Annotated in this window: 52 protein-coding genes (1 of these 52 only partly in view); 33 read left to right on the top strand and 19 right to left on the bottom strand. The window is 47.8% G+C overall.

Translation table 11 applies throughout. The features are described 5' to 3' along the window. Positions 1 to 569: the final stretch of a hypothetical protein gene (locus HH301_RS13390; RefSeq protein WP_169569393.1), read on the top strand. Its footprint begins 1138 nt before the window's first position; the window shows 569 of its 1707 coding nt (coding positions 1139-1707); the start codon falls outside the window, past its left edge; the stop codon is at positions 567 to 569. A 37-nt stretch (positions 570 to 606) separates the two neighbouring features. On the opposite strand, the gene HH301_RS13385 is transcribed toward HH301_RS13390, so the two are convergent. Then, positions 607 to 2664 carry a PAS domain-containing hybrid sensor histidine kinase/response regulator gene (locus tag HH301_RS13385; RefSeq protein WP_169569392.1) on the bottom strand — a complete coding sequence of 686 codons (2058 nt, stop codon included), beginning with the start codon at positions 2662 to 2664 and terminating at the stop codon, positions 607 to 609. 377 nt (positions 2665 to 3041) lie between these two features. Between HH301_RS13385 and HH301_RS13380 the strand changes: the two genes are divergently transcribed. Next, entirely contained in the window at positions 3042 to 4001 is a 960-nt protein-coding gene (locus HH301_RS13380) for a mechanosensitive ion channel family protein (RefSeq protein ID WP_169569391.1), read from the top strand. Next, the gene (locus HH301_RS13375) at positions 4001 to 4969 is read left to right on the top strand and encodes a zinc transporter ZntB (protein WP_169569390.1); all 969 of its coding nucleotides are present in this window, start codon (positions 4001 to 4003) and stop codon (positions 4967 to 4969) included. Before HH301_RS13380 ends, HH301_RS13375 begins: the two co-directional genes overlap by 1 nt. Before the next feature lie 5 nt (positions 4970 to 4974). Here the strand turns inward: HH301_RS13375 and HH301_RS13370 are convergent, their stop codons facing one another. The 3 genes from HH301_RS13370 to HH301_RS13360 form a co-directional block, all read right to left on the bottom strand. After that, positions 4975 to 7041: a xanthine dehydrogenase family protein molybdopterin-binding subunit gene (locus HH301_RS13370; protein ID WP_169569389.1), complete on the bottom strand. Its 2067-nt coding sequence runs from the start codon at positions 7039 to 7041 to the stop codon at positions 4975 to 4977. Continuing rightward, positions 7038 to 7499: a (2Fe-2S)-binding protein gene (locus tag HH301_RS13365; RefSeq protein ID WP_169569388.1), complete on the bottom strand. Its 462-nt coding sequence runs from the start codon at positions 7497 to 7499 to the stop codon at positions 7038 to 7040. The genes HH301_RS13370 and HH301_RS13365 overlap by 4 nt, the downstream gene beginning before the upstream one ends. 107 nt (positions 7500 to 7606) lie before the next feature. Then, positions 7607 to 7894, bottom strand: coding sequence for an encapsulin-associated ferritin-like protein (locus HH301_RS13360; RefSeq protein ID WP_169569387.1), 288 nt, complete (start codon positions 7892 to 7894; stop codon positions 7607 to 7609). A 281-nt stretch (positions 7895 to 8175) separates the two neighbouring features. Here HH301_RS13360 and HH301_RS13355 point away from each other — a divergent pair, with 281 nt between their 5' ends. Continuing rightward, positions 8176 to 9147 (top strand): Gfo/Idh/MocA family protein, encoded by a 972-nt coding sequence (locus HH301_RS13355; RefSeq protein WP_169569386.1) that lies wholly within the window; start codon positions 8176 to 8178, stop codon positions 9145 to 9147. A gap of 68 nt (positions 9148 to 9215) precedes the next feature. Next, complete coding sequence (locus HH301_RS13350; RefSeq protein ID WP_169569385.1) at positions 9216 to 11447, top strand: PAS-domain containing protein; 2232 nt, start codon at positions 9216 to 9218, stop codon at positions 11445 to 11447. Here the strand turns inward: HH301_RS13350 and HH301_RS13345 are convergent. Next, positions 11403 to 11909, bottom strand: a complete 507-nt coding sequence (locus HH301_RS13345; RefSeq protein WP_169569384.1) for a MarR family winged helix-turn-helix transcriptional regulator — start codon at positions 11907 to 11909, stop codon at positions 11403 to 11405. The two genes, HH301_RS13350 and HH301_RS13345, sit on opposite strands and share 45 nt — an antisense overlap. 283 nt (positions 11910 to 12192) lie before the next feature. Here HH301_RS13345 and HH301_RS13340 point away from each other — a divergent pair, with 283 nt between their 5' ends. The 4 genes from HH301_RS13340 (at position 12193) to HH301_RS13325 (ending at position 16396) form a co-directional block, all read left to right on the top strand. After that, a complete protein-coding gene (locus tag HH301_RS13340; RefSeq protein ID WP_206378305.1) occupies positions 12193 to 13797 on the top strand; it encodes an FAD-dependent oxidoreductase in 1605 nt (534 codons plus the stop codon). 9 nt (positions 13798 to 13806) lie between these two features. Continuing rightward, a complete protein-coding gene (locus HH301_RS13335; RefSeq protein WP_169569383.1) occupies positions 13807 to 14001 on the top strand; it encodes a DUF2783 domain-containing protein in 195 nt (64 codons plus the stop codon). Positions 14002 to 14223: 222 nt separating this feature from the next. After that, positions 14224 to 15300 (top strand): 4-hydroxyphenylpyruvate dioxygenase, encoded by a 1077-nt coding sequence (gene hppD, locus HH301_RS13330; RefSeq protein ID WP_169569382.1) that lies wholly within the window; start codon positions 14224 to 14226, stop codon positions 15298 to 15300. A 286-nt stretch (positions 15301 to 15586) separates the two neighbouring features. Next, positions 15587 to 16396 (top strand): hypothetical protein, encoded by an 810-nt coding sequence (locus HH301_RS13325; RefSeq protein WP_169569381.1) that lies wholly within the window; start codon positions 15587 to 15589, stop codon positions 16394 to 16396. 56 nt (positions 16397 to 16452) lie between these two features. On the opposite strand, the gene HH301_RS13320 is transcribed toward HH301_RS13325, so the two are convergent. Further along, entirely contained in the window at positions 16453 to 17403 is a 951-nt protein-coding gene (locus HH301_RS13320; RefSeq protein WP_169569380.1) for a glutathione S-transferase C-terminal domain-containing protein, read from the bottom strand. 86 nt (positions 17404 to 17489) lie between these two features. Here HH301_RS13320 and HH301_RS13315 point away from each other — a divergent pair, with 86 nt between their 5' ends. After that, positions 17490 to 18398, top strand: coding sequence for a LysR substrate-binding domain-containing protein (locus tag HH301_RS13315; protein ID WP_169569379.1), 909 nt, complete (start codon positions 17490 to 17492; stop codon positions 18396 to 18398). 3 nt (positions 18399 to 18401) lie between these two features. On the opposite strand, the gene HH301_RS13310 is transcribed toward HH301_RS13315, so the two are convergent. The 4 genes from HH301_RS13310 to HH301_RS13295 form a co-directional block, all read right to left on the bottom strand. Next, positions 18402 to 19856 carry a CDP-alcohol phosphatidyltransferase family protein gene (locus tag HH301_RS13310; protein ID WP_169569378.1) on the bottom strand — a complete coding sequence of 485 codons (1455 nt, stop codon included), beginning with the start codon at positions 19854 to 19856 and terminating at the stop codon, positions 18402 to 18404. Further along, positions 19853 to 21055: a cyclic nucleotide-binding domain-containing protein gene (locus tag HH301_RS13305; protein WP_169569377.1), complete on the bottom strand. Its 1203-nt coding sequence runs from the start codon at positions 21053 to 21055 to the stop codon at positions 19853 to 19855. The genes HH301_RS13310 and HH301_RS13305 overlap by 4 nt, the downstream gene beginning before the upstream one ends. Before the next feature lie 2 nt (positions 21056 to 21057). Next, a complete protein-coding gene (locus HH301_RS13300; protein ID WP_169569376.1) occupies positions 21058 to 22164 on the bottom strand; it encodes a fatty acid desaturase in 1107 nt (368 codons plus the stop codon). Between the two features lie 140 nt (positions 22165 to 22304). Continuing rightward, positions 22305 to 23504 carry a glycerophosphodiester phosphodiesterase family protein gene (locus HH301_RS13295; protein ID WP_169569375.1) on the bottom strand — a complete coding sequence of 400 codons (1200 nt, stop codon included), beginning with the start codon at positions 23502 to 23504 and terminating at the stop codon, positions 22305 to 22307. A 234-nt stretch (positions 23505 to 23738) separates the two neighbouring features. On the opposite strand from HH301_RS13295, the gene HH301_RS13290 reads away from it, so the two are divergent. Beyond that, a complete protein-coding gene (locus HH301_RS13290) occupies positions 23739 to 24914 on the top strand; it encodes a CaiB/BaiF CoA transferase family protein (RefSeq protein ID WP_169569374.1) in 1176 nt (391 codons plus the stop codon). Positions 24915 to 24965: 51 nt separating this feature from the next. Here the strand turns inward: HH301_RS13290 and HH301_RS13285 are convergent, their stop codons facing one another. Continuing rightward, positions 24966 to 25187 carry a YgaP family membrane protein gene (locus HH301_RS13285; protein WP_277348852.1) on the bottom strand — a complete coding sequence of 74 codons (222 nt, stop codon included), beginning with the start codon at positions 25185 to 25187 and terminating at the stop codon, positions 24966 to 24968. 144 nt (positions 25188 to 25331) lie between these two features. Next, complete coding sequence (locus HH301_RS13280) at positions 25332 to 28940, bottom strand: hydantoinase B/oxoprolinase family protein (RefSeq protein ID WP_169569373.1); 3609 nt, start codon at positions 28938 to 28940, stop codon at positions 25332 to 25334. A 113-nt stretch (positions 28941 to 29053) separates the two neighbouring features. Here HH301_RS13280 and HH301_RS13275 point away from each other — a divergent pair, with 113 nt between their 5' ends. From HH301_RS13275 to HH301_RS13240, 8 genes are all read left to right on the top strand, one after another. Beyond that, on the top strand, positions 29054 to 30028 hold the full coding sequence (locus HH301_RS13275; RefSeq protein ID WP_169569372.1) for a TRAP transporter substrate-binding protein: 975 nt from the start codon (positions 29054 to 29056) through the stop codon (positions 30026 to 30028). A 74-nt stretch (positions 30029 to 30102) separates the two neighbouring features. Continuing rightward, a complete protein-coding gene (locus HH301_RS13270; protein ID WP_169569371.1) occupies positions 30103 to 30669 on the top strand; it encodes a TRAP transporter small permease in 567 nt (188 codons plus the stop codon). Beyond that, positions 30669 to 31964: a TRAP transporter large permease gene (locus HH301_RS13265; RefSeq protein WP_169569370.1), complete on the top strand. Its 1296-nt coding sequence runs from the start codon at positions 30669 to 30671 to the stop codon at positions 31962 to 31964. The genes HH301_RS13270 and HH301_RS13265 overlap by 1 nt, the downstream gene beginning before the upstream one ends. A 29-nt stretch (positions 31965 to 31993) precedes the next feature. Further along, the gene (locus HH301_RS13260) at positions 31994 to 32509 is read left to right on the top strand and encodes a winged helix DNA-binding protein (protein ID WP_169569369.1); all 516 of its coding nucleotides are present in this window, start codon (positions 31994 to 31996) and stop codon (positions 32507 to 32509) included. 82 nt (positions 32510 to 32591) lie between these two features. After that, entirely contained in the window at positions 32592 to 35423 is a 2832-nt protein-coding gene (locus HH301_RS13255; protein WP_169569368.1) for an intermembrane phospholipid transport protein YdbH family protein, read from the top strand. Beyond that, complete coding sequence (locus HH301_RS13250; RefSeq protein ID WP_169569367.1) at positions 35423 to 35644, top strand: YnbE family lipoprotein; 222 nt, start codon at positions 35423 to 35425, stop codon at positions 35642 to 35644. Before HH301_RS13255 ends, HH301_RS13250 begins: the two co-directional genes overlap by 1 nt. Before the next feature lie 28 nt (positions 35645 to 35672). Further along, positions 35673 to 36008, top strand: coding sequence for a YdbL family probable chaperone protein (locus tag HH301_RS13245; RefSeq protein WP_169569366.1), 336 nt, complete (start codon positions 35673 to 35675; stop codon positions 36006 to 36008). Between the two features lie 106 nt (positions 36009 to 36114). Then, complete coding sequence (locus HH301_RS13240) at positions 36115 to 36501, top strand: DUF427 domain-containing protein (RefSeq protein ID WP_169569365.1); 387 nt, start codon at positions 36115 to 36117, stop codon at positions 36499 to 36501. Positions 36502 to 36526: 25 nt separating this feature from the next. Here HH301_RS13240 and HH301_RS13235 read toward each other — a convergent pair whose 3' ends face one another. The 6 genes from HH301_RS13235 to HH301_RS13210 all read right to left on the bottom strand — a co-directional run bounded on the left by HH301_RS13235 (position 36527) and on the right by HH301_RS13210 (position 42981). Further along, the gene (locus HH301_RS13235; RefSeq protein WP_206378304.1) at positions 36527 to 37384 is read right to left on the bottom strand and encodes an N-formylglutamate amidohydrolase; all 858 of its coding nucleotides are present in this window, start codon (positions 37382 to 37384) and stop codon (positions 36527 to 36529) included. A gap of 4 nt (positions 37385 to 37388) precedes the next feature. Beyond that, a complete protein-coding gene (locus tag HH301_RS13230; RefSeq protein ID WP_169569364.1) occupies positions 37389 to 38399 on the bottom strand; it encodes an ABC transporter ATP-binding protein in 1011 nt (336 codons plus the stop codon). Further along, the gene (locus HH301_RS13225; protein ID WP_169569363.1) at positions 38392 to 39378 is read right to left on the bottom strand and encodes an ABC transporter ATP-binding protein; all 987 of its coding nucleotides are present in this window, start codon (positions 39376 to 39378) and stop codon (positions 38392 to 38394) included. Before HH301_RS13225 ends, HH301_RS13230 begins: the two co-directional genes overlap by 8 nt. Continuing rightward, the gene (locus HH301_RS13220; RefSeq protein WP_169569362.1) at positions 39375 to 40277 is read right to left on the bottom strand and encodes an ABC transporter permease; all 903 of its coding nucleotides are present in this window, start codon (positions 40275 to 40277) and stop codon (positions 39375 to 39377) included. Before HH301_RS13220 ends, HH301_RS13225 begins: the two co-directional genes overlap by 4 nt. Beyond that, complete coding sequence (locus HH301_RS13215) at positions 40277 to 41251, bottom strand: ABC transporter permease subunit (RefSeq protein ID WP_169569361.1); 975 nt, start codon at positions 41249 to 41251, stop codon at positions 40277 to 40279. The genes HH301_RS13220 and HH301_RS13215 overlap by 1 nt, the downstream gene beginning before the upstream one ends. A gap of 65 nt (positions 41252 to 41316) precedes the next feature. Next, complete coding sequence (locus HH301_RS13210; protein WP_169569360.1) at positions 41317 to 42981, bottom strand: ABC transporter substrate-binding protein; 1665 nt, start codon at positions 42979 to 42981, stop codon at positions 41317 to 41319. A gap of 182 nt (positions 42982 to 43163) precedes the next feature. On the opposite strand from HH301_RS13210, the gene HH301_RS13205 reads away from it, so the two are divergent. From HH301_RS13205 to HH301_RS13180, 6 genes are all read left to right on the top strand, one after another. Then, a complete protein-coding gene (locus HH301_RS13205) occupies positions 43164 to 44096 on the top strand; it encodes a LysR substrate-binding domain-containing protein (protein ID WP_169569359.1) in 933 nt (310 codons plus the stop codon). Between the two features lie 19 nt (positions 44097 to 44115). Continuing rightward, positions 44116 to 45084: a M14 family metallopeptidase gene (locus tag HH301_RS13200; protein WP_206378303.1), complete on the top strand. Its 969-nt coding sequence runs from the start codon at positions 44116 to 44118 to the stop codon at positions 45082 to 45084. 111 nt (positions 45085 to 45195) lie between these two features. Then, a complete protein-coding gene (gene mtnA, locus HH301_RS13195; protein WP_169569583.1) occupies positions 45196 to 46257 on the top strand; it encodes an S-methyl-5-thioribose-1-phosphate isomerase in 1062 nt (353 codons plus the stop codon). A 4-nt stretch (positions 46258 to 46261) separates the two neighbouring features. After that, complete coding sequence (locus tag HH301_RS13190) at positions 46262 to 46918, top strand: class II aldolase/adducin family protein (protein ID WP_169569358.1); 657 nt, start codon at positions 46262 to 46264, stop codon at positions 46916 to 46918. A gap of 104 nt (positions 46919 to 47022) precedes the next feature. Then, positions 47023 to 47934, top strand: coding sequence for a DMT family transporter (locus HH301_RS13185; RefSeq protein ID WP_169569357.1), 912 nt, complete (start codon positions 47023 to 47025; stop codon positions 47932 to 47934). A 69-nt stretch (positions 47935 to 48003) separates the two neighbouring features. Next, positions 48004 to 48243, top strand: coding sequence for a hypothetical protein (locus HH301_RS13180; protein WP_169569356.1), 240 nt, complete (start codon positions 48004 to 48006; stop codon positions 48241 to 48243). A 17-nt stretch (positions 48244 to 48260) separates the two neighbouring features. On the opposite strand, the gene HH301_RS13175 is transcribed toward HH301_RS13180, so the two are convergent. Then, positions 48261 to 50174: a flavin-containing monooxygenase gene (locus HH301_RS13175; RefSeq protein WP_169569355.1), complete on the bottom strand. Its 1914-nt coding sequence runs from the start codon at positions 50172 to 50174 to the stop codon at positions 48261 to 48263. A gap of 174 nt (positions 50175 to 50348) precedes the next feature. On the opposite strand from HH301_RS13175, the gene HH301_RS13170 reads away from it, so the two are divergent. The 8 genes from HH301_RS13170 to HH301_RS13135 all read left to right on the top strand — a co-directional run bounded on the left by HH301_RS13170 (position 50349) and on the right by HH301_RS13135 (position 57497). Then, positions 50349 to 51116 (top strand): SDR family oxidoreductase, encoded by a 768-nt coding sequence (locus tag HH301_RS13170; protein ID WP_206378301.1) that lies wholly within the window; start codon positions 50349 to 50351, stop codon positions 51114 to 51116. 38 nt (positions 51117 to 51154) lie between these two features. Continuing rightward, a complete protein-coding gene (locus HH301_RS13165; RefSeq protein ID WP_169569353.1) occupies positions 51155 to 52345 on the top strand; it encodes an MFS transporter in 1191 nt (396 codons plus the stop codon). A 99-nt stretch (positions 52346 to 52444) separates the two neighbouring features. After that, the gene (locus tag HH301_RS13160) at positions 52445 to 53692 is read left to right on the top strand and encodes an MFS transporter (protein ID WP_169569352.1); all 1248 of its coding nucleotides are present in this window, start codon (positions 52445 to 52447) and stop codon (positions 53690 to 53692) included. 125 nt (positions 53693 to 53817) lie between these two features. Further along, the gene (locus HH301_RS13155) at positions 53818 to 54603 is read left to right on the top strand and encodes a 3-hydroxybutyrate dehydrogenase (protein WP_169569582.1); all 786 of its coding nucleotides are present in this window, start codon (positions 53818 to 53820) and stop codon (positions 54601 to 54603) included. Positions 54604 to 54722: 119 nt separating this feature from the next. Next, positions 54723 to 55346: a glutathione S-transferase family protein gene (locus HH301_RS13150; protein WP_169569351.1), complete on the top strand. Its 624-nt coding sequence runs from the start codon at positions 54723 to 54725 to the stop codon at positions 55344 to 55346. 18 nt (positions 55347 to 55364) lie between these two features. Beyond that, positions 55365 to 56084 carry a transglutaminase-like domain-containing protein gene (locus tag HH301_RS13145; protein WP_169569350.1) on the top strand — a complete coding sequence of 240 codons (720 nt, stop codon included), beginning with the start codon at positions 55365 to 55367 and terminating at the stop codon, positions 56082 to 56084. 16 nt (positions 56085 to 56100) lie between these two features. Further along, positions 56101 to 56697 (top strand): uracil-DNA glycosylase family protein, encoded by a 597-nt coding sequence (locus HH301_RS13140; RefSeq protein ID WP_169569349.1) that lies wholly within the window; start codon positions 56101 to 56103, stop codon positions 56695 to 56697. 20 nt (positions 56698 to 56717) lie between these two features. Beyond that, on the top strand, positions 56718 to 57497 hold the full coding sequence (locus HH301_RS13135) for a crotonase/enoyl-CoA hydratase family protein (RefSeq protein ID WP_169569348.1): 780 nt from the start codon (positions 56718 to 56720) through the stop codon (positions 57495 to 57497). Positions 57498 to 57671 lie beyond the last annotated feature (174 nt).

The following is a 57671-nucleotide window of genomic DNA, read 5'->3' as shown; positions in this document are numbered from 1 at the left end:
GTTTCGGAGACCGGTTTTATCGAGCGATTTATCCAGAATATCGGAAACTGGTACAAAACCGAACTGGCGTTACGATATCAAGGAATTTGTTGAATGGGAAATTGAATGAAAATGAGTTTGATGTAGATAATAAGGATCAATTCATTAGAGAGCTGCAAAAAAGAAATGCCTTTAGCAATAGGAGTGTGGAAGAGGCCCCCGTAATTGATAATGATAAACGTTTTCATCCTGCTTGGGAGATGAATAACCGTCATTCATGGGGCCATTTGAATATTGATTGGGGCGCTTTAGGCATCAAAAAAGATCAAAAGAAATTGGAAATTGGTATGATCCTAAATCGCCAGGCGAAAACCGGGAATTCTGCCAACAGCAACCATTATAAAATTTTAGAATATGCTCCTCAGGTTGTTTATGACGTACCTAGATTAACGGACTTTGCTTACATCCTGGTTGGGAATGTTAAACATTGGGACGATCAGACCGCAGGAAAGCCATCACAGATGGTTAAGGCCATCGAGTTTTTGCAGTCTCGAAATGTTCGGGAGTGGCTTCCACGGTCAGCTTACTAATAGATAAAGCAAGAGAGCGCTGATTAGGCGCTCTTTTTTAATTGTGCCGCTGTTGTTGAAGGGTGTTTTTAAGGGCGAGCAGAAGGGAATTTCGGGTTGTAGGTTTCAAGATCGTCCCCGCCCACTGGATATCTGATTTTTGCAAGAGGGATTTGCTAGTAATATCCGCGGTCCATGCATAGATCGGCGTGTCTTTCGTTGGAGAGGCGAGCTGTTTGATTTCTCGTGCAGCTGAAATTCCGTCCATGACAGGCATATGCAAATCCATCAGGATGACATCCACAGTATGCTCTTTTGCCCATTCGACGGCCTCTTTTCCATTTCGGACTTTGTAAACCTCACAATCGAAATCGGTTAGCATTGTTTCAAGCACATCCAGATTGGTTTCCACATCGTCAACGGCCAAAACCGAGAGCCCTAAATGCATCGCTGCATTTTGAGATGGCGTAGCGTTTAAAAGACTGAGACTATGGTGTAGTTTCGTCAGGTCTTTAAGAACAAAAGTTGCGGTAAAGGTACTGCCAAGACCCGCTGTGCTGACCGCAGTCACATCACCACCCATAAGACGGGCCAGATGTCTTGAAATTGGTAGACCTAGTCCAGTTCCCCCAAAATCCCTTGCGATTGAGCTGTCGGATTGGGCAAACGGATTAAAGATCGCTTCCATCCGTTCTGCTTCAATCCCAATGCCATCATCTTTGACTTCAACTTCCAAAGCCAAGGTGCTTTCATCAATAGAGCGTGCCGTGCTTCGGATGGTAACTGTTCCCCCTTGCGAGAACTTAAGCGCATTATCCAGCAAATTAAATATGACCTGCCGCATCCGCATGGCGTCACCAAATACGGTATATTGCAAGTTATCTTCTACGGTTTGGAGCCGAACATTATTTTCTTCAGCCTTGCCTGCAAAAGTAGAGGCTATATTACCGATCTCTTCAGTCAGGAGGAAAGGGGCCTCTGACAATTCGAACTGGTTAGCCTCAATCTTGGCAAAATCCAGCAGATCGTTGATTAGCCTGAGCAGGTCGCGTCCCGCACCACCAATACTTCGCGCATAATTGCAGATTTTTTCAGCATTCATATTCTGGGCTGTCACACCAAGTTCAACAAACTCGGCAAAACCAATGACGGCATTTAGGGGTGTTCTGAGTTCATGGCTCATATTGGCAAGGAAATCAGACTTTGCCTGGTTTGCGGCTTCTGCTTCTGCCTTGGCAATTTTTGCCCGTTCTTCCGCAACGATCTGGTCTGTCAGGTCAGTTCGGATGGAGACATATCTGGTAGGTTTTCCCTGCTCGTCAAGCACTGGAATGATCGTCGCCCAAACCCAGTAAATATTGCCATCTTTCTTAAGGTTTTTGATTTTACCATTCCAGGTTCCGCCATTGGCAATTGTCCGCCAAAGGGTCCGGTAAAACTCTTCGTCATGCTCGCCAGATTTGAGAATTCGGTGGTTCTTACCAATCAGTTCATCTCGTGTATATCCACTGATCTCGCAAAACTTGTCATTTACATAAGTGATGTTGCCCTTCACATCGGCAATACTGACAATCGCATGTTCGTCCAATGCATATTTTTGAAACTCAAGCTCTCGGAGTTGCTCTGTGAGCTGCGTTTCTAAAACCTGCTTGCTTTCCCTTAAGGCTTCCTCAGTTTTTTTAAGCTCTGTAATATCAGTCAGAGCGATCAGCATCCTAAGCGCGTTGCCGGAATCCGTTGGTATTTGCATGCCACGACATCTAAACCAGATTGTCGATCCATCTTTGTGATAAAACCGAAGGATCTGATCATAAAGTTGAGATGGTTCGGGATTTTGGTTTTTTAGATTCTCTTCAGCCAGCTTTGCGTCTTCAGGGAAAATAAGGTCTTTCCATTCGAGTGTGTCAACTGCATCGGACTTTGGGTCGTAGCCTAAAAGGGACCAGAACTGATCATTCATCCACTCGTAGCCCGGGTTTTCCAGGTCAAAATACCAAATCCCGTCTAGGACTGTGTTTTGAATGAAATCAAATATTTCTGGCTTGGATTGAACATGCTGCTGCAGTTCTGCTTCAAGAGAATGTTCTGTTTGCGCTGATTTCAGTTTTTTGGACAATCTTTAATCCGTTCAATGACTATTTAAACCACATACTTGTAAGGGGGTTCCTTTTAATCTCTTTCCGGTGGCCTGTGATTTAAAACTAATATAGTTCGAGTAATTCTAGAATAAAGAATAATATGTCAAACATTAGTAAAACATTAATTTAATGGGGTGTGTCAATAAATTGAAGCCATTTTATTTACAAGTAACGGTCCAAATTTCTAATGACGAGAACATTCGGATTTGCAGTTAACATGATGGTTGAGGCGTTTTTGTATTATTGGTTTTTGTCCTTGGTATAATCAGATAGACACTCCAAAACTTTGTGTATGTAAATCTCTCTGTAATGCCAGTATGATGCAGGACATCAAACAACAAGGTACTCAAACTCAATGTCGTCAACTTGGACAAAAATACTAAAGCCGAGCGGCTGGCGGGCAAAAATCCTTCTCGTAGTAATTTTAGCTATTTTTCTCTCACTGGACTATTGGGAAGTCGTTCAGCCCATCAAAACTTTTCTAGAATCTGATGTCATGGCTTTCTCTATCGGGGAATTTCGTGTCACTGCTTATCTGGTTATCAAGGGATCTCTTCTCGTATTCCTGCTATTTTGGGTGACTGGAATTATCTCTGAGTTTGGTGAAAACCGAATTAAGAAGATCAATAGCCTGCGAGCGAGTAATAAGGCGTTAATCGTTAAGGCCTTTCAGATCGCTGTATATTTCTTTGCCGCTATTTTCTTTTTAGACGTCCTCGGAATTGATCTAACCAACATGGCGATTTTCAGCGGTGCTGTTGGTATTGGTATTGGCTTCGGACTGCAAAAAATTACGTCTAACTTTATCAGTGGATTGATCCTGCTCTTCGAGAAATCAGTGGAGGAGGAAGATCTGGTGGAAATGCCGGATGGAACCTTTGGTTTCGTTCGCCACACGGGCGCGAGATATACGCTGATTGAAGAATTTGATGGCAAGGAGGTCATGGTTCCCAACGAGGATTTTATCACCAGCAAAGTGACGAACTGGACATTTACCAATACCCGGGGAAGGGTGGAAATACATGTGGGTGTTTCTTATGACTGTGATATTGAAAACGCGAGAGAATTGATATTGCAAGCTGCCTCTGAGCATCCAAGGTGTAGCCATGATCCAGCACCTCAGTGCTTTTTGAGGGAATTCGGGGATAGCTCTGTGAATTTTCTACTCTATTTTTGGGTAGATGATGTGAACATGGGGCGCTTTGAACCTCACAGTGACGTCATGAGAACTATATGGCGTAAATTCAAGGAACATGACATCGTTATTCCTTATCCACAGCGGGATATTCATATCAAGAGCCAGGAGACACCCTAATGGATCATATTCGGCTTTCTTATGCGTTTGACGGTAATGGTGGCGGGACCAAGCTAACTGGAGATGCAATCTCAGAAGGCTTGAAATCTGATAAATTGGCTTGGGTTCATTTAGATGCCAATCATCCTGATAGCCGTGCATGGCTGGAAGCAGAAATATCCTATCTGGACCCTTTCATTATTGAGGCATTATTGGCTGAAGAAACACGACCCAGAATGACAGAAATAGGGGAGGGTGTTCTACTGATCCTGCGCGGGGTAAATCTGAATGAGAATGCTGATCCAGAGGATATGGTCTCAATTCGGCTTTATGCAGATGCCCATCGTATCATAAGCGTGCGTAAACGCCGCCTCAAAGCAATACATGACATTGCGGATCGATTAGATGAAGGCAAAGGACCTAAAGATGCCGGGGGATTCATCAGCCAGCTTGCGATGCGCCTTTTTGAGAGGATGCAACCTGTTCTAACCGATCTTGATGAACAAACAGATGATATTGAAGAAAGTATCACCGAGGATGCAGATGAAGCACTTCGGCGCGATATTGTAACCGTTCGCAAAAAGGCCATTATATTTCGCCGTTATATGGCACCTCAACGTGATGCCATTAGCCAACTCAGAATGGCTGATCTACCTTGGATGAGTGAGCGAGACCAAAGAGAGATATATGAGGCCTTGAACCACATCACTCGGTATGTTGAAGATCTGGATGCAATTCGGGAGCGGGCACAGATTGTTAAAGACGAACTGGCAAACATTCTGGCCAACAGACTTAATCGAAATATGTATGTGCTTTCCGTAATTGCGGCTATTTTCCTTCCACTTGGCTTCCTAACAGGGCTGCTCGGCGTGAACGTAGGGGGTATTCCCGGATCAGAAAACCCTGCTTCTTTCTGGATTTTCTCTGGTCTGTTGGTCTTGCTTGTGGTTGGCCAAATTTGGGTTTTCAAAAAACTCAAGTGGTTCTAGGGCGATTATCTGGTTGGCTTGAGCTTCAGCTCATCCTTATTGATCGGAAACCGGGTAGGGCGGCACCCTGTTGCAGCGCGGATCGCATTGCATATCGCAGGTCCCGCCGCTACGATTGCAGTTTCTCCAGCACCCGTTGGGGCTTCAGTGGAGTTTATGAGAGCGATTTCGAATTCCGGGGTATGATAGAGAGCTGGTATTTCAATATCAGCAAAACTCTCGCTCGAAATCTGCCCATTCGTGATGGGGTGCTGGTCCAATAGGGCTAGGCTTAAACCCCACATCAGATTACCCTCTATTTGAGATTTGACCCTATCGGGATTTATAATCAAGCCGCAATCCTGAGCGCAGATTAACCTCTTCACTTCTACGTCTCCACTAGCGCTCACAATAACGTCAGCAATAACAGCTACATAGGACATGTCTTTATAGACACCGATAGCAACCCCTTGCCCAAATCCTGGAGTCTTATCATGGGGAGGATTGCTCTGGGCAATCTGATGAGCTCTTTTTAGAACATTTTTTAGACGGGCATTTTTAAGGTGATGCAATCTAAACTCTATAGGGTCAGCGCCCGCAATATAAGCTAACTCATCGATCGTGCTTTCGATAACCAGATTGTTGGGCGCAGCTCCCAAGCCTCGCCAGGGGCCAGTGTGTATCGGAAGCCTTGTAAGGTCATATCCTATTGCTGCCATTGGAAGCTCGTAAGCAGGTATTAACCCGCGTGCAACTCCTTTATCTCCTACGAATAGATCAGTTAAGGCCTGCATCCAATGGGGAAGGGCGGCATTTGTAAAAAGGATATGGCTACTACTCACATGGTGATCCCAGCTCTTAATGCTGGTGTTCGCCAGGTTTGCCCTCACTCTAGCCTTCAGCGGTGGTCGTAAGAACCCTTGTTTCAACTCTTGCTTTCGCGTCCATTGGACTTTAACGGGCCTGTTTACATGATTGGCAAGAATAGCAGCCTCCAGTTCTACTGAGGCAATGGTTCGGCTTCCAAAAGCTCCTCCAACTCTCATGCCCTGAACCTCTACATTTTCCGGGTCAAGATCGAGGTGACGGCAAACAACGTCACGAACATAGAAAACATCTTGGGATCCGCACCAGATCTTCATGCCTGTTTTATTAGGGGCTGCAACAGAAGCTCTAGGCTCAATCGAATTATGACTGGCTGCTGGGATGGAGAAGGTTAAATCTAGCTGCGTCTCAGTCGCTTTTTGAAACAAATTATCGGTTAGAGAATAAGTGGGATCCTGTTGCGTGAGCAGCTGTTCATCAATCAGTCGGTCTTGGATGGAAGCATAATTTTTTAAACTTTCAGTTTCCCATTCGACGTCAATCTTGTCCTCTATTTCATCCAATTTGGACGGAGTTGAAGCTAGAATTCCCAAGCCAATGGATTGTCCATATTGAAGACGTTCATCTTCCACATAACCAAGGTAGCCGGGTATGTTCTTTATCAAACGATCATCAATGGAAACTGGTTTGGTTTTTGTTTCTAAAGAGGCTGGAGCTCTTAATACCCTGCCGTAAATGAGACCTTCTATTTGGACATCAGCGGCATACAGTGGTCTTCCGGTAACAATGTCCTCAACAAGTGGGGAGGAGATAGCTTTGCCCACATATCCTTCACCTTTCAGGCTCATCAGGGAACTAGCGGGCAGCATTTCCACTTCAATTTCCTGACCATCTATCCCCTTATCAATAGCTTTTTTTAGTGATGCAGCTGCTAGGGCGAGGGGGTAGGCATATTCTTTGATGGAAACGCTGCCAACGGTTGCTTTGACCAGCTTCATTTGTCGGGTGTTCTGATAGTGGAGGTTAAGATCCTCCAACGGGATATGTAACTCTGTAGCAGCGATCTGCATAAGCCCGATTTCCACGCCTTGTCCCATTTCAACTCGGGGCAAGTAAAATTCATACTTGCCCTTATCGTAGGATAACCAGCCAAGTGCCGCTTCAGCATCAGCGTTTGGACGTTTTGGAATCGGAGGTATGAGGCTGCAACCTCCCACGCTAACGAAAAGGGCACTACTGCCGATTTTTAAGAAGTTACGACGGTTCATTGGTTCTTCTCCGCTGCTAGATGAATGGCTTTACGGATCCGGTCATACGTTCCACATCGACAGAGGTTCCCACTCATGGCGTCAGAGATTTCGTCATCGCTTGGATTTGGGTTTTCATCTAGAAGAGCGACAGCAGACATTATCTGGCCAGTTTGACAGTACCCACATTGAGGAACCTGTTTGTCCAGCCAAGCTTGTTGAACTGGGTGGAGGCTTCCGTCTTCTCGGGACAAGCCTTCTATTGTTGTAATGGAGCGTTTCTCAGCATCGCGGGCCGAAAGTTGGCAGCTTCTAACAGCTATCCCATCCAATTGGACAGTACAGGCACCGCAAATTCCTTCACCGCAGCCATATTTGGCTCCGGTTAATCCAATAAGCTCGCGAAGGATGAATAAAAGCCGTTCTGATTGCCAGGCTTCAGGTATTGTATGGAGAGATCCATTGATTTGCAGGCGCATAAAAAAATCCCCTATTTCGATATTCAGTCTTTGGACAGAAATAGGGGAAATCTGGACTGCGTTATTGAAAGATCACGTCACTCTTTCAATAATCTGTTTATTTGTCCTTAGTCATGACTGAGTGATTTATCAGTAAAGAGATAATCTCTCAGCTCCTTGTCAAAAATAGGGTCTTTCCGGCGGATCCATTCAATCGTCATAGCTGCATGTTCTTTTTCTTCATCTCGGTTATGTTCGAGAATTTTTTTCAGCTCTGGATCTTTGCAGGCATCAACGCGCTGATTGTACCAATCAACCGCCTCGAGTTCCTCCATTAAGGAAATGATTGCCCGATGCATGTCTCGAGTTTCATCTGACAGTTCTTGTACGGGTTCGTGGTATCCTTCGTTAGACATTTCTTATATCTCCGCTCCTTGCTTCAGGCTTCATGATATTCTTAACTATATACAGCCACCGTAATTTTTAAAGTGTGCTTTTGCTGTGATCCTGATCAATAGATACCTCCAAATTAAGATGATTGGGCCCTGATACTCTCCCACTATGCGGAACTCTGTGCAGTGGAAGTATTTTGGACTTGCATTGCGAGGGGAATATCCTTGACCATGTGGGCGGCTCTTCAGCATTTTGCTTGGAGGAATGCCTATTTGAAAAACAAGGTATCTAGTTAGAGTATTTTATGGCTATTTCTGTTGCATTTATCGGTTTAGGTGTCATGGGCCAACGTATGTTGACCAACATGGCAAAACATCCGTCTTATGATTTGGTTGCTGCTTGGGATCCAAGTGGTGAAGCTTGTGCTTCTTCAAAAGCTCAGTATCCCTCTCTTGAAATTATGGAAACTGCTGCCGATGCAATAACGGCCTCAAATGTAGATGTTGTCTACATCGCGAGCCCACCTGCCTCCCATCGAGAATATGCGATTGCCGCTGCTAAAGCCGGAAAGGTCGTATATTGCGAAAAACCACTTGGGGTGGATCTGGAAGATAGTCGTGGTCTGGTCATTGACGTAGAGGCGCTTGGTGCGCCGAATACAGTAAACTTTCCCTTCGCAGATAGTGCCGCCATTAACTTGATTCAAAATAAACTCCAGGATGGAACTATCGGTGAAGTGACCGGAGTTGATTTGAGGTTGCATTTCGCGCGTTGGCCACGGGGGTGGCAACATTCAGCTTCATGGTTGTCAGAGCGCGCAGAGGGTGGTTACGTTCGCGAAGTTGGGTCTCACTATGTATACTTGATAGAGAAACTCTTTGGGGATGCTAAGCTCCTGGATGCGTCTGTTCGCTATCAGGAAGACCCAAAGCTTTGCGAAACACATTTTACTGCTAATCTTTCATGTGGGGATATTCCCATTTCCTTCGCAGGAGGCTCTGGAGGTGTCGGTCCTGACCGTGTTGAATTTACGGTTTGGGGAACAAAGGCATCCTATCGGTTGTGGGATTGGGTTAATGTAAAGTCCACAACCGGCGAGACTTGGATTGATGAGCTTCAGGACATTGAGGATCCGAGGGAAGATGGCTATGTGAGGATGTTGGATAGCTTCGCGAAATTGGTTCGGGGAGAGAAGCATCAATTGCCGCCACTTCGTGCTGCCCTGTCTGTTCAGGAGATCATAGAGCAGATTTTAGGCCAGGATCGCAAAAAATAAACCATTTGCATGTGTAAAATTGATTTGGTTAAGTTTTTTCTTAACCAAATCATCTGCAATCTGGCTCCATGGTAAGTAACACTCATAACACTGCATCTGCAGCTGCCGATTTCTTAGAGATCTCCGACGACCTTTTTTGGGAAACCGATAAGTTTGGTGTAATCAGCCGCGCCCTTAATTGGGAGCCTTATTTTAAGCAAACGATCGTCGGGAAAAATCTATTGGAGCTGCTGTGCGTCAGGCCAGACTCAGCACGTGATTGGGAGCAGTTTGAGGAAAACTGGCAAGAAAAAACTGGGTGCCAGAAACTCCGAGTGCATTTGAAGACTGAGCACGGTGAGCTGCCTGTTGAATGTAGTTTCAAAGTGGTCGGATATGGAACGGAAAAAGAAAAGATCGTTGGTCTTTTTAGGGATATTGCTGAGCAGATATCAATAGAACGAAAACTCAAGTATTCCGAAGACAGGTTTGATAGTCTTGTAGCCTCGTCTCCTAGCCTGATATCCATCACTGATCTTTCAAACAGTCGTTATGTTGATGTCAACGAGTCGTTTTGTCAGTTTCACCGCCGCAATCGAGCCCGTTTTATCGGCCAAAAGTCTTTAGCTGTCTCAACTGTTCACGAAACTGCAGTCTATCAGGATATTGTTCAGCGCTTATTGCTGGGTGAAGAGATTTCACAGAAGGAGCTAACCATTACTCGAGGTGATGGTGCGATCCGGAAAATCTCCAGTATTCCCGTTTTGCTGGAGTATGAAGATGGTCCCAAGCTTCTGGTGTTTTCAACGGACATTACTGATCAGCTGGAGTTGGAGCGATCTGCAAGGCTTACAGATGCTATCCTCAAGACAATGAAACAGGGGATAACCTTATTTAGTGAGGATATGCATCTTGTCTTTTGTAATGAATATTTTAAGGAGCTTCTGGACTTCCCCGAAGAACTTTGCAAACCAGGTACCCCCGTCGCCGACATGGCTCGTTTGCAAGCGGAACGAGGTATGTATGGTCCAGGTGACGTTGAGGAGCTTGTAAAAGAAAAGCTCGCGTTTATGAACAGGGAGTTTGCCCATAAGTATGAGCGTAAACAAGGAGAAGGGCGCATATTGGAAATAGAGGGGACGCCGATACCAGGTGTTGGTCTTCTATCGATCTATAAAGATATTACTGAGCGGGTTGAAGCTGAAGCGCATGTCCGAGAAAGCGAAAAAATGCTTCGGGAGGTTTTGGAAACACTGCCATTTTCTTACACCCTCTGGGATAGCGAGGGACAGCGTATCCTTGGAAATGATTTAATGTATCAGTGGTTTAAGGATGAGATCCCAAACTACAAAGAGATCATGCATAGCTTGTCGGAGATTATTCGGGCGGTATTGGATAAAGATCTTGTTAAACCAAGGCCTGCAGACAAAGAGAAGTACATTCAGGAACAGCTAGAGCTCGTAAAGAATCCGCCTGCAAACAAATTAAATATTCGTCATATCGGCGAAAAATGGATGCAGGTAATTAATAAAAAGCTTCCTTCGGGCCATTGTGCGAGTATTCGTATGGATATTACTGAACAGCACCATCAGGAAGAGCAGCTTCGACAGGCTCAGAAAATGGAAGCTGTCGGTCAGCTGACTGGCGGAATAGCACACGATTTTAACAATATATTGTCCATTATTCTCGGAAATTTAGAAATTCTAGAGGAGTTGGACCTCTTTGAGGGAGATTTGGCCGCCAGTCGTTTTGAGGCCATTCAGAGGGCAGGTGAGCGAGGTGCGGAATTGACGCAACAGCTTTTATCTTTCTCTCGAAAACAGGAACTGCGGCCCAATATCCTCAATATGAACTCCGCTATTCGTGAAATGAATATGCTGCTGAAAAGTACTTTGGGCGGAAGTATAGATCTGGAGATCGAACTCGCTGATGAACTTTGGGATTCCTTTATCGACCAGGGGCAGCTGGAAAATAGTCTAATTAATCTGAGTATCAATGCACGAGATGCGATGAAAGGGAATGGAACCTTTTCGCTGCAGACAGCTAATGTAAAGTTGAAGGATCGCGTATTTGACTATGATAACACTCAAGTTTCGGGTGACTTCGTGCGTTTGACAATTTCGGATACTGGTATTGGAATTTCACCAGATAACTTGAAACAGATTTTTGAGCCTTTTTTCACGACCAAGGAAGTTGGCAAAGGCAGTGGCCTGGGACTGAGTATGGTTTTTGGTTTCGTCCGTCAGTCTGGTGGTTATATTCAGGTTAGTAGTGACCTAGGCGCTGGAACTATGTTCGAGGTCTTTTTCCCGCGCGTGTGAGAGGGATTTATTCGCATTCTCCCGCACTTTTTCCATGAGCCTAAGCAGAGTCGCGACTTCCTCTTCACTAAGTCCTTCTAGAAGTGTTGATTCCAGATCCAAAAGGAGTGGTGCCAGTATTTGATAGGCTTCCCGGCCATTATCGGTCAACCTCAGAACAGCTTTCCTTTTATCATCGCCATCAATATCTCTTTTCAAAAACCCCCGTTTTTGCAAAGCTTTGACCGCTCTACTGACATTGACCTTATCCATGCTTGATTGTTCAACAATTTCGCTAGCCGAAAGAATGCCGTGGCTGCCAAGAACTGCCATGGTTCGCCATTCAGAAACCGATAGATTAAATCGAGTGGCATAGATGTTTGATACTGAACTGCTGACAGAGCGGTAGAAAATCCGCACCAAATAAGGAAAAAAACTTCCCAGTTCAAACTCTCTTTTGCGAGTCGGGTTGATGTTTTCCATGCTAACCTGTTTCTGAATTCTAATTGATATTCACCATTTTAATTACAAGCGATACTAATATCAAGCTCGCTTAAGTTTTGAGTTGTTTATTGGTGTACCGACGTTTTAGCGAAATGTTGGAGGATTTTAATATCTATCCCTGTGTTTTATCTTGACTTAGTTGCATATGTAACTAATCTGCTCGATAGGATATTTATCTCTAAGTAGTTCAGGATATTGCTGGGTGTGTGGAGCTTTGGAGTTGCAGTATTCAAACCACAATCTGAAAGTTAGGGAGGGTTTGTTGAAAAAGATTTTTGAAATGCCGCTGTACCCATACGAACGGCATGAAGATCAAAATCAAGAAAAACCAGCAAGAAGATCTGTTGTTGTCATAGGTGCTGGCCCTATCGGTTTGGCTGCTGCTATCGATTTGGCGCAACAAGATGTCGACGTTGTTATTCTCGATGATAATGACAAGGTAAGTTGGGGGTCTCGTGCAATTTGTTTTGCGAAGAGACCATTGGAAATCCTCGATCGATTGGGTTGCGGCGACATCTGCGTCAACAAAGGGGTGACCTGGAACAAGGGGAAAGTCTTTTTTGACGAACGCCAAGTTTACCAGTTTGATCTTCTGCCGGAAGATAATCATAAGCGGCCTGCATTTATTAATTTACAGCAATATTACATCGAGGAATATCTGGTCGAACGCGTCCATGACCTTGAAGCTGCCGGCAAACCAATTCACCTTCGAGGACAGAACAAGGTTACGAATATTGTTGATCATGGTGACCATGTCTCTCTTGAAATCCAGACGCCAGATGGACCCTATATGCTGGAAAGTGATTGGGTAATTGCCTGCGACGGCGCAACTTCACCGACCAGGTCGATGATGGGATTGGATTTCGTCGGTCGTGTGTTCGAAGATAATTTCCTAATTGCAGACGTGGTCATGGAGGCTGACTTTCCAACAGAAAGGTGGTTCTGGTTTGACCCGCCATTCAACAGGGGACAGTCAGCGTTACTTCATAAGCAGCCCGATAATGTCTGGCGAATAGATTTGCAGCTGGGTTGGGATATTGACCGCGAGAAAGAAACGGATCCAGATCGGGTGAAAGCTCGTCTTCACAAAATGCTGGGAGAAGATGTGAAGTTTGAACTGGAGTGGGTATCTATTTATACCTTCCAGTGTCGCCGGATGGAAAAATTCCGCCACGGCCGGGTACTATTTGCTGGTGACGCTGCTCACCAAGTCTCACCGTTCGGGGCGCGAGGGGCTAATAGTGGTCTGCAAGATACAGATAATCTCTGTTGGAAGCTAAAGCTGGTAATGGACGGAAAGGCTCCAGAAACGTTATTGGATAGTTACGATGAAGAGCGAATTTATGGAGCTGATGAAAATATTCTGAACTCTAGCCGTTCGACTGATTTTATTACTCCTAAGTCTGAAATAAGCAGAATTTTCAGAAATGCAGTTCTTGATTTGTCGGAGAGAGCGGAGTTTGCCCGTCCACTTGTCAATTCAGGCCGACTGTCTGTTCCGTGTGTGTATGATACGTCCAGGTTGAACGGTCCGGATTGCAAGGAAATGCCTGCTCGCACAAGACCGGGGGCTCCTGCCGTTGATGCCCCGCTTTCGGATGGATGGCTTTTAGATCGTATAGGGGACAAGTTTCAACTTCTGCTGCTGGGTGAGCATGCAAATGTTCCTGAGAAACTGGAAGAAAGTGGAATTGAAATCGAAATTCTTCAAATCCCGCTTTCAGAAGACGTTGCGGAACGGTATCTCGGAGAGGCTGAGAACGCCGTTTATCTAATGCGGCCAGACCAGCATGTGGCGGCTAGGTGGGTTGATTTTACAGAGACTGAGGTCAGAACAGCTTTGAAAAAAGCGATCGGTCTTGGGTAAGGAAGGGACATGACTAAACTGAACACAGCGCCAAATATGACTGATCCTGATGGCTTTTATGAGAGCCTTCTCAGGCTTCATGAAGGGCTCGAAGAAACGGAAAGTCACGCTTTAAATGCACGTCTCGTTCTGATCCTTGCTAATCATATAGGGGATCGTCAGGTTCTGAACGAGGCTATGAAGCTTGCAAAACTTGAAAATTAAGCCATGTCTTTAGGGTAACTGAAAATTCGCCTATGGTTATTTCATAAGCTCGAAAATTCGGGCTTAAATTGAGGTTTAGGAACGCAAATGAAATCGTTGAATATCCAGCCACTTGTGGTTGGTGCTGTTTTAGGAAAGACAGTGCGCGGAATTCCGGGTGCACCGCCGTCTGCAAAAATTTGATCTCACATTTCTTATCTCAAATTTTGCAGGAGTTTCCTGATGACTGATTTATTTGAAAATCCACTTGGGCTTGATGGTTTTGAATTCGTTGAATGGGCATCACCGAAGCCAAATGTTCTGGAGCCATTATTTGAAAAGATGGGCTTCACTAAGGTCGCCGTCCATCGTTCAAAGGATGTTGTTCTCTACCGCCAGGGCGATATCAATTTCATTATCAACAACGAAAAGAAGAGCCAGGCCTATTATTTTGCGGAGGAACATGGGCCCTCAGCATGTGGGCTCGCTTTTCGGGTGAAGGATGCACATAAAGCTTATTCAGAAGCAATTAAAAGAGGTGCTCAGCCCGTAGATATCCCAACCGGGCCAATGGAACTTCGTCTTCCAGCCGTGAAGGGAATTGGCGGCGCGCCTCTCTATCTGATCGATCGATATGGTGATGAGAGCTCAATCTATGATATCGATTTTCAGTATCTGGAAGGCGTTGACCCTCATCCAAAGGGGTGCGGGTTTAATGTCATCGATCACTTAACCCACAATGTTTATCGTGGCCGAATGGGTTATTGGGCTGAATTTTATGAAAAGATTTTTGGTTTCAGAGAAATTCGCTACTTTGATATCAAAGGCGAATACACAGGATTGACGTCTCGGGCAATGACCTCGCCTTGCGGCAAAATTCGCATCCCACTTAATGAAGAAGCTTCTCAAGGTGTCGGCCAGATTGAGGAATTCCTGATGGCTTATAATGGAGAGGGGATCCAGCATGTGGCGCTTTCCTGCGATGATTTGCTGGTGAGCTGGGATAAGCTAAAGGCAAAAGGGATCCCTTTCATGACACCGCCGCCTGACACTTATTATGAAATGCTGGAAGAACGCTTACCCGGTCACGGTGAGAACGTACCTGAGCTTAAGTCCCGCGGTATCCTTCTGGACGGTTCCACTGAAGAAGGGGATCCGCGTCTACTATTGCAAATTTTTTCTGAAACGCTTGTTGGACCTGTATTCTTTGAGTTCATTCAACGCAAAAAAGAAGAAGGGTTCGGGGAAGGTAACTTCAAAGCTCTATTTGAAAGCATGGAGCGAGACCAACTTCGCCGCGGTGTCGTAGAAGCGAAATAGTTTAAAGAAAGAAACTTATGAAAAGCCCGGTGAACGCCGGGCTTTTTTGTTTGATATCCAACTGATTCTTATTTTTCACAAACTTCTATGTGAAATTAACTATAAATTTTCACCGCATAGGTGGAAAAGTTGATGCAAGTGTTTCTCTCAAGTTGAAATTCTCATGTTTTGAGAGTGATAAAGTTGTGTAACTTTTTGGAAACCCTCTCATATGGTAAATAAAGTATTACTAATTAGATAAAATTATATCTAATTAAAATGAAAAACAAAGAGTGGGGTACAGACTATGAAACAAAAGCTACTTACGTTGACGCTTGCGTCCGTCATGTTAGCAGGGGGAGCGTCAGTTGCTGCAGCTGAAATTGTTAACAGCTTGGCACCTAAAGACACTAATTTCACTTGGGCAGATCAATCCTCAGGAGGGGGCTCAGCACAAATCGTTGACCTAACTGGTCAAGGAGGCGATCTTGAAAATAATGCACCTGCTGGAAAAGGCGCCCTGGCGTTGTCAACTGGCGGTAGCGGCGATGATAGGGGTGAGGTGAGATATACTGGTAATTTTGGGACAATAGGTGACTTCCTCCAATCAGGAAGCATGTCCTACAATTACTATCACAACTCAGGTGCACCTCTAACATCTATTGTTCCTGCGATTAAATTCGAGGTTTGGGACTTTACAGATAATAACAGTGATCCATATGCGACCTTTGTGTATGAACCTGTTTATAACGCTGGTGGTGTTGGTGCCTTTGATAGTTGGCACGAAGTTAATATTGACGGAAATACAGGGGATTTCTGGCATACAACACTTTATGATATGAATGGCGCCCTATACGATAACTCGATCGCTGATTGGGCGGCTGCTTATTCTTCTTTTTCAGACGCAATTATCACCTCTATCATTTTAGGGGTAGGCAGCGGTACACCAAACCAATCTGGTTATGTGGACGATGTTTACTTTAGAAACGGAGATATTGAGCTGGCGGCTGACTTTGAAGTATCCGCAGTTCCACTGCCGGCGGCCTTACCACTTTATGGAGCAGGTATGGCCATCCTTGGTTTCCTTGGCTGGCGGAAAAAGCGGAAACTCGCTTAATTGAGCATTTAGAGAAGCTTTTTGAAACAGCCCGGTGATAGCCGGGCTGTTTTTTTTTAAGAGGCTGTTTGTAGAGTAGATATGGGTTGCAGCCAATTTGCGGCGGGTTGAAGGCCTACTATTTTGTGAGGATTATTATTACCGTCATTCAGGTAATATCCTTCGCGGATTACTTTAAAATCGACAGTTTGACTTATACCCGGCATTTGGTAGAGGCGCCGGCTATACGCCCAAAGATTGGGATAGTCGATCAGGCGTTTGTATGAACATCTGAAGTGGGTGTAATAGACCGCATCAAAGCGGACCAGGCAAGTGAACAGGTAGATGTCACTTAAGGTCATAAAATTTCCCAGTAAAAACCTGTTTTGCTGAAGTTTTTCTTCCAGGTAATCCAGTTTGTTGAATACAGACCAATAGGCATGTTCATATGTGGATTGATTTTCCGCAAGGCCCGCTTTGTAAACGGCTTGAAATAAACTACGGGTCAAGTCGTCATTAAGTGAGAGTATTTCGGCTTTAGCTTGGTTGGGAAGGAGGGTCGGTTGACCTGTACCGCCAAGGCTATCCAGCAGCCGACAGATTTCATCAGACTCATTGCTGATGATTTTGTTCTGCCGACGATCCCACAAGATTGGCACAGTTGATCGTCCTGTGTAATTAGGATCGGAAAGGCTGTAGAGTTGATGAACGTGTCTGATGTCAGTGCCGAAGTCTTGTGAAAGAGGGCCTTTGGGTAGGGGAGCATAACCTTTAACTCGCGGGCCACCTGCATAGTGAATTGGTAGATATCCACTGAACCCTTTTAAAACCACGGTGATTAAAACTCTGTGTGACCACGGACAGCTCTTGGATGCAAGAAGGATAAACTCATCCGGGTGACTTTTGAGGCGGTCTTTAAGGCTCGGGGTAAGATAGTTTTTAAGTTCAATCTTTGAGACTTTTTCTTTCACGCCATAATTTTTATGAATAGGGCTTTCGACCCACTTTCCATCAACAAGCATTCCCATTGTGTTCTCCTTTTTCAAGAAGACTATCAGGAGTGTTCGTAATTTAGTGGTTCATAATTTGAAATTTATGGTCTAATAAATAGACCATGAAGAATTTGCCATTGAATAGTCTGAGGGCTTTTGCCGCCGTGTTTGAAGAGGGCGGTGTTCGACCTGCTGCGCGGCGTCTTAGTGTTACGCACTCTTCAGTTAGTAAATTTCTAAGCGAATTAGAAACACATCTTGGGGTGCGATTGGTTAACCGAATGGGGAGTAATCGGATAACTGGTTTTACACGAGAGGGTGAACTTTTGGGAAAATCGGTTCTTGCTTCTTTTTCAGAAATAAAACAGGTAATAGCTTCTATTCAAGAAAGCCAGCGACAAAACTCAGTGACCATCGAAACAACCTCTGCATTCGCTGCAAGGTGGTTCTTCCCAAGATTGGGCGAGTTTGAATTGGCTTATCCTGACATTGAGCTTTCTGTGGTTGTTGATCAGCGGGTAAAGCCACCGTCAGAACAGGATGCAGATATCACAATACGGCTTGGAAAAGGACCGTGGAGTGGTCTTGATTGTAGACCATTTATGGATGATGCGCTTTATCCTGTTATGCGCCAAGACTACTGGGAGGGATTTGGTAAGCCCGCCGAATTGACTAGTCTTTCTAAAATGCGCTTGTTGCATGATAAAAACCCACAGGCCTCATGGGCAAGATGGGCAGCATATCATGAATTGACGGGCCTTAATCTGTTACAAGGGCCTCGTTACTCCACATTGGATCTCGCGTTGAGGGCAGCGGAACAGGGGCTTGGTGTCGCTCTTGCACGCCATCAGTTTGTCAAGCCAGCATTAGAGGCGGGTTTGCTGATTGCGCCTTATGATCATGCGGTCATGCCACTTGAGGATTTTATTTGGCTGGTTCGACCAGGTCACGGTCAACCTAGCAAGGCAGCCCGAAAAGTGATGGACTGGCTTTTTAGCCAAGCGGAACTGGATGGCGCTCTTCCGTCTTAAACCTTAAGCGTTTTCTGCTTGCAGGTTCCGGGCAGCTCGCTCTCTAATAGTGCTGCTGCTAATGCCATCAGTTCTTGGGAAGATGATAAGCCTCTCTGGATCGATATCGTTTTGATTGTCATCGCCGTGAACAAGCAAATCGATATTATGTTTCTTTAAAACTTCCTCAGTCAGTAGCCAGGGTGTTTCAACGACTTCATCCACGGCTTCCAAGGCCAATAGGATTTCTTTGCGTTCGGCAAAACTCAATTCTGCATCTACCCCTTTAACCCGTTGGAGATCTGTATCGGAAGTTAAGCCAATTACTACGTGGCCGAGTTTTTTAGCCTGGTTCAGGAGGCGAATATGACCGTGATGTAATAGGGTCGCGGACATATCAACCATAATGCGTTGCACACTTGGAGGTTGACCTTCAGCAGTTTCCTTTTCGGTTCCTAAACCGTGTACTAAAACAGTAAACGTATGAATGGCCTGAAAAGCTGTCAGCCAAATGACCAGCAATGCTGTCGCAATGAGGGTTGGCGTTTCCAGCTGTCTCAGTACGTCGATATCAGCTTGAAGAACCGCTATCAGGACCAGGCAAATCCCCGGAAGGACGAACAGAGGTTCGATATCTTTGATCCGGCTGTTGAGCCACAGAGCCCTCATCAGATCACCTGTATGTCTCACACCCATTAAAGCCAGCGTTAAAAATGCGAGAGATTGGGTGTTCCAGGTTAGCGCGCCCTGATGATGACTATAAATGAGCCAAATTGAGATGGTTCCAAGGCTTAGGGCAGGGGTCAGGAGGTCTTTTAAGTGGTCACGTGCTCGTACGCAATTTTTGAAAATAGAAAAACTAAGAACTGAGATAACCACTGCGTAAGAAAGGTGCCGCAGCTCCACTTCGAAGATCGTTTCATCCCAGATTTCGTATCCCCAAATGGCCGTGACGATCAGGCAGACTACACCCACCCAAATAAATTCAAGGCCACCAAGAAAGGGGAGTTTCCGCGCGTGATTGTTGCGGGTTTCCCAGTTATTTGTCCAAAATGCAAAAGTTACGACAAGGCTCATGATGACCATTTGTTCCAATGGATAGACCATCATATACATCAGGGCAATTGGGGTGATGTTCGCAAGAAATGCATCGACCCAGTGATCTAGAAAGTCTCCTGCAGGGCCACCCCGTTTAAGTCGCCGGGCTTGCAAGCCATCAAGCTGATCGCAAATTGCGTAAACGACGAGAAGCAACGCTCCAAGAACAAGTAAAGTCTTGCCTATTGATGTTGTCGGGTCGATCAGGCTTTTGGAAAACCAAAGGAGAAATGCAGTAATGCCTGCGCAGATTCCACCGAACAGAGTTAAGGCATTAGGTGAGACCGTTTCTGGAATGAGATTGAGGATTGGGTCAGTGGCCCACTTTCGCAAAGTTGGCGCAGTCGCTGAGAAATCCTGACTTTCAAAATTCTTTTTCATTTCAGAAATTCTTCAATTCCAAGTGCAAACAGTGCATATCCGCCAACGATAGCATGAGAGACGGAGACACCAATGAGTGATTTATGGCGCATAAACAGCCAGCCCCAAAACAAGCCTGGAACAAAGGTTATAAAGGCAAAACCCAGATTAAGATGTGAATGGGATGCGGAATACAGAAGGTTAGAGACTAATATTGCTAGAAAATGCCGCTGAACATGGCTTCCCTGAAGCAGGATTGATAAGGGGGCTTGGACACCACATCGAGCGATCAGTTCCTGCACTGGACACAATAATACGTAGGCCAGGAAAAACGTTAGATAAGCCATCCAGCTAAAATCGCCCCCAGGTGTGAAGCTGGAGAACATTTCTGTCAGCGTAAAGACGGTCATCCCACCAGGATCGGGATAGAGAACGATATACTCCCATTTTAGAAACGTAATAAACGCGCAAAATGGAATGGAGAAAAGTACTGCATCCTTAATGGCAGGCTTCCACCCTTTTAATGTCAGGCCAAACGCCTCAAAGGGCATTTCACTTCTGGCCATCATAAACAGCATGGCGCCCATGAACGCAACTATGATCAGCGGGGAATAGTATACCTGTAGCCAAGAACCATAGGTTCCAAGATCCATTATTGCCCGAAGCGCAAGGGTGTAACAGGCAACCAGTGACAGAATGGTAATGATAAATCGGCCAGCGACCGCCTGTTCCCGACGTCTTTTGGATTCCTGTTCCATCAGGGCAACTTTACGTTCGCTGGTATCGCGGAGTTTGCTGGCTATTCTCCGGATCAAATTTACCTGAATTTGATCATAAAGCTCCTTGAGGTTTTGATCTTCATTCTGCTGTCGCAGATCAAGGGTGATCAGTTCCATCGGCTTCGATGCTCTGATCGTTGCAGATGCCACCGTACCTTCTATTGCTGTGAGTTCACCAAATTCTTCACCCGGCTGTAATGTTGCAATGACAAACGAATTGTCATTGTCGCCACTTTCTTTTTCCAGACTTTTCAGGACTTCGGCTTCACCAGTGTGAATGATGTGTATTTTGCTGTTGGTAGTTCCCTCCCGCAAAATGATTTGGCCTTTTTCGATACGAGAGATTTTGAAATGCGGCAAACTGCTTTCAATCAGTTCCGTCGGAAGCCCCCTGAACATTTCCGACGCGGCAACACTGTCGATAATCTCTCTTGCGGCCATTTCTACTCCGCGGCGTTTTGCAGGGCTGGTTCATTAGCCCGATTTGCCTTTAGTCTTTCTTTCATTTCACTGAAGGGGATCAGTTGTTCGTTAACTTCATCCCAAATGGCGAGACGTGTACAGGTGATGGCCTCTTTCAGTTTCATTTCGCGGGGCGTGCAGAGATGGGGGTTCTCTATCATGCATGCCCTTAATTTATAATTGGGAATAGAGGGTAACAGGTGATGGATATGGTGTATGCCGATATCAGCAGAAATCCACCTCAACACAGGTGGTAGATTGACCAGAGTGCTACCATCAAATGCAGATTTGAGATAATCCCAGTTCTTCTGACGTTGCCAGTAGGCATCATGATAGGAATGCTGAACGTAGAAAAGCCAGAAGCCGATGACAGATGCAATCCAAATTGCGGGGAGAAAAACCGCAAGGAATGGGCCAATACCATAAGTAAAATGGATCCCGATCAGGGCTAAAACCATAACGGCATTGGTGCGATGAACGCTCTTAAGGTAGATCGGGTTCAGATTATTGTGCAGAATTGGGAAGCGCTGTTTGATGGCAAAATGTAAAAAACCACCAATACCAAATAAGAAGAACGGATTTCGGATCAGGCGATAAAAGATTTTCTCTCTCAAAGGGAGGGTTTGGTATTCCTCTATCGTCTTGGTTTCAATATCACCAGTTCCACGCTTATCCAGATTTCCAGTTGTCGCATGGTGGATCGCGTGAGCAGCGCGCCAATATTGATATGGCGTAACTGTTAATAACGCAAAAACACTGCCAACGGCATCATTCAGTTTTCTGTTGGTGAACAGACTTCCATGCCCGCAGTCATGCTGAAGTGTGAATAGGCGAACCATAGTCAGTCCCAGCGGAATGGAAAGCAGTAAGACCCAACCATAATGCTCAAGACCAAGATACAGCATAAATCCCAACAGGGCAGCAAACAGCAACGAAGCCGTCAGGACCTGAAACCAGGCTCTTAGGTTACTGGAAACGGCATAAGGCCTGACAACGGCCAAGGCTTCTTTTAGCGTGCGGGGCCTCGCAACTGTATGGGTGAAGACCTGTGTTGGTTTGTCGCTCACATCCTGTGGCGAAGGGACCATGTTTCCGGTCCCGTTTTCGTCATTAATATATCGTATTTTTCTTACCCCTAAAATTTGCCGAACTATGCCGCAAATTGGTTGAATAGGCAACATATTTGAACGCGCATTATGGTTTGCTTATGCACTGTACAAATAGGACGTTAATTTAGGTTAAAGCAGTTGGCATAAAAGGTGGTTGTGGCTGGCCAGTCAGAAAAGACACCGGACACGCCGATATCGTTATGGAGGACATGGAGAAGCTCAAGCATGTCTCCATCTTTTTCAACAACGGATTTAATGGATTTGTAATACCAACCCCCACCTTTGTTTAAAGGGCCACTTCGTTCCAAAGTCCAGGCGATCAGCTTCAAACCTGCCTCTTTTGCTGCTATTGCATAGGCAGACGGCACAATCTTACCGTCGTCTTCTGAGACCAGCATCCAAAGAGGGGGCGCTAGATAATTGACCCCAGCAGTTTTTAACTCTTCCATTGTCGGTGAAAAACTATTTGGATCACTTGTATTCAATCCCTGGCGATACCGTCCGTCCAGATAGACAGCCTGTTTGCCAAACTCGGGTTCGTTTTCAATCCAGTAAAGAATATCGTCCAGATTGAAAGATTGCGGCCAAACATCTGAGGGGTCAATATTCGCAGCCTTATATTCATCGATGAGTTTCTGTGCATACATTTGTTGCGTCATACCTTCATAAGGCATGGAAACTTTTGGTGCTTTGAGCTCAGGAGTAAACTTCACGCCCAAGGATTTGAAAAGCGCAATACTTTCTTTGTGGCTGAGCAATTCCTCTCCTTCGGGTTTTCCAAGGTTTTTCCGCCATTTGGGTGTTCCATTCAAATACTCTGCGGGTGTTTCAGCCTTCTTGTTGGCACCTTCCATCTTTCCTTTTAAGCTTTTGAATTCTGCAAGAGTTATGTCACTCGTTAGGCACTCTGCAGTCGCTTTTTGACCGTCAGCCGGAGTGAACGGTGTGCTACATTTTTCGGCGAGGGGCGTAGTCACAATATTCGTGGTGTAGTGAAGGTCATTTTGGGAATGCCGGCACACAAGCTCCTTATCCTTGGTAAAGGTGACATCACACTCCAGAATTCCAGCTCCCATTTTTGCCGCAGCTTCATAGCCGGCTTGTGTATGTTCTGGATATCCAAGTGGCGCGCCGCGGTGAGAGATCGAAAAGTTTGACTTTTTCAAGGGTTGCCCCTGACAGGATTTCAGTTTTTCCTTCAATGGGCTCGGTGACATTGTTGAAATTAGTTCTGCGGGGCGATTTGTTTCATCAAATGCCCAGGAGACCACCGGAGCCAAAATGAGCAACACTCCCGTCAGCAACACACGTTTTATCATTAAAAAGCCTTCTCTCAGTTGAGTGGCAAAGGTAGGTGGAAAATAGCTATGTGGCAATTGATAGTTCGTTTGAAGTCAAATATAATTGGGCTGAGTTCTCAGAATGACATGATGAGCTTTGGTGATGGGAAAATTTTCCAAATTTTCTGTTGGCAGAACTATATTCACGTCTCATAATGCGCCGCTTGTGGCAGTGCATGACACTAAAAACTCCCGTTAAGAGGAACAATAATAATGAATGATCATGATAAACCCCTAGAAGGCCTTGTTGTTGCTGATTTTAGCCAGGGTGTTGCAGGTCCTTATTCAGGTATGATGCTTGCGCAGGCAGGTGCGACTGTAAATAAGATTGAGCCTCACAACGGTGACTGGGCTCGGACACTAGGAACAGCATATGGCGATCACTGTGCTCACTCTGTCGTGGTAAATCTCGGTAAGAAATCGATTGCCATTGATCTTAAAAGTGAAGAGGGCCTGAAACTTGCCAAGAAAATGGCTGTTGAGGCAGATATTGTTCTGGAATCTTTTCGTCCCGGTGTGATGAAAAAATTCGGCCTGGATTATGAGACAATCAAAAAAGAAAATGAAAATGTGATTTTCTTGTCTGTGACTGGCTATGGTCAGGAAGGCCCTTACAACAAACGTCCCGTAACAGATAGTGCGATCCAGGGTTTTTCCGGTTGGATGTCCATCACGCGGGACGAGCATGGCACGCCAATTCGTACGGGTATGGTTGTGATCGATTTCATGACAGGCCTGTTTGCTTATCAGTCCATTCTGAAGGCTCTGATTGCGCGCGGCATTAATGGAAAAGGTCGGTATATCGATTGTAGCCTGATGCAAACAGCTGCAGCTTTCCAAAGTGCTAAGATTATTGAGCACCATTTGGAAGGTGGGGAGCCTGCAGTTCTCTATGTCCCAGCAGGTGTTGTTAAAACGGCTGACGGATATCTTGGAATTGCTGTCATGAGAGAACATCATTATGCCTCTCTCTGTAAAACGTTGGGGCGGGAGGATTTGATTGATCACCCTGACTACAACAGCAGGGAAGCCCGCCTTGAAAATGAAGCTCCCTTGATGAAGGAGTTACGCGCAGAATTTGTCAAGCGGACTACCAAGGATTGGTCAGCAGCATTAGCTGCCGCCGAAGTTATCCATAGTCCTATTAATACCTACACTGACTATCTGGAAAACGAACAAGTAGAGGCTGTCAATAGCTACACTTGGTTGGACTTAGATGGTGTCGGCCGGATTCCAATGCCTCGCATACCAGGATTTGAAGGGTTTCAGGCCGGTGATCCGATGGCCCATAGCCCCCATATCGGCGAAGATGGTGCAGAGGTCTTAAAGTCCATTGGACTTTCTGATGAAGAGATCGATGCACTCAAATCATCAGGGGCAGTCCTCTAACCTTTCGAGATTGAAATTGTGGTCTGTGAGATTGCACCTTTATCGTGTGTTTTAATCACAGACCTCTTTCCTGTGTGCATTGTTTATTCTTAAAATTGAATAAATCGGGCAGATGCCGACGACCCCTATAATTAGGGGGAAAAGCCCAATGTAGCCCCAGTTTGTTTCTGGTCCGAAAAACACAAGCGATAATAATACCAGCCCCAAAATGATCCGGAAAATCCGGTCACTCATGCTTTCATTTGTTTTCACAGTATATTCCCCAAATATCATGCACTTTTAAGGAGAATATATAATCAATATTAAATATCAAGGATTGAATTAATGAGCGAGCTTAATAATCCTTTGTTGATGGGACACGCCAGCAAAATCAAAGGCATATAAAAACCGGCCAGTTAAGGCCGGTTTTTTTGTGTTCTAGGCTTTGCCGTATCCGCCGCCACCTGGTGTCTTGATCAAAATGACGTCATCAATACCGACTTCCGTCTCATCGTTCCCTTTTAGAATTTCAACCGTTCCATCTTTACGGATGACAGAATTCTCCCCACGAGCGCCGGGGCTTCCGCCTGCAAGTCCATAGGGATCAGTATTCCTGTGAAGCGATAGGAACGTGACTGTCATGGGTTCCATGAACCGCATGCGGCGAATTGCACCGTCACCCCCCTTGAATTTTCCTTCGCCGCCAGATCCGCGCCGGATGGAAAATTCTTCAACCCGAACAGGAAAACGCCATTCCAAGACTTCAGGGTCTGTCATGCGGGTATTTGTCATATGACTATGAACAGCACTGGTTCCGGGGTGATCCGGGCCAGCACCAGTGCCGCCGCAAATGGTTTCGTAATTCTGCCGCTTGTCATTGCCATACAGGAAGTTGTTCATTGTGCCCTGAGCAGATGCCAGAACGCCAAGAGCGCCATAGAGGCAATCCGTGACACATTGGGAGACTTCCGTATTTCCCGCAATGACGGCAGCTGGATAAACAGGGTCCAGCATTGAACCTTCGGGCACAATGATATTGATCGGTTTCAAGCAACCTTCATTCAGCGGAATTTCATCGTCGACCAGCGTTCTGAAGACATAAAGGACAGCTGCCTTGCTGATCGCTTTAGGCGCGTTGTAATTGCCTTTGTCCTGCGGTGAAGTTCCCGTGAAATCAACCGTTGCGCTTCGATTTTCTTTATCAACTGTGATCGCGACTTTGATTTTGGCACCGGTATCCAGTTCATATTCAAAGGCACCGTCTTTCAAGACATCCAGAACGCGGCGCACAGTTTCTTCTGCGTTGTCCTGAACATGTCCCATATAGGCCGAGACCACATCGATCCCGAAATGATCAATCATTTTCCGAAGTTCGCGAATGCCCGTTTCATTGGCTGCGATCTGGGCCGTGAGATCGGCGATATTCTGATCCACATTCCGGCACGGATATTTGCCGCTGGATAGCATCTCCCGCGTTTTTTGGTCTCTGAAATGACCACCACGTGCCAGCAGGAAGTTGTCAATAAGCACACCTTCTTCTTCGATGTGAGTGCTATCTGGCGGAGAGGAGCCAGGTGTTCTACCGCCAATATCTGCATGATGCCCACGAGAGCCGACATAGAAAATGATCTCTTCGCCAGCATCATCAAAAACCGGGGAGATCACCGTCACGTCTGGCAAATGAGTGCCACCATTATAGGGGGCGTTCAGGGCGTAAAAATCACCGGGCTGCATCTTTCCTGCATTTTCCCTAATGACGACTTTGATGCTTTCACCCATGGAACCTAGATGCACAGGCATATGCGGGGCATTGGCAACGAGGTTGCCATCTGTATCAAAAATTGCGCAGGAGAAGTCGAGCCGTTCCTTGATGTTTACGGATTGCGATGTATTGGAAAGGGTTGCGCCCATCTGTTCGGCGATGGACATAAAGAGGTTATTGAAAACCTCAAGCATAACAGGATCTGCTTTTGTACCGATGGCTTCGGTTTGAGGGCGGGCTTCAACCCGATCCAGTATCAAGTGCCGGCGCGAGTTCAGGCTTGCCTGCCATCCCGTCTCAACAACAATTGTACCGGTCTTCTCGATAATGATGGCTGGGCCTTTGATCTTTTGACCGCAGTCCATTTGGTCGCGATCGTAAAGGGCGACGTCCTGCCAGCGACCGGAGGTGTAGAGCTGCACTCGATCCAAGGCTTTAGGCTCGGTAATCAGCTCTTTAATATCTTCCTCTGGATCTACAACACTATCGGTCAGGCCAATAGCTTCAACCGAAAGTGCCTCAATAATAAGACCCCGATCTTCTGCAATAAAGCCAAAGCGCTGTTTGTGTGTCACCTCAAAAGCGGCCTTCATGGCTGCGGGCGTATCCAGATCGACCAGCATCGCTGAATCTGTGCCTTCATACTTCAAATGAACTTTGAAGCTGTGGGTAATGCTGTCCTCGTCAACACCCTGTTCACGAACTTCTGCGGAAGCCTCTTTCGCAAGGGGGAGGGAGAGTTCCTTGCAGATGTCTTCGGCATTCGCCTCAAAAGGCTTTTCAACCTGGATCTCACGCATCGCCCGAATGTCGGCAAGGCCCATACCGTAGGCTGAAAGGACACCCGAAAACGGATGCAGAAAGACTTTGGTCATGCCAAGTGCATCTGCAACCAGGCAGGCATGTTGCCCGCCAGCGCCACCGAAACAATTCAGGGTATAGGTGGTGACATCATAGCCCCGCTGAACAGAAATTTCCTTGATGGCGTTCGCCATATTTTCAACAGCGATCCGAAGGAAGCCTTCTGCGACTTCCTCAGCGCTTTGTAAAGCATCGCCAGTGGCTTCAGAAATTTCTTCGGCAAGAGCCGTAAATTTTTGAACGACGGCTTCCCGGTCCAAGGCCTCATCAGCATTCGGCCCAAACACATGTGGAAAGTACTCAGGTTGAATTTTCCCGAGCATGACGTTGCAGTCTGTAACTGCCAGCGGTCCGCCTCGGCGATAACTGGTTGGGCCCGGATTGGCGCCAGCAGATTCAGGACCAACTCGGTAACGGGCCCCATCAAAGGTGAGCAGAGAGCCACCACCAGCTGCAACGGTATGAATATGCATCATAGGTGCGCGCATGCGCACTCCTGCGACGACCGTTTCAAAGCTGCGCTCATATTCGCCGTCATAATGAGTGACATCGGTGGACGTTCCGCCCATGTCAAAGCCGATCAGTTTTTCGTAACCGCTCATCGCCGCCGTGCGGGTCATCCCGACAACACCACCAGCCGGGCCTGACAGGATCGCGTCTTTCCCTTGAAACAGGGTGGCGTCCGTTAATCCACCATTTGACTGCATGAACATGAGCCGAGTGTCATTGTTGGATCCAGTTCCAAGCTCCTCTGCGACTTGATTAACGTAGCGCCTGAGGATCGGGGATAGATAGGCGTCGACAACGGTCGTATCCCCGCGGCTAACCAATTTCATCAAGGGGCTGGTTTCATGGCTGGTGGAAACCTGTGTGAAGCCAATTTCTCGGGCCAGGGCCGCAACCTGTTTTTCATGGTCGTGATAGCGATATCCATGCAGGAACGCAATTGCAATGGCCCGGATACCATCTTTATAAGCAGCTTCAAGTCCAGGGCGTAATCCCTCAAGATCAAGTGGTGTAATGACTTGACCATGCGCATCTAACCGCTCATCTGCTTCTATCACCTTTTCATATAAAAGTTCAGGCAACACAATATGCCGGGCAAACAGTTTTGGTCGGTTTTGGTAACCGATACGAAGTGCGTTGCCAAAACCCTTGGTGGTGACAAAAAGGGTCCGATCGCCAGCCCGCTCAAGGAGAGCATTGGTGGCAACGGTAGTTCCCATTTTCACATAACTGACTGTGTGCTCGGGGATAGGCGCGTCTTTTGGAAGTTCAAGAATATCCCGAATGCCCTGTACGGCGGCATCCTTATACTGTTCCGGATTTTCCGATAACAGTTTGTGAGAGAGAAGGGATCCGTCCGGTTTCTTGGCAACGATATCTGTAAAGGTGCCTCCGCGATCTACCCAAAACTGCCACATCTTTTTTTCTCCCAGTTGGCGTTGATTCCTAGACGCTAAAATAACATTGACAAAACGTCAACGTTTTTATACCGTTTTTCTCGTTAATAAACTTCACGACAGGGAGTCGGACCATGAAAACGTTGAAAATGCTCGCTGCGGGCGCTGCTTTTGCAGCTACTGCAGCTCTTACAGGTACTGCGACAGCTGATAGCTGGGATATGCCAACTCCATATCCGGACAAAACATTTCACACCGTTAATATCGCTGAATTTGCCAAAGATGTAGAGGCGGCAACTAATGGCGCACTAACAATCAAGCTGCATACGGCCGGCTCTCTTTATAAACATCCAGAGATCAGTAAAGCCGTTCGCGGCGGCCAGGTGCCAGCAGGTGAGTTTTTCCTCTCCTTGCTGACAAATGAGCATGCTGCTTTTGGTGCGGACAGCCAACCTTTCCTGGCGACAAACTATGATGATGCCAAGAAACTTTGGGCAGCTCAAAAGCCAGTGGTCACCAAGCTGTTGGATAAGCAAGGTCTGATGCCACTCTTTTCAGTTCCGTGGCCACCACAGGGCCTTTACACAAAATCAGAAATCAAGACAGTTGATGATCTGAAAGGTCTGAAATTCCGGACTTACAATGCGACACTTGAAAAGTTTGCAAATCTTGCGGGTGCGGCTCCAACTCAGGTTGAAGCTCCAGACATTGCACAGGCTTTCACAACTGGTCGCGTTGAAGCCATGATCACATCACCGTCAACTGGTGCAAACTCCAAAGCCTGGGAATTCGTGAGCTACTACACAGACATTCAGGCTTGGGTTCCAAAGAACATTGTTGTTGTCAACAAACGGGCTTTCCGCAAACTGGATAAAGCTGTTCAGGACGCAGTTCTGGCGGCAGCTGAAAAAGCTGAAGCCCGCGGTTGGGAAATGAGCATGGCTGAAACTGCAGCCAAGGTCAAAATCCTCAAAGACAACGGCATGACTGTTGTTACACCTTCAGCTGAGTTGATGGATGGCTTGAAGAAAATCGGCGCCACCATGCTTGAAGACTGGTCAAAAGCGGCCGGTAGCGAAGGCGAAGAAATCATGAAAGCTTACAAGTAAGCACTTCATTGCGGAGGTGGTTCTTAAGACCACCTCCTTTTTTTATCAAGATCGCAGAGCGGGGGAGTTACGTAATGCGAAATGCTTTGAACGGCCTTTATAAAGCTGGGGGGCTGCTGGCTGCATTCTTCATCGTGGCAATCTGCATGATTGTTATGGGGCAGGTGGTTCTAAACCTGATTGATCGAATTGCAGGTCTGCTTTTTGAAGAGGCTATTGGCCTGACTATTCCATCCTATGCTGATTTTGCGGGCTTCTTTTTAGCGGCTTCTTCTTTCCTCGCTCTTGCATACACGTTGCGTGAAGGTGGGCATATTCGGGTGACCTTATTACTCGGTCATATCCCGCACAAGTTTCGGCATATCGCTGAGATCTGGTGTCTAGCCCTTGTAACCTTCATTACCCTGTATTTTACCTATTACATGGGGTCTCTCGTTCTGGAATCCTATGAGTATCAGGACATGTCCTCAGGCATGGTTGCCATTCCTATCTGGATTCCCCAATCCTCACTTCTACTGGGTCTTGCCATTCTTTCCATCGCGCTGATTGATGAGCTGATACTGGTCTTGATGGGGCGGGATGCTTCCTATGAAGGAAAGGAAGAAAACCTTCTTGAGAACACCGCTGAAGGAGAAGGCTGATGACAGAACTTGGACTGACACTCATTCTGCTTCTCGCGCTCTTTTTCCTGTTGGGAACTGGTGTTTGGGTGGCTTTTGCCCTGATGGCAGTTGGCATGCTCGGTATGGCCATGTTCAGCGGTGCACCTTTAGGGGATGTTCTGGCAACCACTATTTGGGGTGCGAGTAATTCCTGGGCCTTGGCGGCACTGCCCCTCTTTATCTGGATGGGGGAGATCCTTTTTCGCTCACGCCTGTCAAAAGACATGTTCACTGGTCTCTCCCCATGGATGAGCCGCATGCCGGGCAAGCTGTTACACGTCAACATTATCGGCTGTGGTATTTTCGCGGCCGTTTCAGGTTCATCTGCAGCCACTGCAGCGACGATCGGTAAACTCTCCATTCCGGAGCTTGCAAAGCGGAACTATCCAGAGCGCATGGTGATTGGGACCCTTGCCGGATCAGCCACGCTGGGTCTTTTAATCCCGCCGTCCATCATTCTTATTGTGTATGGGGTTGCAACAGAACAATCCATTGCCAGTCTTTTTGTGGCGGGTATTGTTCCCGGGATCCTGCTGATCCTTTTGTTTGTTGGCTTTATTATGGTCTGGTCTGTATTTAACCGCGACCGGCTGCCAGAAGAAAGAACACGTTACTCTCTACGGGAAAAGATTTATGCCTCTCGCTCACTAATCCCGGTGGTTCTTCTGATTATTGGTGTGATGGGTTCAATCTATACCGGTATTGCATCACCAACAGATGCGGCGGCCGTTGGTGTGGTACTCGCGCTCATTATGTCATGGTCCACAGGTTCGCTAAATTGGCAGACATTTATGGATGGCCTCATGGGGGCAACGAAAACCTCCTGCATGATTGCCTTCATTCTGGCTGGTGCGGCTTTTCTGACGATTGCCATGGGCTTTACCGGAATTCCCCGCATGCTGGCTAGCTGGATTGGTGATATGAACCTTTCCAACATGCAGCTCTTGTTTGCATTGACAATTTTCTTTGTGGTGCTGGGATGTTTTCTGGATGGGATTTCGGTTGTCGTGCTGACAACATCGGTCATCATGCCGATGGTGGAACAAGCGGGTATTGATCCGCTATGGTTCGGCATTTACATCGTTATCGTTGTGGAGATGTCGCAGATTACCCCACCTGTAGGTTTTAATCTATTCGTGCTGCAATCTTTGACAGGACGAAACATTCTGCAGGTTGCCAAAGCAGCATTGCCGTTTTTCCTGTTGATGTTTGTGGCCCTCGCCGCCATTGTCTGGATGCCCGGGTTGGTAACTTACCTTCCCAACAACATGTAAAGCGGATCATAAAAAACAGGGAGTTGAGTATGACAAAAGAAGATACTCCGCATATCGTTTCCTCTGAACATTTAGCCTCTGAAAAAGGCTGGCAGATGAGCGAGCTCGAATACGGGATGGTGATGGCCTATAATGCGTTCAATCGATGGATGATCCGCTGCATGTCGGCCGTCGGCTACAGCGATTTTAATGGTCTGGATATTCTCGTGTTACACAACGTCAATCATCGGGGGCGGGAGAAGCGCCTCGTTGATGTAGGTTTCATGCTGAATGTGGAAGACAACCACACCATCAATTACTCCATGAAGAAGCTTGTAAAGGCGGACCTTATAAAAGGCACAAAGCGCGGCAAGGAGATGTTCTACAAGACGACTGAAAAGGGGCAGGAAGTTTGTCAGGAATACCGGAAAATCCGAGAACTCTGCCTTGTGGAAAGTGCAAGCGCAACAGATCGTGATTTTAGCGAAATCAGCAGAACAGCAACCGTTCTTCGCAGTGTTTCTGGCCTTTATGATCAGGCAGCCAGGGCTGCTGCTTCTATCTGATGAAAAACCACTTTGGTGGATGCGAACTTTCCGTTACGCTTGATTAGAAAATTTAAGAAAATCAAGCAGGATCATCTGAACCATGTCAGGTAGTTTAACAGGGAAAATCGGTAAGGTACTGATTTTTCTTGTTTTACTGTGTGTGATGTCTGCCATAGGTCTGTGGCAGTTTCGGATTCCACTGATCGAATTTGCTGCCCGGTCTTATCTGGAGGAACAGGGCCTGCAGTCGGTTGAACTTAAGGTTGGGCAATTTGAACCGGACCGACTTCAAATAGACCGTTTTGCTGTAGCGCCTGCCGTGGAGACGGAAAACATCCAGCTTGATTTTAGCCTGTTAGACCTCTTATCGGGTGAACTTGACCGAGTTATCGTTGGCAAAGCAACGCTTGATTTAAGTGATCTGGAGCATCCCTTATTTCAGTGGGGGCGCCGTCTTGCAGATAGCACAGGGGAAGACCAGGTTTCAGCAAAACCTTCAGAGAAATTGCCCTTTGTTACGATAGATCAATTCCGGGTCACGGAACAAAATGATCAACGTGATGTGTCGATAAGGGGGAGCTTGTTAATTACCCCCGATGAGGAGATTAAACTTCAGTCGTTGATCGATGCGACCTTTTATGCTGATGCAGGAAGTTATTCGGTGCAAAAAGCCCGTCTGAATATGACGGGAAATCTGGCAAACCTTACAGCAGAGGTGACACTCCAGGATGCAATCTTAAAAGGTGACGACACTGCACCCGTTTTCAAGCCGCTTCTTGTAAAGGGGAGTGGGACGTTGGTGAATACAGAAGCCCAGTTTGAGTTTACTGTTTTAACCGAAGCTGAGGAAAGGCTTGTGGATATTCAGGGAGCGGCTGATCTGGACGCAATGGAAGGGAAGGTGGCTTATAGAGTTAAGAACCTGTCCTTTTCACCAAAAGGTTTGCAGCCAAGTCACATTCTGCCATCCCTCTCAAATTTACCCGAATTTGCAGGCGATCTTAACCTTGAGGGTGAGGTTGTTTTTCGAAAGGAATATGCCAAAACTTCCGGTATAAATATTTTAACCGGTTTAAAAATCAAACATGAAGTTTTAGAAATTGACATTGGAGAGTTCAGGACTGCTTTTGCATTTGATACCAATTTCACCGGTTTAACCAATAACGTTAACTTTGATGCCAACCTTATTGATTTAAAAAGTAAAATTTCAGATCATAAGTTCTATAGTTCACACGTAAAATTTAAGGCTGTGGGCCCAAACGTTGAGGATTTGGCCTTTGAAACTTCAACGGATATCTCTTCTGCTGATCCAAATCCCCTGTTTCCAAAGCTGGATATTTTGGCAAGCGGGTTTCTAAATAAAGGCAACCTGGATTTTTCAGGAACGCTCAAAGGTCTGAAGGATCAGTTGCTTGTCGAATATAACGGGGATGTTGAAACCTCAACGGGGGCTGGAAAGGCAACATTTCATCTTCGGCCGTTGCAATTGGGTCAGAAAGGCATTTCTTTAGCGACGCTGAGCTCCAAATTGAAAGGGCTAAATCTCAAAGAAGAAGGTTTGGTTTCGATGGATGTATCTGGGAGCTGGGGGGCAGATTTTGAGCCTGTTATTTCGCTCTCCGCCAATCTTGATAAGGGATATGCTGAAACAAGTGAGACTGTGTTGAGCGGGGCACGCCTTTCTGTTAGTGCAAATGACGTGACGTACAAGAAGCCCTTTAAACTAATGCTTCAAGATATTTCTGCAGACGTTGCGACGGCAGGTCAAAATGCGGCCGTCGGCGCAAATCGGTTGGATTTGTCAGTGAAAGAGGGATGGCAGAGCGCCACTTTAAGTCCAGCGGCACTATCAGTAACCCCTTCAAAGGACGGATATTGGAAACCCAAAACTGATATTAAGGCATCCGGTCTGGTCGGGCTGGGCCAGTTAGATTTAACGGGGGAAATCTCGACCGATCCAACAGGTAAGTTGATCGATTTTAACCTCATTCAAAAAGCGGGGTCCAAAAAGATTACAGCGAAGGCAATACTCGCCCCCCAACAGTTTTCAGAGTTGAAACTCACGCTTTCTGATTTACTTAATCACCCGCCGGATGATCTTACCCTAAACGGCGGGATTGCAGGCCAAATAGAAGCCACCATTGAAGGTGAGAAGATCACTGGAAACGCCTTGTTGGAGCTTGTTGATTTGGATGTGGCACAATCTGGCATGCAGATGGAAGGGATCAATGGGCGATTTCAAATTCGCGAGTTTTTTCCCCTACAAACAGAACCAAACCAGCAACTCACTGCGGATCGGATAATCGCAGGTATCCCCATCAATAAGCCGATGCTGAATTTCCAGATTATTACGGAAGGTGAGGATCCGGTCTTGAAAATTGACCGACTGGTGATGAGCCTGTTTGGTGGGGGGGCGGAAATTCGGGACGGGACGATCAATCCGTTTCAGGATGTCAATGAATTGGAACTCGCACTGACAAGTCTATCCCTTGAAGAGTTGGTTGCCCTTGGCGATTTTGATGATGTGGAAGTTTCAGGGCGCTTGAAAGGGATTATCCCAATTCGGTTTGATGGGAATAAGATCATTGTCGCTAATGGGGCCTTGGAAAGCGAAGGGCCAGGGGTCTTGAAGGTCCGATCCGAAGAAGCACGCCAAGCTCTGGCATCTGGTGGATCTCAAACCAAGCTTCTTTTCGATATTCTGGAGAACTTTAATTACAAGGAGCTCTCCTTAAAGATCAATAAGCCAGAAAGCGGCGAGGATCTGGTAGCCTTGCACGCGGAAGGGTCCAACCCTGAAGTGGAAGATAGTCGTCCGGTTATTCTCAATGTCAATCTTTCGACAAATTTGGATCGTATCTTCAATACGTTACTAGAGGGCTATTTGTTGTCGGAAGAAGCGCTGCGTGCTACGTTGAGGAACAGAAATTAATGACCGGGGGACTGAACTTGATCAATTCTGAACTATTAAAAGCAGGTACACTGATAACTGTATCTGTCTTGGCGTTACAGGCTTGCTCACCGACTGTAAAGGTTGAGGCCCCGTCTGAGCCTATTACCATCAATCTCAATATCAAACTGGATGCTGAAGTTCGGCTTAAGATCGAAGAAAAGGCCAAAGAGGATATCCAGGCCAATCCGGAGATCTTCTAACATGACCGATTTATTTTTGAGGAATGCTATGAAACGTAGATATTTTTTGACTGGTATCGGTGCTCTCGTTATTTCGATTGGACTTCTGGGTGGGACGCCTGCCAAGGCAAGTGAGTTGGATGACCTGCGGGCTTCAGGAGCTGTGGGTGAAGCCTTTGATGGGTATACCCGTGCCCGTGCTGACAATGTCAAGGATTTCGTGAAATCCGTAAATGCCAAGCGCCGGGATATTTACCAAAAGAGAGCTAAGAAAGAAGGCGTTAGCGCAGAACAAGTTGGGCGGGTTTATGCCGCACAAATTATAAAAGATGCACCCAAAGGGACCTATATCCTTGCTGAAGATGGGACTTGGTCTCGAAAATAGGTAAGTCTTTAATTTATTTGTGTATTTGAAGGGTCTTGGTCTGATCCAAGACTTGATCCGAGAGGCTGATGACTTATGTGTAAGAGGTCAGTTCAAGGATAATAAAATGAATCGAAATAAATCTGCACCGGGGTTTCAAAAACGCCCCCAACATGAAATATCGATATCGCGTTCTGATCATCGCTGGAATTTATTTTTTGGTGTCCAGCTGGTCGCATCTTCTGAAAATGTAATTGCGCTTTCAGAAGGTGGATATCCGGCCCGTTATTATTTCCCGCGCACAGATGTTAATTTCAAATATCTGAAGTCCAATCAAAATAGGACCTATTGTCCGTTTAAAGGAACAGCTCGATATTGGGATATTATCGTCGAGGATGAAAGCCTCTCTGATGCGGTTTGGGCCTATGATGATCCTTTTATGGAATGTATTGATATCAAGGAACATCTTAGCTTTTTTATTGAAAAAGAACCCCTGAAGATAGCGAGCATCTAAGCTCCATCTTCAGGGGAAGTCGCCCTTAAAGGCTAACGGAGAAGTCTGCGAGCGCTTTTGTCAGCGTCTCAAAATCCTTCCGGACCTTTTCAAAATTATCAGATTTCTCAAAAGTTCTTTCATCCATATAAAGATCGCGGCGGATCTCAATCTGCAGGGAGTGACGGCCGGCAGATGGATTGCTATACGCCCGGACCAATTCCACCCCCGCATAAGGCTCGTTCACATTGACTTGATAGCCAAGTTCTTCAAAAGTGGTTTTGACAAGCTCGACGAGGCGAGGATCGCAAGTCGTTCCCCGTCGGTCTCCCAAGCAGATCTCAGGCCGGACTACGCCAGGTCCTTCTTTCGAACTTTCATTGCTCATCTTCGGCATGGAATGGCAATTGATATGAACGACCTTGCCAAATTTTGCATGAACTTCGTCTAGAGTTTCCTTCAGGCAATCATGGTAGGGCTGCCAGTAGGAAGAGATCCGGTTTTTGACTTCATCGACGCTGAGCAGGCGGTCATAGATGTTGTTGTTTTCCTGATTGATCCGCCAGATCAGACCGATCCCAGCCGCAGCTTTCTCGCTTTCTGAAACATCGCCGTCCCAGTCGCCATCAATGATACTTGTGTCAATTTCATTGAGGCCACGGTTGACATCGATGAAGCTTCTGGGAAATTCAGCACCTATCAAAACAGCTCCGAGGGATGGGGCAGCACCATAGAGTTCATGGACATATGTATCTTCAGCCCGCCGGAGCACATTGAGGTCTGAGACATAGTTGAAATCGTCTGGATAACTGGTGCCGCTATGGGGGCTGTCAAGCACGAGTGGCACAGGGGTAACGCTTGGCGCCTTGCGGAACAGGACGCCGGGGTTGATGATGTCTTCCATTTCTTTAACCTTCGTTCAAATGACAGGCGGACTGATGTCCAGGAGAAATCTCCTTGAGTTTGGGGATTTCCTCTCTGCACCTGTCCGTAGCGAACGGGCATCGGGGATGGAAGTGGCATCCCTTTGGCGGATCAAGTGGTGAGGGAATTTCCCCTTTGATGGGGGTAAAGGTTGAATGCCGGGCATCCAGGCGTGGGATTTCCCGAAGGAGTGCCTGGGTATAAGGATGGTTGGGATTGGCAAAAAGCTCTTCGGTTTTGGCCATCTCAACAATCCGTCCCAAATACATGATTACGATCCGGTCGGAAATATGTTCTACAACCCCCAAATCATGGGAGATAAACAAATAAGTCAGATCAAGTTCAGATCGCAAATCAATGAAAAGATTGAGGATTTGAGCCTGGATTGAAACGTCGAGGGCAGCCACAGCTTCATCGCAGACAATAAAATCTGGGTGTACGGCAAGGGCACGCGCAATCCCGATCCGTTGGCGTTGACCACCGGAAAACTGATGTGGATAGCGGCGTTTGTAATCTGGATCCAAGCCGCAGCGGGTCATAACATCTGTCAGGTAATTATCCAGATCTCCCTTTGTGACAAGCTTATGATAAAGCGGAGCCTCACCAAGGATATCCTGAACCCGAAGCCGTGGGTTTAGGGACGCAAAAGGGTCCTGGAAAATCATCTGGATTTTGAGAGCCGTTTCGCGGGCTTTGTCCCCCGATTGCTGGCCAATATTTTCACCGCGATAGAAGATTTCGCCCTTTGTTTGCGGAAGAATGCCAGCAACCATGCGGCCAAGTGTGGATTTTCCGCAGCCTGACTCGCCGACCAAGCTGACGACTTCGCCTTTATTGACAGTGAAAGAGACATCATCCACAGCATGAACGACCTCTTCGCGAATGTTTTGCCCTAGCTTCTGGGCAATTTTACCCGCCATATCGAGGGGTTTAACAAACTTCTTTGAAAGATTCCGGATTTCCAAAACCGGTTTGTTCTGGGTTTGCTCAGACATGGGCCACAGACTCCTTTACACGGTGGCACCGGACAAGCCGTCCATCTTCTGTTCGGGAAATGCTAGGCTCCTGCTCACAAGCAGGTTCCGCATAGGAACATCTTTTCCGGAAAGAGCAGCCTTTAGGTAGATTAAGCAAAGAGGGGGTCATACCGGGTATTTGAGTAAGCGGCTTGCCGCGTTTGTTTCGACTGGGAACAGATCCGATCAGTCCTTCTGTATAAGGATGCTTTGGATCATCCAGAACATTGTCAATCCCGCCTGACTCAACAACTCTACCCGCGTACATAACGCAGATGTTGTCTGCAAGGCCTGCCACAACCGTCAGGTCATGGGTGATCCATACCAATGACGTTCCGGTTTCCCGACAGAGCTTTTGCGTTTCGAACAGGATCTGCGCCTGAATGGTTACATCAAGGGCTGTGGTTGGCTCATCCGCAATGATCAGATCCGGTTTGTTTAAAAGCGCGATAGCGAAGGCTACACGCTGACGCATACCACCGGAAAACTGATGCGGATAAGACCGCAAGCGCTCTTCCGGGGAGGGGATGCCAACCTGACCAAGGGCATCTCGGGCACGGGCCAGGGCATCCTTCTTGCTGATCTTCTCATGGGCCTGAATGGCTTCCACCATTTGGGTGTCCACCCGAAGAACCGGGTTCAAGGTCATCATCGGATCCTGAAAGACCATGGAAATGCGGGAGCCGCGAAGTTGGCGATACTGTTCTTCTGAGTATTTGGTGAGGTCTTCGCCTTTGAACAGGATCTTGCCACCAGTCACTTTGCCTGGTTGATCAACAAGGCCCAGAATGGAAAATCCGGTTACCGATTTTCCGGATCCAGACTCGCCTACAAGACCCATTACTTCACCGCGTCCGACGGAAAAGCTCACATCGTTTACGGCATCGACAACACCTGCTTTGGTAAAAAACTGGGTCCGCAGGTTTTCGACTTTAAGGGTAGGTTGTGTATCTGTCATTTCTGCAATCTCGGGTTCAGAACATCGCGAAGCTGGTCGCCAACGAGGTTGATGCTGACAATGGTGATGAGTAGGGCAATACCAGGATAGAAGCTGACCCAATAGTCACCACTCAACATATAGTCAAAACCGTTTTTGATCAGCAGCCCAAGGGATGGCTCCGTAATCGGAACGCCGATACCAAGGAAGGACAGTGTTGCTTCCAGTGAAATCGCATGTGCGACCTGCACCGTTCCCACCACAATGAGAGGCGGCGTACAGTTCGGCATCAGATGCTTGAAAACGATCCTTTTATGATCAATCGCAAGACAGGTGGCGGCCTCGATATATTCCTTGCGGGTTTCCACAAGGGCTGTACTTCGAATGGTCCGGGCGTAATAGGCCCATTGAACGGCTACAAGGGCGATGATGATCTTATCAACCCCTTGACCCATGGCGGATACCAGGATGAGCGCAATGAGGATTGCTGGAAAGCTGAGCTGCAAATCCGCGACCCGCATGATCAGTGTATCAACTTTCCCGCCAAAATAAGCCGCGATCAATCCAAGAGCGCCGCCAATCACAAGGGCGATCAGGGTTGAAAGGGCACCAACAGCAAGACTTGTCCTCAGGCCATAAAAGATACCGGATAAAAGATCGCGTCCCTGATCATCGGTCCCCAGCCAATAGGTCATGGATCCGGTGCTTCCAGGGGAGAGCCGGCCATCCAAAAAGTCAATCTGGGTCAGATCATAGGGGTTTTGTGGGGTGATCCAGGGCGCAAAGACAGCCGCTAGGACCAAAAAGGCAAACACAATCAGCCCAACAACCGCGAGTTTTTTCTCTGCAAAATCAGAGACAAACCGACGAAACGGCGTGATGGCTTTTGGTTTGACCATAGTTTCAGTGGTTGAGGTCATCAGTTAGATCCTCCCAACCGGACCCTTGGGTCCAGAACGGAATACAAGATATCAACAACAAAGTTGATGAGGATAAACATGGTCACAGTCAGCAGCAGATAGGCGACCACGACCGGCCGATCTAGATTAGCGATACTATCGATCAGCAGCTTGCCGATACCGGGCCAGGCGAAAACAGTTTCTGTGACAACGGCAAAGGCGATCACGTTGCCAAGCTCAAGTCCAAGTACTGTAATAACTGGGATCAAAATGTTCTTAAGAACATGCACGCAGATAATTCGGGCGTTTGAGATCCCTTTTGCCCGGGCAAATTTAATATAGTCCTGCAGCAAAACCTCCTTGGTGCCGGATCGGGCCAAGCGGATCACCAATGACATTTTAAATAAAGCCAGGTTAAAGGCAGGAAGGAAGAGATGGCTTAGTCCATCCCAAGTTAGAAGGCTAACTGGAATTCCAAAAACATCAACTGTATCGCCTCGGCCAGAGGCGGGAAGCCAGCCAAGGCTAACCGAAAAGAACATAATCAAAATCAGGCCAACCCAGAAGGTCGGTAGACTGAAGCCCAAGATCGAACCTGTCATGATGGTTTTGCCTATAAAGCTGTCATCTTTCAGACCCGCAATCATGCCAAGGGGGACGCCGATAATAATCGCAAGACCAACGGCAAGGATCGCAAGCTCCAGCGTTGCTGGCAGGCGGGCAAAAATGATTTCAAGGGCAGGGACGTTATGGACAAATGAATTGCCAAGATCGCCTTGCAGGGCATTAGACATAAAGGCTCCGTACTGGACCCATAAGGGTTTATCCAGTCCCAGGCGCTTTATGGTTGCTTCCTGTTCTGCAATGTCGGCTTCCGGGTTGATCAGAATGTCTACCGGATTGCCAATAGCGTAAACACCGGCAAAGACGATGATCGACATGACAAAAAGCACGACGACACTCTGCGACAGGCGTCGAATGGTAAAAGCGAGCACCAAACTCTCCTAGCTTCAGAAAACCGGGCTAGAGTTTCCTCTAGCCCGATCCGTTACTCAGTTACTTATTTTGTGGCATGCACGCCGGTGGCCAGTGTGTACTGGTCCGCGCGGGCTGCGTAAGTCAGGCCTTTACGATGGGCCCAGCTTGTCACTTCGAAATGCAGCGGCAGGATGGAATAGTCTTCCATGGCCATGCGGCTTGCTTCCTGCAGGATGGCTTCCCGTTGGGCATCGTCCACAGTCTTCAACGCTGTCAGGATTTTTTCATCCAGGGCAGGGTTGCTGTAACGGCCACGGTTTGTGCCGCCAAGACCGGTTTCCTTGCTACGGGTCCCGACAAGGGCGCGAAGTGGGTTAGACATTTCACCTGTGCCAGCACCCCAACCGGCGAGGTAGACTGAAAACTCGTACTTGTTACGGGTTTTAAAGAACACACTCTTAGTCATTGCATTCACAGATGTTTTAATACCAACGCGTGTGAACATCTGAGCAATCACCTGGGCAACTTTCGCATCATTGATGTAGCGATCGTTTGGTGTGCCAAGAACCAGTTCAAACCCGTTTGGATAACCAGCTTCGGCCAAGAGTTTCTTGGCGCCTTCTGGATCATAGGCTTCTGGTTCCATCCCTGGGTTGGTGCCGAAGAAGCCTTGTGGCAGCAATTCACCAGCAGCTACAGCAACACCGCCCATGATTTTCTGGACAATGGCGTCGCGGTTGATGGCTTTGGAAAGTGCCTGACGAACCCGTACATCAAGAAGTGGGTTCTTTTCACATTCTTTCTCAGCACAAGGACCTTCGCCTTCGTATTTCGCGTCAGCTTTACCTGTCCCTGTGATACCGTTAGTGGTTGGACCATACTGGTCCATGTGCAGGTAAATCACCCGGTTAGAGAGACCTTGAGCCACATCAAACTTTGGATCTTCTTCCAGTTTTTTCAGATCTTGAGTTGGTGGTGCAGCGATGAAGTCAACGTCACCAGCAAGCAGGGCCGCCATACGGGCAGCTGCATTGGTAATCGGCTTCATGGTGACAACATCCCATTCAGCAGCATCACCCCAATAGCCGTCATTTTTCTCCATCACCAGACGGTCGCCTTTGACAAATTCCTTGAATTTGTATGGACCGGTGCCGATGGCGGCTTTCCCGCTGTTAAAATCAACTGTGCTTGGGAAATTGTCCAGGCCGCAGTTTTCTTTGTCATATTTGATGTCGCCAGTCACACCTGCTGCTGTTGAGCTCAAAATGCCCCAGTTTGCAAAGTAAGTTGGGATCAGTGGCGATGGCCCATCTGTTTCGACAATCAGCGTGTAGGGATCTGGTGTTTTGAAGTCGGCAATCGCTTTGGTGAAGCTTTCAAAGCTGGAAGGGCTGTTTGGAACATTTGGAACCCGGCAGGCCGAGAAAATCACGTCCTTGGCGGTGAAATCAGAACCATCATGGAACTTGACGCCTTTGCGCAATTTAAATTCCCAGGTTGTTTCACTGGTAGGTTTCCAGGATTCGGCCAGCAAAGGATAAAGCTTTTGCTTTTCGTCCTGTCCTGTAAGGCTTTCGAACATATGCCGGCGAAGGGCGTTATTCGGTCCAAGGTTATGGTAGTGGGGATCGATGGAGCTGGGCTCAGAATCCATACCCATCGTCAAATTGGCAGCTTGCGCTGCGACCGGCAGAGTAAATGCGATCGCGAGAGCGGATGCAGCTAGGCCAAAGTTTCTCAGTTTCATTTATTGACTCCCTGTCTATAGAGAAAACTTTGCTTCTCCCGGTGGAAGAAGGCTTCACGCTAGTCAGTCAATCTTTTGCAAAATTGATCTGACGAGACTGTAGACATCTTATGCGTATATGTATAGTGTTTTTTAAAAGCTATTCACTTGGCGCATACATTCAGGGCGGGAAAACGAAAATAATGACGGATATGTCCAACGGTCTGAACTTCCGGCAGCTTGAAATTTTTAACTCAGTTGTTGAAGAAGGTTCGACAACCAAATCAGCAATACGGCTGGGGATGTCCCAGCCGGCGGTTAGCCGTAACGTCACCCAGTTAGAAAAAGATCTCGGTCTGGATCTTTTTAATCGGGAAGGGGGTCGCCTTGTCCCGACCGAGGCTGCCTTGCGACTTCATGCCGCAACCAAGAAGGCCTTTGATGGTATTGAAGACGTCGTTAATTCCGCCCGCAACAAGGAAAGCCTGACAACTGGACAAATCCAGATCGCTGCGGTTCCAAGCCTCAGCCTGAGTTTGCTTCCTCACGCCATAAAACGTTTCCTCGATGACTACCCGGATGTGAAAGTGACCGTTGAAACTCGCACCAGTCGAAGTGCAATGGAGATGGTCGCAGATCACAGGGTGGATGCAGCTCTTGTTTCCATGCCGATAACTCATCCCGGTCTAAAGACAGAGTCTCTTGGAACTCCTAGAGCTGTTTGTGTTGTGCCGGATGGTCATCCTCTTGGCAAAAAGGAAGTGATTACAATAGAGGATATCAAGGATGAAAACCTTATCCCGATGTCCCGTGCGCACCATTCCCGCCACCGGCTTGAGGAGCTTTTCTCTGCTGCAGGCTATATCCCCAAAGTACGCCTTGAGACTTCTACAATCGAGATGGCCTGTGTTCTGGTAGAGGAGGGGCTGGGCATCACGATTGTGAACGAGATAACAGCGGAGCGTCATCGCCGCCTTGGGGTTCAGATCCGACCCTTCAAGTATGACATGAAATATGATTACGCGTTTGCCTATCCGGCAAGCCAACCCATTTCCGAACTGACCCGGATTTTCGCCACTCACTTGAAGAACCATGTGGCGTATCTGATGGAACAGTCGGCATCCTCCTCCGTTTAAGTGTATTGGATTTAGGAAAATGATAGAAACAGAAACCCCCGAGTTTAACATCGAATTACAGGCGCCGGATATCAGCGCTTATAAAGAGGGGAACACCGGAGTTGATTATGTAACCACTCTGGACTCCGGTGTCGACGGACCGCATGTGATGATCAGCGCAGTTGTTCATGGCAATGAGCTCTGCGGCGCGATCGCTGTTGACCATCTGTTCAAGCAGAATGTCAAACCCTTGAAAGGCAAACTCACGCTCGCTTTCATGAATGTTGCGGCCTTTCACAGCTTCAATCCAGAGGACCCCACAAAGTCCCGTTTCGTCGATGAGGATTTCAACCGGGTTTGGACACCAGAAATTCTGGATGGTCCTCGCGATAGTGTAGAGTTAAAACGCGCACGGGAAGTACGCCCGATCGTTGAGACAGTGGATTATCTGTTTGATATTCATTCCATGCTCATTTCACCTGATCCATTGATGATGGCTGGACCGGTTGCCAAGGGGCGCGATTATGCGAAAAAAATTGGGCTGCCTAAATATGTGATTACAGATTCTGGCCATGCCAATGGAACGCGCATGAGGGACTATGTGGATTTCATCAACCCCGCGTCCGATAAAAATGCGTTGCTTATTGAATGCGGGACCCATTGGGCCAAGGAAACAGCAGATCTTGCCATTAAATCTGTGTACCGCCTTCTTGATGTCTTTGACATGATCCCCAAAGATTTGGTGGAGAAATTTGGCCCGACTGCTGATGACTTGCCAGAACAGGTTTTTGTCGAGGTCAGCGGCCCCTACACCGTAGAAACCGACGCGTTCGAATATGCGGAAGACTATGAGGGGATGGAAGTTATTCACTCCAAAGGAACTGTCATCGGGTATGACGGCGATAAGCCGGTCACAACCCCTTATGACAAAGCCGTCCTTGTCATGCCGTCTCTGAATATCAAGAAAGGGCATAGTGCAGTTCGTTGGGGCCGCATCATCGAGGATTAATCCTTGGAAAAATTATACTGTCCTCTGTGTTCTCGCTGAGGAATGGGATAAGCTGAAAGCCGGGCTGATTAGTCCGGCTTTTCATTTACGGGAGCATAAAACGTGACGAACATGGAGCTTTTGCCAAGGGATCTGCCTCGAGCCATCCGATGGGAGGAGGGGAAACTCTACCTGCTGGATCAAACCCGCCTGCCTCATGATGCGATCATGGAACACCAGGAAACGGTTGAGCAAGTCTGGGCCTCTATCAAGGCTTTAAAAGTTCGCGGTGCACCCGCTATTGGGATTGCAGCAGCCTATGGACTGTGTGTCGCGCTTCAATCTCACCAGCATTTGCAGAGCGCTGAGTATCTGGAAAAAGCACAGCAGTTTGCTGAGTATCTGGATAGTTCCCGGCCAACAGCGGTCAATCTTGGCTGGGCCATGCGCCGGATGATGGTGAGAGCTCTTTCCTTGAAGGGCGGGCCTGCAGATGAAATTCATCAAGCCCTCGTTACGGAAGCAGAAAAGATCCACCAAGAGGATATCCAACTCTGTCTTGGCATGGGACGAAACGGAGTGGATCTGATAAAGCCGGGCATGGGTGTCTTGACCCATTGCAACGCTGGCTCACTCGCCACGTCGGAACTTGGAACGGCAACCGCGCCCATGTATATGGCTCATCAGAACGGCGTTTCCTTTCGGGTTTATGCTGATGAAACGCGGCCCCTTCTGCAAGGGGCGAGACTGACATCGTGGGAGCTGAAGACCGCAGGTCTCGATGTTACGCTGATCACGGACAATATGGCTGCTCACCTGATGAAAGAAGGCCTGATAGATATGGTCATAACAGGTACTGACCGGGTGGCGGCCAATGGTGATGTTGCCAATAAAATTGGAACACTTGGCGTTGCAATTCTGGCCAAATATTTCAGTATTCCTTTTTACGTGGCTTGCCCATCATCTACCATTGATTTGAACTGCCCAACTGGGGATGACATTCCGATAGAGGAACGCGATGGAGACGAGGTCACCACTCTTGCCGGCGTTCGAACTGCCCCGGATGGCGTCAAAACCCGAAATCCGGCCTTTGACGTGACACCTCACGAATTAGTGGCTGGGCTGATTACGGAAAAGGCATTGATTACAGGTGATTATGAGACGGAGCTCAAGCGTTTGTTCGGGGGAAATTAATCCAATGTCCTTAAAAGAAGAGCTGCTTCAAACGGCAAAAGAAATGACCGCCGCTGGTCTGAATGAAGGATCTGCAGGGAATGTCAGTGTCCGTTACAAGGATGGATATCTGATCACGCCAACAGGCATGCTTTATGACGATTGCACGCCCGATGACATGGTTTTTATGTCCCTGAAAACTGAGGCCATCAAGGGGTTTCGAAAACCCTCCAGCGAGTGGCGTTTTCATAAAGATCTATATGAACTCCGGCCTGAATTTGGCGCGATTGTTCATGTGCACTCCCCATTTGCCACCAGTTTGGCCTGCCTTGGAAAGGATATTCCGCCTTTTCACTATATGATCGCGGTGGCTGGCGGAAAAGATATCCGCTGTACTCCATATTTTACTTTCGGAACGCAGGAGCTCAGTGATGCCGTTCGGATCGCAATGACTGATCGAAAGGCTTGCTTGCTTGGAAATCACGGGATGCTCGCAGCCGGAGAGACCTTGCCAAAGGCCTTTGCAATGGCGGTAGAGGTTGAAAACTTATGTGAAATCTACTGGCGGACGTTACAGGTTGGTGGGGCAAATATCCTCAGCGATACTGAAATGGACGAAGTGTTGGAGAAGTTTAAAACTTACGGTCAGTTTGCCAATCAAGCTAGCAATCAGTCCCATTGATCGATCACATAGTATTCTCATAAGCTTCGACCTTCATCGAAGCTTTCTTGTACTTGTTCGTGGTACCTGTAGTCCCCTAACGATAAAAATGAAAAGTTCAGGTTATGACGAAAACAACATCTCCACTCTGGATTGAGCTTTGCTGCCTTGCGTTATTGGCTTTGCTCTGGGGATCTTCCTACTTGTTCCTGAAGGTAGCTGTAACCGAGTTACCTCCGGTGACACTGATCGCCTTTCGGGTGACGGGGGCAGCTGTCTTTCTGCTGGTGGTCATTGGCGTTCGCCGCGAACGGCTTCCGCGGGATGGGAAGACATGGCAGATGCTCCTCATTCAAGCTTTTCTCAACAGCTTTGGCGCCTGGGTTTTATTGGCCTGGGGGCAGCAATATGTGGATAGCGCACTGACCAGTGTCCTGAACTCAACATCACCTATTTTTGTCTTTCTGTTCACCTTTTTCATCACCCGACATGAAAGCACCAATCTCCTCAAATTAAGTGGTGCCTTTCTAGGGCTGGCTGGGGTTGTAATGATTGTGGGGTTGGATGCATTGCAGGGATTGGGACAACAGGTGGCGGGACAACTTGCTGCCGTTGGGAGTGCCGCCCTCTATGGATGTGCTGCGATTTACGGGAAACGGTTTGGACACCTGTCGGCCAGCGTAACCGCAACCGGCACTATGATCTGGTCCGCAGTTGTCTTGATCCCGGCCTGCCTGATTATCGATCAGCCCTGGACCCTGACGCCTTCCTTAAAGGCGCTTGGTGCGGCGACAGCACTTTCCATTTTATGCACTGGCTGCGCATTGCTTCTCTATTTTCGTTTGGTGAAAACCCTAGGATCACTCGGGGCCGCCAGTCAGGCCTATTTACGTGCCGGATTTGGGGTCATGTTAGGGGTTGTTTTCTTGGGGGAGACAATCACACCCGTCATGGGAATTGGCATCCTCGCAGCGGTTATTGGTGTGGCAGCCATAAACTTTCCGACCCGAAAAAAGAAACCTGTTCCTTTACCCTGAAATGTCGGTCGCCAGTTGGGAATGGATTTGTTACCCTTTGACGGCGCAAAACAATAAAGGCGATTTGAAATGGGGCAAAAGCTGTCACCGGCAACGCAAAAATGGGTTCCATGGATCAAATTTATAATCCCGTTAGGCTTTTCCCTGTTGGGGCTTTTGATCTGGATGAACTGGCGCGGAGTGGAAGGCGTTGTGGGCTTTATCGCCTGTTTCCTCATCGGCAGCGTGATCGGTAATTACTATTTCAAAAGATGGGCAACCCTGGATCATATCAAGGATGATCTGCGTCACAGGGTTGACACTGAATAGCTGATCCCGGTCCGGTATCAGGCGAATTTATAATCCTCAAAATCTGTATCGCGGGTCATGGACCAGTAATCCACCAATCGCCAGGGGGAGACTGACACAACGCGTCCTTTTGAGTTGCGGTACCAGTTATTGACCCCAGGATGGGTCCAGACCATGGCGTCATGCTCGGCATCCACCTTTGCGTTATAGCGATCATGGGCAGTGTCTTTGACCTCAATTTCTTGCCAATCCTCTTCGATCATGTGGATCAGGCAGCGGGTGATGTAGCGGGCCTGACATTCGATATGGAATATCAGACTGCCCCCATGTGCCAGATTGGTGTTGGGGCCATAAAACATAAAGAAGTTTGGAAAATCCGGGGCGGTCATGCCCAAATAGGCGCGGGGATCTTCACCCCAGATATCATGGATGGATCTGCCACTTCGCCCGCGAATGTCGAGGGAGCCGAGCAAGTTCACTGCATCAAAGCCTGTCCCAAAAATCAGAACATCCGCTTCATGAAATTTGCCATTGCTGTCTGTTATTCCGGTTTTGGAAATTTCCTGAACGCCAGCAGTTTCCAGATGGACATTGTCTTGCTGCAGCATGTCGCACCAGTGATTGTCAATCAGCATCCTCTTGGCAAAGGGTGGATATTCCGGCACCACTTTTTTCAGCAAATCCTCCCGACCGTTTAGGGCATCCCGTAAATTCTGGATGTAAATCTCCCTGTGACGAGCATTTTCTGAGTTCAGAGAATGTGCCTGATCAGGCCAGTTAGGATCTTTATGCAAGCTATCCCAAATCCCATCTCCGTAACTCCAGAAGAGCCGGAAGCGGTACCAGCTTTGATAATAGGGCAGGTGCTTGAGGAGCCATTTCTTGCCGTCGCTGACAGTCCGGTGATAGTCAGGCAACATTCTGATCCAATGGGGTGTCCTTTGCAGGATTGTCAGATCTTTAACCTCTTTGGCGATCTCAGGACATAGCTGCATGGAAGAGGCACCGGTCCCCACGACCACAACTTTCTTGTTTTTCAAGGACACATCATGTCGCCACCTGGCTGAATGAAATGCTGGCCCTTCAAAGCTGTCCAGTCCTTTGAAGTCCGGGATCTGGGGTTGGTTGAGTTGGCCAACCGCGCTGATAAAGAAGCGGGGATTGAGTTGTTCTTGGGCACCATCCTTATCCGTCAGGTCAATAACCCATCCTTTTGAGGCCTCATCATACCGGGCCTGATCGATTTTGCAGCCAAAGCGGATATGCTCCAGAAGCCCATATTTATCAGCAACCTTTTGGATATAGGCGTATATCTCATCGCGCTTGGAATAATAGCCCGACCAGTCTGAATTGGGCTCAAAAGAGAAAGAATAGAAATGGTTGGGCGTATCCACGCCGCAGGCTGGATAGCTGTTTTCAAACCAGGTCCCGCCAAGGCTTTCATTCTTTTCAATAATGGTAAAGGGGATACCGGCTTTCTTCAGATGGATCGCTGCCCCAATGCCAGAAAGACCCGCACCTGCGATTACCATGTGATTGTCTTCCAGCTTTGCTGGTGCTTGACTGGTCGACCACGTTACGGATTTTTCAAGGGCATTCTCAAATCCCATATCCTCTATAAACATAGGGACATATTCAGGGCCAACCGGCTCACCCACGTATAGGGATAACATCTTTTGCAGGGTTTCCTTATCCGGAAGACCTGCGGCTTTGCGTTTGCCATCGCGGAGTTCTGTAATTAACTGAAAGGCTTGGTTGCGAATTTCGTCCTGAAACTCAAGCGGCATATTGCGAACGCCATCCAGACTTTTCGAAGGCCTGTAGGGTCCATCCAATAATGAATGATCGCCACTGATTTGGCAGATCGTCATTATCAGGGTTGGAATGTTTGCGTCGTTCAGGGCCTCTTTAAGGGCGCCGTCGGTGATTTCCTGCATTGGGCTTTGTGTCATCAGTGACCTTCTTGCTTCTTTAGGGCGGAGATATTTCTCTCTTTTAATTCAATCCAGTTTAAGTGCTTTGTTCAAAAAATGAAATCCACATTTTATTGATATATCCCGTGACGCTGGGTAAGCTGCCCATCACGGCTGTATAAAACATCTGATAAAAATAAAAAGGAGGGGGAGATGATGGGAGAGTTTTCGGGAAAGGTCATAGTTGTCACGGGCGCAGCATCCGGCATCGGAAAGGCCACCGTTCGGCAATTCTTGGCGGAAGGGGCCTTTGTTGTCGGAACGGATATCAATGTGGAAGCGGGCAGCAAGTTGTCTGACGAGATTAATAACCCAGCCAAATTCCATTTCTTGCAGCATGACGTAGCAAATGAAGATGCCTGGGTACAGGTCTTGAAGGACGTGAAAAGCATTTATGGGCCACTGGATGTTCTGGTCAACAGTGCAGGTATCTCTTTTTCCGACCCATTAGAGGATATGACACTGGAGCGGTGGCGTACCCAGCAGGCAGTTAATATGGACGGCACGTTCCTTGGGGTAAAGCATGCCATCCATGAGATGAAAGGCCGGGGCGGAGCTATCGTCAATATCGCCTCTATTGCGTCTGATGTGGGGATCTTTGCAGCCGTTGGATATTGTGCCACCAAAGGCGCAGTGAAAAGCTTTACAAAGGCAGCGGCACTCTATTGTGCACAGTATAATTACAATATCCGTGTCAACGCCATTCAGCCTGGCTATATCGAAACCCCAATGGTTCGCGACGTGCTGGATGTTCACAGCCACAAGGATGTCTTGGAGAAGAAAATCAGGGACCTGCATCCACTTGGTCATTTTGGGGAGCCTGATGATATTGCCGCAGGTATTCTCTTTGCAGCCTCTGACAAGGCGAAATTCATGACAGGCGCTTCAATTCCCATTGACGGCGGGTACCTCGCACAATAAAGGTTGAAAGAAAACAACCTCGCCGGAGATTTTCCGTCATGACAATTAGCGACCGGACGTCGGTCTGGTGTCTTGCTTTTGGGCAAACCCTTATCTGGGCTGGGACCTATTACCTGTTTCCGGCAATGATTGTCCGTTGGGAAAATGACTTCGGCTGGAGCCGGGCAGAACTCACCTCTGGTTTTACGATCGCCATTCTGGCCTCGGCAGTTTTCTCCCCCGTCGCAGGGCGGCTGATTGATAAGGACCTGGGACCCTATCTTCTATTCGGGGGGCCTTTTATTGGGGGGCTGCTGGTTGGCACGTTGTACCTGGTAGATACGCTCTTCCTTTTTTATGGGGTATGGCTCTGCCTTGGGGTTTGCATGGCTTTCTCCCTTTATGAGCCGTGTTTTGCCTATGTCATTCGGATGAAGGGGACGGACGCCAAGCCCCATATTACCCTCATCACCCTGGTCGCGGGATTTGCCAGTACCATTTCTTTTCCGGTCGCCCATCACCTTTCGGATCTGTTCGGCTGGCGGGATGCGCTTTTTGCCTTCGTTCTGCTGGTGTCCTTTATTGGGGCACCCTTGATGTGGATCGGCGCCCGCAACCTAGGCCATCATCATAGCGCTCTTGAAGCGATCGAGCAGGCGAAACAGATCGTTGGCCGGGCCAGATACGGATTTTTGCTGTGGCCGAAATTCTGGCTTATCACCTTGGCCCTGTCTTTGATCTTTATGACCCATGCCACTTTGATCAATCATCTGCTTTTGTTGTTGGAAGACCGGCAGATTGATGCGGGAACGGCAGTGCTGGCGGCGTCCTTTATGGGACCCATGCAGGTTTTCGGTCGCGTGGTGGCAACGCTCGTCGGGCGATTTTTTTCCAACTCTGTCATTACAGCTGTTTGTTTCGTCTTCTCGATTTCAGCAGTTGGCGCCTTGATGCTGGCGGCAAAACTTCCCATTTTCCTCGCGGTCTTTATTGCGTTGCAAGGGAGCGGTATTGGGGTTAGCAGCATCATGAAGCCCGTTCTTGCCCGTGAAATATTAGGGGGTGAAAATTTCGGGTTAAAGTCCGGGGCGATGTCCGTACCTTTCTTTATTGGTAATGCCTTCTCTGCCTTAATTGGCTCTTTATTGTGGGCCATCGGTGGCTATGATCTGGTGCTTGAGGTTTTGCTGGCAATTCTGGTTACTGGCTTTATGGCGCTGATTGCTGCGATCAGACTTGCGAGACCCTGAAGCACAATCGAGTTTCTTTTGTAACCAAGCGCACTTGCCAAGCCATATCGGGCAGGGTAAGTAATCAAACCGATCATTCCAATAAGGCTCCACTCTACAATGACAACAGAAAAATCCCCCCTGATAACGCCTGTATTGATTGCAGGCTGTTTGATTCTGATGACCGGTTTCGCTGTTCGGGCTAGTTTCGGTATTTTCCAGATCCCGATTGCTGAAGAGTTCGGCTGGCTTCGTGCTGAGTTTTCTCTCGCGATTGCAATCCAGAACCTCGCTTGGGGTGTTGGGCAGCCGATTTTTGCGGCGATCGCCGAAAAGGTGGGGGAACGTAAAGCGATTATCTTGGGTGCCGTTACCTATGCTTTGGGCCTGGTGTTGAGCGCTTATGCGGTTACGCCGATTGAACATCAGTTACTTGAAATCCTTGTCGGATTTGGGGTTGCCGGAACCGGTTTTGGTGTGATCTTGGCCGTTGTAGGCCGGGCAGCATCCGATGAAAACCGCTCACTCGCCCTTGGTATTGCCACCGCTGCGGGCTCTGCCGGTCAGGTCATTGGCCCACCAACTGCGGATTATCTGTTGCAATATATGAACTGGTCTTCTGTGTTTTTGATTTTCGCTGTTGCGATCATGGCTGTGCTCGTGTTTTTGCCCATGATGAAGACGACCGCCCCAGTTGCGAGCAAGGCAGAACTGGAAGAGACAATGGGCCAGGTTCTCATGCGGGCGTTTTATGATCCCACCTATGTGATGATCTTTCTTGGCTTTTTCTCCTGTGGTTTTCAGTTGGGTTTTGTAACTGCGCATTTCCCGGCTTTTATTGCCGAAGCCTGTGCCGCGATTGCACCCAATAGTGTCCTTCGAAGTATGGGGGTTAGCACGACAACAGCACTCGGTGCTCTGTCTATTGCGTTGATCGGTGTGACGAACATTGTGGGGTCGCTCACTTCGGGCGCATTGGGTGCCAAATTCAGCAAGAAATATCTGCTGGCATTGATTTATACGGGCCGGACGATTGCCTGTGTTCTCTTCATCACCTATCCGATGACACCAACCTCAGTTGTGCTTTTCTCGCTCGTTATGGGTTCCCTATGGCTGGCGACAGTCCCCCCAACGGCTGGCCTAGTTGGGCAAATCTATGGAATGAAGTATATGGGAACGTTATACGGTATCGTATTCTTCTCCCATCAACTGGGGTCATTCCTCGGCGTTTGGCTGGGCGGTACCCTTTATGATCAGTTCGGCACTTATGACATTGTCTGGTGGGTCGGAATTGGTGTGGGTGCATTTTCCGCTATCGTTCATCTTCCAGTTAAGGAAATGCCCTACGCTCAACGGGTTCCAGCCTAAATGAATGAGAAACGCCGAGCCATTCCCGGGTTCGGCGTTTTTTGCCTTGACCCAAGGGCCGGACTTTCTAATCTGTTGCTCATGATTTTTGCAGTGCAATAGCTGCTATATGTGAGGGATAGATGATGAGCTTAACCGGCAAAGTTGCCCTGGTGACAGGATCTACAAGTGGAATTGGTCTAGGTATGGCGATAAATTTCGCGCGCCTTGGGGCCAGCGTTGTGATTAATGGGCTTGGAGATGACGCCACCATTGATGCCGCCAAAAAGTCCGTTGCTGAAGCCGGAAATGGGATGGTGATATATCACGGCGCCAACATGCTGAATGCAGACGAGATCACGGATATGGTCGCCGAAGCTGAGAAAACATACGGCGCCGTCGACATTCTGGTCAATAACGCTGGTATTCAGCACACATCACCTGTCGACAGTTTTCCGAAAGATCGGTGGAACGATATCATCGCCATCAACCTTTCAAGTGCTTTCCATGCATCTCAGGCTGTATTGCCAGGGATGCAGGCGCGGGATTTTGGACGGATCATCAATATTGCCTCCGTTCACGGCTTGGTTGGGTCTGTGGAAAAATCCGCTTATGTTGCCGCCAAGCACGGAATTATCGGCCTGACCAAGGTGACTGCCCTTGAAAATGCATCTCGCAATATCACGGTCAATGCCATTTGCCCCGGTTGGGTTCGCACCCCGCTGGTGGAGGCACAAATCGATGCCTTGGCGGAAAAAGAAGGGCTCGCCAAAGAGGATGCCGCAAGGACGTTGCTGGCTGCGAAAGAGCCAAGCCTTCGCTTCACGACACCAGAGCAGCTGGCAGAAGGGGCTGCGTTCCTCTGCAGTGATGCCGCCTCTAACATGACGGGTACTAATTTGGTGATGGATGGCGGTTGGACCGCTCAGTAATACTCTCATATCTGTGATCAGGGGCGCTTGACTTGCTTTGATTTATTTGGGCTAATGGAACCAGATAAATAATAACAAGTGCCCCTTTAGATGGGCGCTTCATCAAGGAGGCAACCCCCATGATCACCGTTCATCATCTCAACAACTCTCGCTCTCAACGCATCTTGTGGTTGCTCGAAGAATTGGGGCAGGACTACGAAGTGAAACGCTATGAGCGGGACGCGACAACAAATCTGGCGCCGCCTGAGTTGGAAGCGGTTCACCCTTTAGGCAAGTCTCCAGTCCTCGAAGATGATGGCTGGAAAATCCATGAAACCGGTGCCATTGTTGAATTTCTCGTCAACAAATATGATGACGGTCGCTTGGCACCAACGGACCGATCCTCGGTTCTCTATACGCGCTATAATGAATGGCTACATTATTCCGAAGGCTCTGCCATGTTGCCGATCCTTCTCAGGCTCTATGTCTCTCGGTTGGGGGAGGCGGGTGCGCCGCTTCATCCGCGGATCAATGACGAATTTGCCCGTCATTTTGGCTATATCAGTCAGTCACTAAAAACGGATTACCTGCTGGGTGATGAACTGACCGCTGCTGATATCATTATGTCATTTCCACTTGAGGCGGCAAATCGGGGTGGGGCATTGAAAGCCTTCCCAAATCTGGAAGCTTATGTGAAGCGTTTTCAGGCACTACCAAGCTACCAGCGAGCATTAGAGCGAGGCGGTGAATACGCATTTGCCTGATCCGGAGAAGGGATGAAAATGAAAGATAAAAAAGCCATCCATGATGTTGTCGGACATAGCTCTTCGGACGTGCCGTTAGACTGGATAAAGCCAACCTCTTATGTTGATAGTGACAGTTCAGATGTTGCCGCATTTACCAAGAAAGCTTTGCATGCTCTGTCTGATGACGCATCTGATAAGGAAAAAGCCATCCGCCTTTTTGAGGCCGTTCGGGATGATATCCGCTACGATCCCTATCAATTGAGTTTCCAGGATCAGGATTACCAGGCAAGCCATGTGACAACCCTCGAAGGGGCCTTTTGCGTTCCAAAGGCGATTTTGCTGACCGCCTGTCTACGTCATGAGGGCATCCCGGCAGGGGTTGGATTTGCGGATGTTAAAAATCATCTGAATTCTCCTAAACTCGCGGATCTCATGCAGACAGATATGTTTGTCTATCATGGGTATGTTGCTCTTCGACTTGGTGATAAATGCCTCAAGGTCACGCCCACCTTTAACCGCGAGCTATGCGATCGGTTTGGTGTCCGGGCAATTGAGTTTGATGGGGAAACTGATGCACTTTTCCACGAATATGATGCGGAAAAGCGCCAGCATATGGAATATGTGAAGGACCGCGGTATTTTTGAGGATCCCCCGATGCTCGAAGTGATAGAGGATCTGATTAAAATCTATCCCAAAATGAAGGAAATCAAGGATCGGGAGGCGACGCCGGAGGCTGATCCGGATTTCGCTGCTTGAGGTGGCCAGCCTTGCGATGACCAATCCTGATCCCTTGCAAACCTTATTGAAAGAGGTTCGGGGCTGCGCCCATTGTCAATCGCATTTGCCAGACGGGTGCCGGCCTGTTTTGCAGGCCTCATCCAAAGCAAAACTTCTCGTCGTTGGACAGGCTCCGGGGCGAAAAGTGCATGCGACGGGGATCCCTTTCAATGATCCAAGTGGGGACCGCCTTCGGGACTGGATGGGGATTGATCGGGATACCTTCTATAACCCGGAACTCTTGAATATCATTCCCATGGGCTTTTGCTATCCGGGCACTGGAAAATCAGGTGATTTACCGCCTCGTCCTGAATGCGCTGAGCTTTGGCGACCTCCCTTGATGGGCCATATGGTCCGGGTTGAGCTTACCTTGGTGATCGGGAAATATGCGATAGACTGGCATATTGGGAAGGACCAGAAAAAGACACTGACCGAAACCGTACGGAATTGGCAGGAATACTGGCCTGATAAACTCGTTCTCCCGCATCCGTCGCCGCGTAATAACCTGTGGCTTCGCCGTAACCCGTGGTTCGAGGCCGAGATTATCCCCATACTCCAACAAAAAATCCGGGACATTTTAACCCGGTCATAAACGAAATAGGGAAGAAGAGCATGACTGAGACAGATAAAGTCCTTGTTGAGACTAAAGGCTCCATAACCGTGGTGACTATCAACCGGCCCCATTGCCGGAATGCGGTTGACTATGAAACGGGAGAGCTTTTGCTTGCTGCCTTTGACGCATTTGATGCCGATGACAGTCAATCCGTGGCGATATTAACTGGCGCTGGCCCTTATTTCTGTGCTGGCTTTGATTTGAAGTCTCTCTCTGGTCAGAAGGATCTCAATTATGATCCTGAAGGGGAAGGGATCATGGGCCCAACACGCCGTCTTCTCTCAAAACCGGTGATTGCCGCGGTGGAGGGGTACGCCGTTGCCGGTGGCCTGGAACTGGCTCTCTGGTGTGACTTGAGGGTGGCGGCAGACACTGCTGCCTTTGGTGTTTTCTGTCGCCGTTGGGGGGTGCCACTGATAGACGGGGGATGTGTGCGCTTGCCTCGTCTTATTGGTCATAGCCGTGCGCTCGACATGATCCTGACTGGCCGGGAGGTGGATGCAGCGGAAGCATTTGACATTGGTCTTGCCAATCGGGTCGTTGCAGAAGGTACTGCCTTTGAGGAGGCCTTTAACCTGGCAGAACAGATTGCAGAATTTCCCCAAACCTGCATGCGGGTTGATCGAAACACTTCTTATCAGCAATGGGGCATGGATATAAAGGATGCCCTGCGGCTGGAGGCGCGCGATGGGGCAAAACCGCTTTATCAGGAAGCCCAAAATGGCGCTGGCCGATTTTCCTCAGGCCTCGGGCGGGGCGGTGATTTTTCCAAAATCTGACCTTTGCTAACTTGTCTTTTTATAAGACTGGTTAGTTAAAAAAGCAGGTCCTCGATGAGAATAATTACTAGGGTTGAAAGGAATCAGATTTAATACTCAAGTATTATGTTTAATGAATATAGTTAAATTGCAATCGCCGCTAACATAAAGCATAGAATAAAACTCTAATATGTA

This window comes from Sneathiella limimaris (assembly GCF_012932565.1).
GTDB classification, from domain to species: Bacteria; Pseudomonadota; Alphaproteobacteria; order Sneathiellales; family Sneathiellaceae; genus Sneathiella; species Sneathiella limimaris.
The sequence above is the reverse complement of the archived record's forward strand: the minus strand, read 5'-3'. Positions and strand labels throughout refer to the sequence as shown.

Bases quoted from the DNA above. Each gene is read 5' to 3' on its own strand.
- HH301_RS13380 (WP_169569391.1), top strand. From the start codon at position 3,042: ATGTCGTCAACTTGGACAAAAATACTAAAGCCGAGCGGCTGGCGGGCA.
- HH301_RS13375 (WP_169569390.1), top strand. From the start codon at position 4,001: ATGGATCATATTCGGCTTTCTTATGCGTTTGACGGTAATGGTGGCGGG.
- HH301_RS13370 (WP_169569389.1), bottom strand. From the start codon at position 7,041: ATGAACCGTCGTAACTTCTTAAAAATCGGCAGTAGTGCCCTTTTCGTT.
- HH301_RS13365 (WP_169569388.1), bottom strand. From the start codon at position 7,499: ATGCGCCTGCAAATCAATGGATCTCTCCATACAATACCTGAAGCCTGG.
- HH301_RS13360 (WP_169569387.1), bottom strand. From the start codon at position 7,894: ATGTCTAACGAAGGATACCACGAACCCGTACAAGAACTGTCAGATGAA.
- HH301_RS13355 (WP_169569386.1), top strand. From the start codon at position 8,176: ATGGCTATTTCTGTTGCATTTATCGGTTTAGGTGTCATGGGCCAACGT.
- HH301_RS13350 (WP_169569385.1), top strand. From the start codon at position 9,216: ATGGTAAGTAACACTCATAACACTGCATCTGCAGCTGCCGATTTCTTA.
- HH301_RS13345 (WP_169569384.1), bottom strand. From the start codon at position 11,909: ATGGAAAACATCAACCCGACTCGCAAAAGAGAGTTTGAACTGGGAAGT.
- HH301_RS13335 (WP_169569383.1), top strand. From the start codon at position 13,807: ATGACTAAACTGAACACAGCGCCAAATATGACTGATCCTGATGGCTTT.
- hppD (WP_169569382.1), top strand. From the start codon at position 14,224: ATGACTGATTTATTTGAAAATCCACTTGGGCTTGATGGTTTTGAATTC.
- HH301_RS13325 (WP_169569381.1), top strand. From the start codon at position 15,587: ATGAAACAAAAGCTACTTACGTTGACGCTTGCGTCCGTCATGTTAGCA.
- HH301_RS13320 (WP_169569380.1), bottom strand. From the start codon at position 17,403: ATGGGAATGCTTGTTGATGGAAAGTGGGTCGAAAGCCCTATTCATAAA.
- HH301_RS13315 (WP_169569379.1), top strand. From the start codon at position 17,490: ATGAAGAATTTGCCATTGAATAGTCTGAGGGCTTTTGCCGCCGTGTTT.
- HH301_RS13310 (WP_169569378.1), bottom strand. From the start codon at position 19,856: ATGAAAAAGAATTTTGAAAGTCAGGATTTCTCAGCGACTGCGCCAACT.
- HH301_RS13305 (WP_169569377.1), bottom strand. From the start codon at position 21,055: ATGGCCGCAAGAGAGATTATCGACAGTGTTGCCGCGTCGGAAATGTTC.
- HH301_RS13300 (WP_169569376.1), bottom strand. From the start codon at position 22,164: ATGGTCCCTTCGCCACAGGATGTGAGCGACAAACCAACACAGGTCTTC.
- HH301_RS13295 (WP_169569375.1), bottom strand. From the start codon at position 23,504: ATGATAAAACGTGTGTTGCTGACGGGAGTGTTGCTCATTTTGGCTCCG.
- HH301_RS13290 (WP_169569374.1), top strand. From the start codon at position 23,739: ATGAATGATCATGATAAACCCCTAGAAGGCCTTGTTGTTGCTGATTTT.
- HH301_RS13285 (WP_277348852.1), bottom strand. From the start codon at position 25,187: ATGATATTTGGGGAATATACTGTGAAAACAAATGAAAGCATGAGTGAC.
- HH301_RS13280 (WP_169569373.1), bottom strand. From the start codon at position 28,940: ATGTGGCAGTTTTGGGTAGATCGCGGAGGCACCTTTACAGATATCGTT.
- HH301_RS13275 (WP_169569372.1), top strand. From the start codon at position 29,054: ATGAAAACGTTGAAAATGCTCGCTGCGGGCGCTGCTTTTGCAGCTACT.
- HH301_RS13270 (WP_169569371.1), top strand. From the start codon at position 30,103: ATGCGAAATGCTTTGAACGGCCTTTATAAAGCTGGGGGGCTGCTGGCT.
- HH301_RS13265 (WP_169569370.1), top strand. From the start codon at position 30,669: ATGACAGAACTTGGACTGACACTCATTCTGCTTCTCGCGCTCTTTTTC.
- HH301_RS13260 (WP_169569369.1), top strand. From the start codon at position 31,994: ATGACAAAAGAAGATACTCCGCATATCGTTTCCTCTGAACATTTAGCC.
- HH301_RS13255 (WP_169569368.1), top strand. From the start codon at position 32,592: ATGTCAGGTAGTTTAACAGGGAAAATCGGTAAGGTACTGATTTTTCTT.
- HH301_RS13250 (WP_169569367.1), top strand. From the start codon at position 35,423: ATGACCGGGGGACTGAACTTGATCAATTCTGAACTATTAAAAGCAGGT.
- HH301_RS13245 (WP_169569366.1), top strand. From the start codon at position 35,673: ATGAAACGTAGATATTTTTTGACTGGTATCGGTGCTCTCGTTATTTCG.
- HH301_RS13240 (WP_169569365.1), top strand. From the start codon at position 36,115: ATGAATCGAAATAAATCTGCACCGGGGTTTCAAAAACGCCCCCAACAT.
- HH301_RS13235 (WP_206378304.1), bottom strand. From the start codon at position 37,384: ATGGAAGACATCATCAACCCCGGCGTCCTGTTCCGCAAGGCGCCAAGC.
- HH301_RS13230 (WP_169569364.1), bottom strand. From the start codon at position 38,399: ATGTCTGAGCAAACCCAGAACAAACCGGTTTTGGAAATCCGGAATCTT.
- HH301_RS13225 (WP_169569363.1), bottom strand. From the start codon at position 39,378: ATGACAGATACACAACCTACCCTTAAAGTCGAAAACCTGCGGACCCAG.
- HH301_RS13220 (WP_169569362.1), bottom strand. From the start codon at position 40,277: ATGACCTCAACCACTGAAACTATGGTCAAACCAAAAGCCATCACGCCG.
- HH301_RS13210 (WP_169569360.1), bottom strand. From the start codon at position 42,981: ATGAAACTGAGAAACTTTGGCCTAGCTGCATCCGCTCTCGCGATCGCA.
- HH301_RS13205 (WP_169569359.1), top strand. From the start codon at position 43,164: ATGACGGATATGTCCAACGGTCTGAACTTCCGGCAGCTTGAAATTTTT.
- HH301_RS13200 (WP_206378303.1), top strand. From the start codon at position 44,116: ATGATAGAAACAGAAACCCCCGAGTTTAACATCGAATTACAGGCGCCG.
- mtnA (WP_169569583.1), top strand. From the start codon at position 45,196: ATGGAGCTTTTGCCAAGGGATCTGCCTCGAGCCATCCGATGGGAGGAG.
- HH301_RS13190 (WP_169569358.1), top strand. From the start codon at position 46,262: ATGTCCTTAAAAGAAGAGCTGCTTCAAACGGCAAAAGAAATGACCGCC.
- HH301_RS13185 (WP_169569357.1), top strand. From the start codon at position 47,023: ATGACGAAAACAACATCTCCACTCTGGATTGAGCTTTGCTGCCTTGCG.
- HH301_RS13180 (WP_169569356.1), top strand. From the start codon at position 48,004: ATGGGGCAAAAGCTGTCACCGGCAACGCAAAAATGGGTTCCATGGATC.
- HH301_RS13175 (WP_169569355.1), bottom strand. From the start codon at position 50,174: ATGACACAAAGCCCAATGCAGGAAATCACCGACGGCGCCCTTAAAGAG.
- HH301_RS13170 (WP_206378301.1), top strand. From the start codon at position 50,349: ATGATGGGAGAGTTTTCGGGAAAGGTCATAGTTGTCACGGGCGCAGCA.
- HH301_RS13165 (WP_169569353.1), top strand. From the start codon at position 51,155: ATGACAATTAGCGACCGGACGTCGGTCTGGTGTCTTGCTTTTGGGCAA.
- HH301_RS13160 (WP_169569352.1), top strand. From the start codon at position 52,445: ATGACAACAGAAAAATCCCCCCTGATAACGCCTGTATTGATTGCAGGC.
- HH301_RS13155 (WP_169569582.1), top strand. From the start codon at position 53,818: ATGAGCTTAACCGGCAAAGTTGCCCTGGTGACAGGATCTACAAGTGGA.
- HH301_RS13150 (WP_169569351.1), top strand. From the start codon at position 54,723: ATGATCACCGTTCATCATCTCAACAACTCTCGCTCTCAACGCATCTTG.
- HH301_RS13145 (WP_169569350.1), top strand. From the start codon at position 55,365: ATGAAAGATAAAAAAGCCATCCATGATGTTGTCGGACATAGCTCTTCG.
- HH301_RS13140 (WP_169569349.1), top strand. From the start codon at position 56,101: ATGACCAATCCTGATCCCTTGCAAACCTTATTGAAAGAGGTTCGGGGC.
- HH301_RS13135 (WP_169569348.1), top strand. From the start codon at position 56,718: ATGACTGAGACAGATAAAGTCCTTGTTGAGACTAAAGGCTCCATAACC.